This window comes from Lactobacillus sp. X-49 (assembly GCF_057063645.1).
In genome coordinates this window covers 1-57,671 of sequence record NZ_JBXSQM010000007.1, presented here as the reverse complement: position 1 = coordinate 57,671, position 57,671 = coordinate 1, and the positions used below count along the sequence as shown (strand labels likewise).

At 35.2% G+C, this 57,671-nt stretch carries 49 protein-coding genes (1 of these 49 running past the window's edge); 44 read left to right on the top strand and 5 right to left on the bottom strand.

Annotated elements, in window-relative coordinates:
* The 6 genes from ACYIAQ_RS04865 to ACYIAQ_RS04840 form a co-directional block, all read left to right on the top strand.
* Positions 1-832 carry the 3' end of an oligopeptide ABC transporter substrate-binding protein gene (locus tag ACYIAQ_RS04865; protein ID WP_483562720.1) on the top strand. It extends 944 nt beyond the left edge of the window, so 832 of the gene's 1,776 nt are visible here — the last part of the coding sequence; its start codon lies beyond the left edge, outside the window; the stop codon is at positions 830-832.
* Between the two features lie 186 nt (positions 833-1,018).
* The gene (locus ACYIAQ_RS04860; RefSeq protein WP_483562719.1) at positions 1,019-2,782 is read left to right on the top strand and encodes an oligopeptide ABC transporter substrate-binding protein; all 1,764 of its coding nucleotides are present in this window, start codon (positions 1,019-1,021) and stop codon (positions 2,780-2,782) included.
* A 167-nt stretch (positions 2,783-2,949) separates the two neighbouring features.
* Positions 2,950-3,636 carry a ribonuclease III gene (gene rnc / locus ACYIAQ_RS04855; protein ID WP_483562718.1) on the top strand — a complete coding sequence of 229 codons (687 nt, stop codon included), beginning with the start codon at positions 2,950-2,952 and terminating at the stop codon, positions 3,634-3,636.
* Positions 3,637-3,648: 12 nt separating this feature from the next.
* Positions 3,649-7,212 carry a chromosome segregation protein SMC gene (gene smc / locus ACYIAQ_RS04850; RefSeq protein ID WP_483562717.1) on the top strand — a complete coding sequence of 1,188 codons (3,564 nt, stop codon included), beginning with the start codon at positions 3,649-3,651 and terminating at the stop codon, positions 7,210-7,212.
* Between the two features lie 2 nt (positions 7,213-7,214).
* A complete protein-coding gene (gene ftsY, locus ACYIAQ_RS04845; RefSeq protein WP_483562716.1) occupies positions 7,215-8,474 on the top strand; it encodes a signal recognition particle-docking protein FtsY in 1,260 nt (419 codons plus the stop codon).
* 21 nt (positions 8,475-8,495) lie between these two features.
* Complete coding sequence (locus ACYIAQ_RS04840) at positions 8,496-9,920, top strand: C69 family dipeptidase (RefSeq protein ID WP_483562715.1); 1,425 nt, start codon at positions 8,496-8,498, stop codon at positions 9,918-9,920.
* 258 nt (positions 9,921-10,178) lie between these two features.
* On the opposite strand, the gene ACYIAQ_RS04835 is transcribed toward ACYIAQ_RS04840, so the two are convergent.
* Positions 10,179-11,606 carry an APC family permease gene (locus ACYIAQ_RS04835; RefSeq protein WP_483562714.1) on the bottom strand — a complete coding sequence of 476 codons (1,428 nt, stop codon included), beginning with the start codon at positions 11,604-11,606 and terminating at the stop codon, positions 10,179-10,181.
* A 325-nt stretch (positions 11,607-11,931) separates the two neighbouring features.
* Here ACYIAQ_RS04835 and ylxM point away from each other — a divergent pair, with 325 nt between their 5' ends.
* The 7 genes from ylxM to ACYIAQ_RS04800 all read left to right on the top strand — a co-directional run bounded on the left by ylxM (position 11,932) and on the right by ACYIAQ_RS04800 (position 16,676).
* The gene (ylxM, locus tag ACYIAQ_RS04830; RefSeq protein WP_483562713.1) at positions 11,932-12,273 is read left to right on the top strand and encodes a YlxM family DNA-binding protein; all 342 of its coding nucleotides are present in this window, start codon (positions 11,932-11,934) and stop codon (positions 12,271-12,273) included.
* Positions 12,274-12,276: 3 nt separating this feature from the next.
* On the top strand, positions 12,277-13,704 hold the full coding sequence (ffh, locus tag ACYIAQ_RS04825; protein WP_483562712.1) for a signal recognition particle protein: 1,428 nt from the start codon (positions 12,277-12,279) through the stop codon (positions 13,702-13,704).
* An 87-nt stretch (positions 13,705-13,791) separates the two neighbouring features.
* Positions 13,792-14,064, top strand: a complete 273-nt coding sequence (gene rpsP, locus ACYIAQ_RS04820) for a 30S ribosomal protein S16 (RefSeq protein WP_122018409.1) — start codon at positions 13,792-13,794, stop codon at positions 14,062-14,064.
* Between the two features lie 66 nt (positions 14,065-14,130).
* The gene (rimM, locus tag ACYIAQ_RS04815) at positions 14,131-14,646 is read left to right on the top strand and encodes a ribosome maturation factor RimM (RefSeq protein WP_483562711.1); all 516 of its coding nucleotides are present in this window, start codon (positions 14,131-14,133) and stop codon (positions 14,644-14,646) included.
* Positions 14,636-15,361 carry a tRNA (guanosine(37)-N1)-methyltransferase TrmD gene (gene trmD, locus ACYIAQ_RS04810; protein WP_122023072.1) on the top strand — a complete coding sequence of 242 codons (726 nt, stop codon included), beginning with the start codon at positions 14,636-14,638 and terminating at the stop codon, positions 15,359-15,361. The genes rimM and trmD overlap by 11 nt, the downstream gene beginning before the upstream one ends.
* Positions 15,362-15,474: 113 nt before the next feature.
* A complete protein-coding gene (rplS, locus tag ACYIAQ_RS04805) occupies positions 15,475-15,822 on the top strand; it encodes a 50S ribosomal protein L19 (RefSeq protein WP_122023071.1) in 348 nt (115 codons plus the stop codon).
* An 89-nt stretch (positions 15,823-15,911) separates the two neighbouring features.
* Positions 15,912-16,676, top strand: a complete 765-nt coding sequence (locus ACYIAQ_RS04800; RefSeq protein ID WP_483562710.1) for a nucleoside phosphorylase — start codon at positions 15,912-15,914, stop codon at positions 16,674-16,676.
* A gap of 225 nt (positions 16,677-16,901) precedes the next feature.
* Here the strand turns inward: ACYIAQ_RS04800 and lexA are convergent, their stop codons facing one another.
* Complete coding sequence (gene lexA, locus ACYIAQ_RS04795; RefSeq protein ID WP_122018404.1) at positions 16,902-17,525, bottom strand: transcriptional repressor LexA; 624 nt, start codon at positions 17,523-17,525, stop codon at positions 16,902-16,904.
* A 137-nt stretch (positions 17,526-17,662) separates the two neighbouring features.
* On the opposite strand from lexA, the gene ACYIAQ_RS04790 reads away from it, so the two are divergent.
* From ACYIAQ_RS04790 to ACYIAQ_RS04775, 4 genes are all read left to right on the top strand, one after another.
* On the top strand, positions 17,663-17,911 hold the full coding sequence (locus ACYIAQ_RS04790; protein WP_122018403.1) for a DUF896 domain-containing protein: 249 nt from the start codon (positions 17,663-17,665) through the stop codon (positions 17,909-17,911).
* 69 nt (positions 17,912-17,980) lie between these two features.
* Complete coding sequence (locus ACYIAQ_RS04785) at positions 17,981-18,196, top strand: YneF family protein (protein WP_122018402.1); 216 nt, start codon at positions 17,981-17,983, stop codon at positions 18,194-18,196.
* A 72-nt stretch (positions 18,197-18,268) separates the two neighbouring features.
* On the top strand, positions 18,269-20,023 hold the full coding sequence (locus tag ACYIAQ_RS04780; protein ID WP_483562709.1) for an ABC transporter ATP-binding protein: 1,755 nt from the start codon (positions 18,269-18,271) through the stop codon (positions 20,021-20,023).
* A 112-nt stretch (positions 20,024-20,135) separates the two neighbouring features.
* A complete protein-coding gene (locus ACYIAQ_RS04775) occupies positions 20,136-21,812 on the top strand; it encodes an ABC transporter ATP-binding protein (RefSeq protein ID WP_483562744.1) in 1,677 nt (558 codons plus the stop codon).
* A gap of 511 nt (positions 21,813-22,323) precedes the next feature.
* Here the strand turns inward: ACYIAQ_RS04775 and ACYIAQ_RS04770 are convergent.
* The gene (locus ACYIAQ_RS04770) at positions 22,324-23,502 is read right to left on the bottom strand and encodes a class I SAM-dependent methyltransferase (protein WP_483562708.1); all 1,179 of its coding nucleotides are present in this window, start codon (positions 23,500-23,502) and stop codon (positions 22,324-22,326) included.
* A gap of 207 nt (positions 23,503-23,709) precedes the next feature.
* Positions 23,710-24,324: a lysophospholipid acyltransferase family protein gene (locus tag ACYIAQ_RS04765; RefSeq protein WP_122018399.1), complete on the bottom strand. Its 615-nt coding sequence runs from the start codon at positions 24,322-24,324 to the stop codon at positions 23,710-23,712.
* Positions 24,325-24,383: 59 nt separating this feature from the next.
* Here ACYIAQ_RS04765 and ACYIAQ_RS04760 point away from each other — a divergent pair, with 59 nt between their 5' ends.
* The 27 genes from ACYIAQ_RS04760 (at position 24,384) to ACYIAQ_RS04630 (ending at position 57,035) form a co-directional block, all read left to right on the top strand.
* Entirely contained in the window at positions 24,384-25,415 is a 1,032-nt protein-coding gene (locus ACYIAQ_RS04760) for a GIY-YIG nuclease family protein (protein ID WP_483562707.1), read from the top strand.
* Between the two features lie 152 nt (positions 25,416-25,567).
* Entirely contained in the window at positions 25,568-26,347 is a 780-nt protein-coding gene (gene rpsB, locus ACYIAQ_RS04755) for a 30S ribosomal protein S2 (protein ID WP_483562743.1), read from the top strand.
* A gap of 22 nt (positions 26,348-26,369) precedes the next feature.
* The gene (tsf, locus tag ACYIAQ_RS04750; RefSeq protein ID WP_483562706.1) at positions 26,370-27,245 is read left to right on the top strand and encodes a translation elongation factor Ts; all 876 of its coding nucleotides are present in this window, start codon (positions 26,370-26,372) and stop codon (positions 27,243-27,245) included.
* A gap of 306 nt (positions 27,246-27,551) precedes the next feature.
* Positions 27,552-28,466, top strand: a complete 915-nt coding sequence (locus tag ACYIAQ_RS04745) for an ROK family protein (RefSeq protein WP_483562705.1) — start codon at positions 27,552-27,554, stop codon at positions 28,464-28,466.
* A 162-nt stretch (positions 28,467-28,628) separates the two neighbouring features.
* Positions 28,629-29,354 (top strand): UMP kinase, encoded by a 726-nt coding sequence (gene pyrH / locus ACYIAQ_RS04740; protein WP_122018394.1) that lies wholly within the window; start codon positions 28,629-28,631, stop codon positions 29,352-29,354.
* Positions 29,354-29,911 (top strand): ribosome recycling factor, encoded by a 558-nt coding sequence (frr, locus tag ACYIAQ_RS04735; RefSeq protein WP_122018393.1) that lies wholly within the window; start codon positions 29,354-29,356, stop codon positions 29,909-29,911. Before pyrH ends, frr begins: the two co-directional genes overlap by 1 nt.
* A gap of 3 nt (positions 29,912-29,914) precedes the next feature.
* A complete protein-coding gene (locus ACYIAQ_RS04730) occupies positions 29,915-30,649 on the top strand; it encodes an isoprenyl transferase (RefSeq protein ID WP_483562704.1) in 735 nt (244 codons plus the stop codon).
* 8 nt (positions 30,650-30,657) lie between these two features.
* On the top strand, positions 30,658-31,455 hold the full coding sequence (locus ACYIAQ_RS04725; protein ID WP_483562703.1) for a phosphatidate cytidylyltransferase: 798 nt from the start codon (positions 30,658-30,660) through the stop codon (positions 31,453-31,455).
* Positions 31,456-31,464: 9 nt separating this feature from the next.
* Positions 31,465-32,721, top strand: a complete 1,257-nt coding sequence (rseP, locus tag ACYIAQ_RS04720; RefSeq protein WP_483562702.1) for an RIP metalloprotease RseP — start codon at positions 31,465-31,467, stop codon at positions 32,719-32,721.
* 29 nt (positions 32,722-32,750) lie between these two features.
* Positions 32,751-34,451: a proline--tRNA ligase gene (locus tag ACYIAQ_RS04715; protein ID WP_483562701.1), complete on the top strand. Its 1,701-nt coding sequence runs from the start codon at positions 32,751-32,753 to the stop codon at positions 34,449-34,451.
* A gap of 5 nt (positions 34,452-34,456) precedes the next feature.
* The gene (locus tag ACYIAQ_RS04710; RefSeq protein WP_483562700.1) at positions 34,457-38,764 is read left to right on the top strand and encodes a PolC-type DNA polymerase III; all 4,308 of its coding nucleotides are present in this window, start codon (positions 34,457-34,459) and stop codon (positions 38,762-38,764) included.
* A gap of 104 nt (positions 38,765-38,868) precedes the next feature.
* Entirely contained in the window at positions 38,869-39,342 is a 474-nt protein-coding gene (gene rimP, locus ACYIAQ_RS04705; RefSeq protein WP_122018387.1) for a ribosome maturation factor RimP, read from the top strand.
* A gap of 18 nt (positions 39,343-39,360) precedes the next feature.
* Positions 39,361-40,542 (top strand): transcription termination factor NusA, encoded by a 1,182-nt coding sequence (gene nusA / locus ACYIAQ_RS04700; protein ID WP_483562699.1) that lies wholly within the window; start codon positions 39,361-39,363, stop codon positions 40,540-40,542.
* A 20-nt stretch (positions 40,543-40,562) separates the two neighbouring features.
* Positions 40,563-40,859: an RNase P modulator RnpM gene (gene rnpM / locus ACYIAQ_RS04695; protein WP_122018385.1), complete on the top strand. Its 297-nt coding sequence runs from the start codon at positions 40,563-40,565 to the stop codon at positions 40,857-40,859.
* Between the two features lie 2 nt (positions 40,860-40,861).
* The gene (locus ACYIAQ_RS04690) at positions 40,862-41,173 is read left to right on the top strand and encodes a L7Ae/L30e/S12e/Gadd45 family ribosomal protein (RefSeq protein WP_122018384.1); all 312 of its coding nucleotides are present in this window, start codon (positions 40,862-40,864) and stop codon (positions 41,171-41,173) included.
* A gap of 4 nt (positions 41,174-41,177) precedes the next feature.
* Positions 41,178-43,811, top strand: a complete 2,634-nt coding sequence (gene infB / locus ACYIAQ_RS04685; protein ID WP_122018383.1) for a translation initiation factor IF-2 — start codon at positions 41,178-41,180, stop codon at positions 43,809-43,811.
* Positions 43,812-43,829: 18 nt separating this feature from the next.
* A complete protein-coding gene (locus ACYIAQ_RS04680) occupies positions 43,830-44,192 on the top strand; it encodes a ribosome-binding factor A (RefSeq protein WP_483562698.1) in 363 nt (120 codons plus the stop codon).
* Between the two features lie 39 nt (positions 44,193-44,231).
* Positions 44,232-45,125: a tRNA pseudouridine(55) synthase TruB gene (gene truB, locus ACYIAQ_RS04675; RefSeq protein WP_483562697.1), complete on the top strand. Its 894-nt coding sequence runs from the start codon at positions 44,232-44,234 to the stop codon at positions 45,123-45,125.
* Positions 45,126-45,144: 19 nt separating this feature from the next.
* Positions 45,145-46,080 carry a riboflavin biosynthesis protein RibF gene (gene ribF / locus ACYIAQ_RS04670; protein ID WP_483562696.1) on the top strand — a complete coding sequence of 312 codons (936 nt, stop codon included), beginning with the start codon at positions 45,145-45,147 and terminating at the stop codon, positions 46,078-46,080.
* 125 nt (positions 46,081-46,205) lie between these two features.
* Positions 46,206-47,255, top strand: a complete 1,050-nt coding sequence (gene hrcA / locus ACYIAQ_RS04665) for a heat-inducible transcriptional repressor HrcA (RefSeq protein ID WP_483562695.1) — start codon at positions 46,206-46,208, stop codon at positions 47,253-47,255.
* 11 nt (positions 47,256-47,266) lie between these two features.
* Entirely contained in the window at positions 47,267-47,845 is a 579-nt protein-coding gene (gene grpE, locus ACYIAQ_RS04660; protein WP_122018378.1) for a nucleotide exchange factor GrpE, read from the top strand.
* A 19-nt stretch (positions 47,846-47,864) separates the two neighbouring features.
* The gene (dnaK, locus tag ACYIAQ_RS04655; RefSeq protein ID WP_483562694.1) at positions 47,865-49,706 is read left to right on the top strand and encodes a molecular chaperone DnaK; all 1,842 of its coding nucleotides are present in this window, start codon (positions 47,865-47,867) and stop codon (positions 49,704-49,706) included.
* A 78-nt stretch (positions 49,707-49,784) separates the two neighbouring features.
* Entirely contained in the window at positions 49,785-50,921 is a 1,137-nt protein-coding gene (dnaJ, locus tag ACYIAQ_RS04650; RefSeq protein ID WP_483562693.1) for a molecular chaperone DnaJ, read from the top strand.
* Positions 50,922-51,346: 425 nt separating this feature from the next.
* Positions 51,347-53,185, top strand: a complete 1,839-nt coding sequence (gene lepA / locus ACYIAQ_RS04645) for a translation elongation factor 4 (RefSeq protein ID WP_483562692.1) — start codon at positions 51,347-51,349, stop codon at positions 53,183-53,185.
* A gap of 119 nt (positions 53,186-53,304) precedes the next feature.
* The gene (gene recJ, locus ACYIAQ_RS04640; protein WP_483562742.1) at positions 53,305-55,581 is read left to right on the top strand and encodes a single-stranded-DNA-specific exonuclease RecJ; all 2,277 of its coding nucleotides are present in this window, start codon (positions 53,305-53,307) and stop codon (positions 55,579-55,581) included.
* Between the two features lie 99 nt (positions 55,582-55,680).
* Positions 55,681-56,208: an adenine phosphoribosyltransferase gene (locus tag ACYIAQ_RS04635; protein ID WP_122018373.1), complete on the top strand. Its 528-nt coding sequence runs from the start codon at positions 55,681-55,683 to the stop codon at positions 56,206-56,208.
* A 308-nt stretch (positions 56,209-56,516) separates the two neighbouring features.
* Complete coding sequence (locus ACYIAQ_RS04630) at positions 56,517-57,035, top strand: GNAT family N-acetyltransferase (protein WP_122018372.1); 519 nt, start codon at positions 56,517-56,519, stop codon at positions 57,033-57,035.
* A 272-nt stretch (positions 57,036-57,307) separates the two neighbouring features.
* Here the strand turns inward: ACYIAQ_RS04630 and ACYIAQ_RS04625 are convergent.
* A partial coding sequence (locus ACYIAQ_RS04625; protein WP_483564031.1) for a transposase occupies positions 57,308-57,671 on the bottom strand: 364 nt, incomplete at its 5' end.

Sequence of the window (57,671 nt, the reverse complement as noted above, 5' to 3'; positions counted from 1 at the left end):
TCAAATTCCATTATCTTATAATTATCTTGGCTTTAAAGTTGGTAAATGGGATGCCAAACAAGGCAAGAATGTGATGGATTCAAAGTCAAAGATGAATAATAAGGCATTGCGGCAGGCAATGGGCTACGCAATGAACGTTGATGCGGTTGATAAGCGTTATACTTCGGGGTTAAGTTTTAAGATACCAACTTTGATACCCGCTCAGTTTGGGGATTACTATGATAAAACTGCTAAGGGCTATGATTATAATCTCAAGAAAGCTAATGAACTTTTAGATAAAGCTGGCTACAAGAAAAAAGGCAAATGGCGCGTTCAACCTAATGGCAAACCGTTAACAATTAATTTTATGGCAAAAACTGGTAGTTCAGTTCAAGAACCAACTATTCAAAATTACATCCAACAATGGAATAAGATTGGCTTAAATGTTAAATTAGTTGGTGGGCGTTTAACAGAATACAATTCATTTTTAGATAAAATTCAAAATGACGATCCAGCAGTAGATGTCTTTTTAGCTGGTTGGAGCTTAGCCAGTGAACCATCACCGGCCTCTCTTTATGGTGAAGGCGCACCAATGAACTATACTAGATTTGTAACCTCGAAAAACACTCGGCTTTTAAATGAAATCGATTCATCAAAATCTTTCGACCATTCATACCGACTACAAAAATTCCATGAATGGCAAAAGTATATGAATGAGGAAGCTTATGTTATTCCTACGGATAATTTATATAAGGTTACAGCAGTTAATAAGAAGCTAACTGGTTATTCAACAAAACCGTCAGATAATTCAAATGGCCACCAGTTATGGGGCGAAGTTGGGTTCGCTAAATAAGTAGTATTAATAATCAGAAAATCTCGAGTAAGCTCGGGATTTTTTTATAAGCAAAAAAGCATAAATTAAAAGATGATAATACAAATTTAACAAATTATGTTGCAAAATTAAATTTTAGTGATAATATTTAATTATTAACTTATTCCAAAACAGCTATAAACATTATAAAGAAGGAGAAATCCATTTATGAAGAAAAATAAATTAATTGGCTCAATTGGAGTTGTAACTGCTGCTGCATTGACTTTAGTTGCTTGTGGCAAAAGTAATAATGCTGGCGGTGATGAGGGCGCTAAAACTGCCAGCAAATTTCCGATGCAAACAGCTGTCAAACCCGCAAAACAGGGCGGGACTGTAAAAGTTGCTGAAGAAACCGATACTCCATTTACTGGTATTTTTAATGAAGAATTACAAATGAGCCAAACTGATGCTGATATAGTAGCACCTGGCTCTGAATCATTATTTGCTACCGATGATCATTACAAGATTAATGATCAAGGTCCAGCTACCTTAAAGCTTGACCGCAAGGCCAAGACTGCTACTATTACCGTGAAAAAGGGAGTTAAATGGTCTGACGGCAAGCAGGTAACGGCTAAGGACGTTGAATATGCATATGAAATTATTGCCAATAAGGCAACTAAGTCGCAGCGTTATTCTTCGCAATTCAATATTATTAATGGCATGGCTGAATACCATGAAGGCAAATCCAAAACCATTTCTGGGATTGAAATGCCTGACGGTGAAAATGGGCGCGTGGTAGTTATCCATTGCAAAGAACTAAAGCCTGGTATGACCAATAGTGGTAACGGTTATATTTGGGAAAATGCGGCACCCTATCACTATTTAAAGAATATTCCGTTTGCTAAATTAGAAGCTTCTGATCAAATCAGAAAGAAACCGCTTTTCTTTGGTCCTTATCAATTACAAAAGGTTGTGCGAGGACAATCAGTAACTTGGGTACCAAACAAATATTATTGGAACGGCAAGCCAAAATTAGATAAAGTTGTGATTTCTGTTGTAGCGCCAACTTCGGCTTCGCAAGCAATTAAGAGTCATAAATTTGATATTGCGCGGGTTGTTAACAATCAATGGAAACAGGTTAAAGACACTAAAGACACAACTTTTGTGGCACATGTTCCATTAGGATACCGTTATATTGCCTTTAAAGTTGGTAAATGGGATGCTAAAAAATCAGAGAACGTAATGGATCCACATGCCAAGATGGGTGATAAGAATTTGCGCCAAGCCATGGCTTATGCAATGAATACCGACGCTGTCTATAAACATTATACTGATGGCTTAAGTTTCCAAATTCCAACCTTGATTCCGGCGCAGTTTGGTGATTACTTTGATAAGGGTAATAAGGGTTATACGTATAATTTAAAGAAAGCCAATGAAATTTTAGATAAGGCTGGCTATAAGAAGAAAGGTAAATGGCGCACTACTCCAGATGGTAAGCCATTGACGATTAACTTCATGGCAATGTCCAAAGACTCTATTCAGGAACCAATTGTCCAAAATTATATTCAGCAATGGAACAAAATTGGTTTGAATGTCAAGCTTGTTGGCGGACGTTTAACCGAATTTAATTCCTTCTATGATAAAGTGCAACACGACGCTCCGGGAGTGGACATGTTCATGGCCGGTTGGAGTATGTCTAGTGAACCATCACAAACTCAATTATACAGTGAAGGGACAATGTCCAATTATTCACGGTTTGTGACCCAAGAAAATAATAAGTTAATTGATGAAATGGATTCACAAAAGGCCTTTGACCATAATTACCGGGTAGAAAAATTCCATGAATGGCAAAGGTATATGAATGATGAGGCTTACGTAATTCCAACCTATAATGAATATGAAATTGATGCAGTTAACAGTAAGTTAACAGGTTATTCATTGAAACCTTCAAAAGCACATACTATGTGGATTAACTTAGCGTATGCTAAATAATGTATTGATCAGATTTCCAGATAGAAATTAGATTTAACTGTTTTAATAAATAAAATCATAAAATAATTTTTAGAAAAACTATTGCAGTTTATTTTGCAATAGTTTTCTTTTTTCAGTTTTGTTCATAAAAACTGGTATAATTTTAGGGAAAGAAAGGAACTGATAAAATGGTTAGTTCAAAATTTATTAATCAATTAGAAACAAAATATCACATTAAATTCAATAATTCAAAATTACTTGAAGAGGCATTCACTCACTCCTCATATGCTAATGAGCATCCTGAAAGTGGAATTAGGAACTATGAAAAGTTGGAATTTTTGGGAGATGCAGTGCTTGAATTGGCAATTTCCAATTATTTATATTGCAACTTTACCGAATTAAATGAAGGTGAATTGACGCGAATGCGCTCCAATATTGTTGATACGGAAGGTTTTGCTGAGTTTTCACAAAAATTTGGTTTTCCAGCAGAAATAAATCTGGGTCATGGTGAAGAAAAAGCGGGTGCGCGTTCACGCAAAACACTGTTAGAAGATGTTTTTGAAGCTTTTAATGGTGCGCTTTTTCTTGATCAAGGCATGGATGCAGTAGAACACTTTTTAAGCTTAACTGTTTATCCGATCATTGATGCTGGTAAATTTGATGCGTCCAGAGATTATAAAACTGACTTACAAGAGCTATTACAAAAAGACGGTCCTGTAAAGATTGAATATATGGTTTTAAAAGAGGAACAAACGCCGTTAAGGTTTACAGTTCAACTAGTTGTCGACGGTAAGGTTTTGTCACAAGGTAAGGGGCACAATAAAAAAGCTGCTGAACAAGAAGCGGCCAAAGTAGCTTTGACAAAACTTAATTAGGAGGATAAGTTTGTGCCATTAACTGAACTAATTATTGATGGTTTTAAATCATTTGCAGATAAAACAAAAATTGAATTTAATAACGGAATTACTGGTATTGTTGGACCCAATGGTAGTGGTAAAAGTAATATTACTGAAGCTATTCGCTGGGTAATGGGAGAAGCCAGTGCGAAATCGTTACGTGGGTCTAACATGAAAGACGTAATTTTTGCTGGTAGTGAATTTAGGCAACCAACAAATCATGCCGAAGTGTCAATGATCTTTGATAACCATAATCATGAATTGAATTTAGATGCAGAAATGGTTACTATTACGCGACGTATATTACGCTCAGGTGAAAACGAATATCTTATTAATAAGCAAAGTGTTCGTCAGCGCGATGTTAAATCATTATTTCTTGATTCGGGAATTTCACAAAATAGCTTGTCTATTATCTCGCAAGGACGTGTTGATCAAATTTTGAATTCTCGTCCTGAAGAGCGTCGTAGTCTGTTTGAAGAAGCTGCAGGAGTTCTTTCGTTTAAAAAGCAAAAGGAAGAGGCAAATGCCCAACTTGAACAGACTACTGATAATTTGGTTCGTATTAATGATTTGGTTAAAGAGTTGCAGCAGCGTCTTGAACCACTGCATGAACAAAGCTCATTGGCTAAAGAGTATCAATTTCAGAAAAATGGGCTTGATCAGGATTTAAAAACTTTGCTAGCATTTGAAATTGAAACAATTGATGGGCAAAAAAAAGCAGTCCAAGAAAAGGCAGAGCAAAATCAAGTTCTTTTGTCAAAGCTTGATCGCGAAGTGAAGGAATCACAAAATGCCGTTGCTTCTAAAAGAGCAGAATATAAAAAAATCAGTACGCAACGCGAACAAATTCAGCAGGATTTACTAGCTTTGACAAAGAAACTTTCAGAAATTAATACTGATTTACAGGTAGCTGAGCAAAGTAAACAATACAATGAAGCGACTAAAAACGAATATCAAACAGAATTAACAGACTTAAATGGTCAGGTAAAAGAATTAGAACATGAATGTGCTGAACTCACTTTTAAAGAGCAAAAGTTAAAGGCAGAGAAGCAGCAGTTAAAAGGTCAGAGAGAAAAGTTGACTGTGCAACTTGATGCAAATCCTGACCAATTAAATCAAAATTTGGATGATTTGCGAGCAGAATATATCCAATTATTACAGGACCAAACATCTAATAATAATGAGATCGTCTATTTAAAGTCAGAATTAAAAAGAAATGTCGATGATCATTCTAATCAAAATAATGACGTAACAATGCAGTTAGACCATGGCTCAGTAGAATTGAAACGATTGGGTGAACAAGGCAAGATTTTAAGGCAAAAATCCCAAAATGAACAAGTTACGCTAACGAAATTAATTAATCAAAAAAATGATAATCAAAGTAAGTTATCTAATGTTCAGCAAATATTAGCAGACAACAGCCAGCGCTACCGGGAAATAAAGGCACGTTTTGAAGCACTTGAAAATATTCGTAAACGGCATGAAGGATATTATTATGGTGTAAAAACTGTTTTAAATAACTTAGATAATTATCCAGGAGTGATTGGAGTTGTAAGTGAACTTATTTCATTTCCAATCGAATTGGAAGCTGCAATGACAACAGCACTTGGTGGTGGTGTTCAAGATTTAGTTACTAGTTCTAAATTAAGTGCACGCGATGCAATAAATCGGTTAAAGAGTAACCATGCTGGTCGGGCAACTTTTTTGCCACTTGATGGGTTGAATGAATATACAATCCCAACTTCGACCAAAAAGATCCTTGATTCTTATACAGGTTACCAGGGAGTAGCTAGTGAATTAGTTAAAACCACTGTTGTACAAGATATTAGGCCTGCAATTAATTATTTGCTTGGCAGTACAATTATCGTTGATACCATTGATAACGCATTAAAAATGCATCAACGAATTGCTCGCTATCGAATTGTAACACTTGACGGAGATGTGGTTTCTCCTGGTGGCTCAATGACAGGTGGCGCACGTAATCAAAAAAATAATTCTCCTTTGCAGACTGTTGCTGAGCTCAATCAATTAAAAGCAACGCTTAGTAAACTGGAAAGACAGTTAAAAAAAGATCAAGTTAGCTATAAAGAGTTGGCTTCTGTTGACCAAAAGCTAAACCGAGAAATTACTGAAGTTCAAGAAAAATACCAAAATTATAAACAAGAATTAGCTGAAGTTGAGTTATCGTATCGAAACCAGGAAAAAGAGGTTAAAAGATTAGAGAAAGCAAATAAGTTGTTTAAAATAATTCAAAAACAGCATCAACAACAATTAAAAGAGCTTCAAGAAAAAATCCACATTACGAAAAAGAAAAAAGAAACTTTTGTTGAACAAATTGAACAAGAAAAAATAAAAATTGATTCTCTACAAGAAAAAATCAAAAACTTTACGTCTCTTAATCAACATATACAAGATCAATTAGCAGACCTTGATCCCAAGATTGCTGTTTACACAAATAAGCTAGAAAATATTGCTAAGCAGCAAGTTGAAAAGCAGCAGCACTTAACGCAACTACAAACTCAAATTAAGAATTTGACTAATAAGTTAGAGGCTATTAGCCATAATCGTGATCTTGATCAGCAGAAAAAGCAAATCTTAGAAGCACAAACTAAAGAGGATACTATTAAACAAGTAGAACTGCAACAACAAGTGACCAAGCTCAGTGCCCAACTGGGACAATTTGATGCTAAAATTAGTCAGCTTGATCAAGTTGCAAGTCGTAATTATGATTTACGCAAAAATGCCGCAAATGAGCAAGAAAATTTTTCAGTTAAAATAGCACAATTAAATAGTAAAATAGATCAAAGACTTGAACAATTACGCAAGAATTACTCTTTAACTTATGAGGCCGCACTTGCGCAGTCTGATTTAGAAAATGATGAACAAACCAGGATGAAGCTACAAAAGAGTGTTAAACTGCATCAAATGTCGCTTGAAGATATTGGTCCGGTAAATCTGAAATCTATTGCAGAATACGAAGATGTAAAGAAAAGATTTGATTTTCTAAATAATCAACAAAATGATTTATTGAGCGGACGTGACAATTTACGAAAATCAATGGCTGAATTGGACCAAGAGGTTTGTGTCAGATTTAATAAAACTTTTAGTGAAGTTGCTAAAAACTTTATGGAACTATTTCCGATTGTTTTTGGTGGAGGAAAAGCCAAACTTGTTTTAACTGCTCCAGATGATTTACTTAATACGGGAATAGAAATTATTGCTCAACCCCCAGGTAAAAAACAACAAAGTCTTAGCCTTTTATCAGGTGGAGAACGAGCTTTAACGGCAATTACTTTGTTATTTGCAATGCTTAAGGTCAAACCTGTTCCATTTTGTGTGCTTGATGAAGTTGAGGCAGCTCTTGATGATGCTAATGTGACACGTTTTGCTCAATTTTTAGAAAAATATGATTTGCACACACAATTTATTGTGATTACACATCGAAGAGGTACAATGGAACAAGCAGATCAGCTTTATGGTGTTGTGATGCAAGAATCTGGGGTTTCACAAGTATTGTCAGTGTCGTTAAGAGAAATAAAAAATGAGGTAAATTAAAATTGGGTTTATTTGATAAAATAAAAAAGTCTTTATTCGGTAATAATGATGACGAAACAGCTATTAAAAAGACGGCAACAGATTCAAAAGAAAGCACCGAGGAAATTGACCAAGATGTAAAAACTGTATCAAGCGATGAAAAAAGTGGGAGAAATCCCCTTTTAAAACAAACTGAAACAGATAAAGAATCGTCTTCACTGCAAGATCACCAACCAAATGGTGACAATGACAATAGGACTTTTAGCAAGACGGCTGCAAATAATACATCTCAAGAAACAATTGTCGACGAAAAAAAATCAGATAAAAATAATTCTCAAGTTCAAGAAACAGCTAGTGCAGAGTTGTACGAAAAAGGATTAGAGAAAACTAATAAGGGTTTTGGTTCACGACTGAATCAATTTTTTGCTAAGTTTAGAACTGTTGATGAGGATTTTTTTGATGATTTAGAAGAATTACTGATTGAATCTGATGTTGGCTATGAAACAGCTGAAACTTTAACAGATGAACTTAGAGATGAAGCTAAGTTACAAAATGCCAAGTCACGTGATGATTTGAAAAAAGTAATTGTGGAAAAGTTGGTTGATTTATATGATCAAAATGGAGATGCAGCTAGCGAAAAATTGCGCTTTCATGCTGATGATCAGCCCACTATCTATCTCTTTGTTGGCGTAAATGGTGCGGGTAAGACAACCACAATTGGCAAATTAGCTAAACGATTTAAGGATCAAGGTAAATCGGTTATTTTAGCGGCAGCAGATACTTTTAGAGCCGGTGCTGTCGAGCAACTTGTAGAATGGGGTAAACGGGTCAATGTTCCGGTTGTTACAGGAAAAGAGCAGGCTGATCCCGCATCGGTGGTTTATGATGCAACAAGTAAAGCCCTAGCTGAACATGTTGATTATTTATTGGTTGATACAGCTGGCCGTTTACAGAATAAAAAAAATCTAATGAACGAATTGGAAAAGATTGAGCGTACAATAAAAAAGCTGGCACCAAATGAGCCAACCGAAACTTTACTAGTTTTGGATGGTTCGACTGGGCAAAACGCTTTATTGCAAGCAAAAGATTTTGATAAATCCACAAAGTTAACTGGTTTAGTTTTGACTAAACTGGATGGTTCTTCTAAAGGTGGTGTTGTCTTAGCAATACGTAATGAGATGAAATTACCAGTTAAACTAGTTGGATTAGGTGAAAAGGCTAGCGATTTGGCTGACTTTGATGCTGCAAATTATGCTGTTGGTCTTTTTCATGATTTAATATAATAAGAATAAAGGAGATTTTTTATGAAAGAATACAGTGCATGTACAACAATTTTAGTTGGAAAAAAAGCATCAGTTGATGGTTCAACAATGATTGCGCGAAATGATGATACTTTTAGACCAATTACTCCACAAAAGTTTATCATTGAGCCAGCAGTCAAAGGCGAAAAGGGCCGTAAAATTAAATCTTGGCTTAATAATTTCAGAATGGACTTACCGGAAAATGCTCAGGCGGTTCCAGCTGTTCCGAATGTTGATTACAAAAATCGAGGATATTACGATGAAAGCGGCATTAATCAAGAAAATGTAGCTATGTCATGTACCGAATCAACTTATGGTAATGAACGTGCCTTAGCTTATGACCCACTAGTAAAGGATGGTTTGGATGAAGACTGTATGCAAACGGTGGTTTTACCATATATTCATTCAGCTAGAAATGGTGTTGAGTATTTAGGTAAGCTGATTAAGAAGTATGGGTCACCAGCCGGTAATTCTGTTTTGTTTAGTGATAAAGATGAAATTTGGTATATGGAAATTGTTACCGGTCATCATTGGGTTGCACAACGAATTCCTGATGATGCATATGCAGTTGCAGCTAATCGGGTTTCAATTGAGCAAGTTGATTTTGATGATCCAGACAACTTTATGTGGAGCGATGGAATTCAGGACTTTGTTTCTAAAAACAATCTAAATGTTGATCATAAAGGATGGAATTTCCGTCATATTTTTGGTACTTATAGTCAACAGGATCGTTTTTATAACACTAACCGTGTTTGGTATGGTCAAAAATATTTCAATCCTGAAATTGAACAGGATCCAACTGACGGTGATCTGCCATTTATTCGGCGAGCAGCAAAGAAAATTACTCGTGAGGATATTGAATTTGTATTGGGCAGTCACTATCAAAATACACCGTATGATCCTTTTGGTAAAGGAACTGAACAAGAAAAGCATCGTTTTCGTCCTATTGGATTAAATCGAACACAAAATGCTCATATTCTTCAAATTAGAAGTGATGTTCCAGAAGATAAAGCAGCAGTTATGTGGCTGTGTATTGGTGGTCCTACTTTTACGCCATTTGTGCCGTTTTTTGCTAATATGAATGATACTGATCCATCATATAGCAATACTTCAATGGATTATAATATGAATGATGCATGGTGGTATTATAAGTCACTTGCGGTACTTGTAGAAAGCCACTACCCACAATTTGTACAGCTAGATACAGATTATTTGAAAGAATTAAATCAATATTATCGTAGTAGAGTTAGTGAAGTGATTGCTAAAGCTGGAAATAAAACCGGTGCTGAATTAACGGAATACTTAACCAAGGCTAACCAAGAAACGGTAGCATATACGCGCAAGCGTTCAGAGCAACTATGGGGACAAATGATGATTGAGTCCATCAAGATGTCCAAGTTGACATTTAATATGGATGCTAATTTATAATGGATAAATTGGAAAGCTAGTTAAAATACATATTTATAATTTATTAGGCACTAAGCATCTAGATGATTAGTGCTTTTTTATTTATCATTATACTTTCGCTAGTCGCATATAAATGACTTTAATTTGTTACTGCAAACGCAACAAGCAGAATCATTGGATTTTATAAAAGCGTTGCTTAAAGTTTTTTGGTACAAAAAAATGTCAAGCTAGTTATTAGCTTGACACTTTTACTATATAAAAATCGCTATAGTTAATTTGTTATTTTCTTTCGGTAATATTAGAATGATGAATTCCGTATAGAAAATAAATTAACATTCCCGCTATTGTCCAAAACAGCATATATTTTTTAGCCTGATTATCTAGTCCCCAAAAAACAGCGAAAGAACCTAGAAAAGCTAAACAAGGTAAGAGGGGATATAGTGGCATCTTAAAAGCTGGGTCAGCAATATCCTGACCTTCACGAGGTCTTAATTTATAAATCCCAATTGAAACGAACATGAACGCAATTAAGGTTCCTGCAGAAACAAGTTGAGTTAGAAATGAGAAGGGAATAAAAGCTGAAATAATAATAGCAACAATTGCAACTGCCCAAAGAGAATTTTCTGGGCGGTGGTCTTTATTTAGGTTACCTAGTTTTTGTGGTAGCATCCCGTCACGACCAAAGGAATAAACTAGACGGGAACTGGCCATACATAATCCAATTAAAGCAGTAAACATTCCTAAAACGGCAATTGATTGAACAATAATTGCAATTGATCCATGACCTGTTTGTCTTAAAGCATAACCAACTGGTTCAGCTGAATTTAGGTATTGCTGATATGGCACCATCCCAACTAAAACAAGACTCACAGCGACAAATAAGATAACTGCAATTAGCAATGAACCGATGATTCCGCGCGGCATTGTTTTTTGGGGATTGACAGCTTCGGCAGAATTAGATGCGATAGCATCAAATCCCAGAAACGAAATGTAAATCATTGATACACCAGCGTAAATTCCTTGCCAGCCGCCAAAAGCCCCATGACTGGTAACACGGTATTGGGGGATAAATGGTAAAAAATTAGCTTTTTTAACTGCTGTTAATCCAACAATTACGAACAATAAAATTGCCATTACTTTGATTATGACTAAAATATTTTCAACCTTTGATGCTTTGGAAACACCAAAACTAACCAGAAATGCTGCAATTAAAATTGCAATTAGAGCAACTAAATCAAAAATACCACCATTAATACCCAATGGATTTGCTAAAGTATTGGGTAATTTCCAACCAAGTGGTGCAATCAGTGCACGTAAATTAGCCGATAGTCCGGAACTGATAAAGGCCATACCGATTAAGTATTCTGCTAGTAGCGCCCATCCGGAAATCCAACCCCAAAATTCGCCAAAAATCACATTAATCCATGAGTAAACTGAGCCTGCAAACGGCATGGCAGCTGCCATCTCGGCATATGCGAAAGCAACTAAACCTGCTACAATTGATGCAACGATACATGAAATTGCAACGGCGGGACCGGTGTGAAGTGCGGCTACTTCTCCTGGTAATGTAAAAATGGATGTTGAGACAATCGTTCCAACTCCTAATGCTAAAAAATCCCGGACCTTTAAAGTTCGATTTAATTGACCATCTTTTTGCTGGTAAATAGTGGGATCTTCTTTCCGATTCATTATTTTCCATAAATTCAATATATATTCTCCTCGCGACTTTGAATTTTATACTTGTAGAAAGTAAAGCAACATATCCAGTAGGTACTGTGCAAGTTCTGACAGATTATCTAAAGTAAAAAACGGTACCAAAGTTATAATCCCCCAAGTACCGCCACTGATTTGCATTAGATTTATGATTGTTTTTACTAGCTTCATAATAAGTTTACTAAGTAAAATAACCAGTGGTAATGATACCGATATTTTAGCTGAAAAGCAAGCTTTATTATAAGTAGATTTACTAATTAATAATGTTCTAAATCGTCAAGTAGGCACTTTTTTGCTATACTAATTAAAGGTGAGCGTAATGGATGAACTCGAAAAAAATGAAATTATAGGCGATCTTTATGCATATTATGGCAAGCTTTTGACGAAAAACCAACAAAATTATTTTGAAGACTACTATTACAATGATCTTTCTTTAAGTGAAATTGCAGATAATCATCAAGTTTCACGTCAAGCAGTTTATGACAATTTACGTCGATGTCGCAAACTTTTACAAAATTATGAAGATAAATTGCACATGCAAAAAGATTATCGCGATATTGAGCAAGGCCTGCTTACTTTGATAGAATTAGTCAAGCAAGGTAATCGGGACCAAGCTTTAACAGTGATAAATGAACTAATACATAAAATGAGGGAAGAGTAATCGATGGCTTTTGAAAATTTAAGTGAGAGAATTCAAAAAGCACTTCGGAATTTAACTGGAAAAGGCAAAATTTCAGAAGAAGATATCAATAATGCCAGTCGTGAAATTAGGCTGGCATTATTAGAAGCGGATGTTAATTTTAAAGTCGTTAAAGACTTTATTAAAACGATTAAGCAAGAGGCTTTAGGTAAAGAAGTACAAGAAAGTCTAAATCCCGGTCAACAGGTTATCAAGATTGTTAATGATGAATTAACTAAGATAATGGGGTCAAGTGCTACTAAACTGATTAAATCAAAACATATTCCGACAATCATTATGATGGTTGGTTTGCAGGGTACAGGTAAAACTACTACTGTTGGTAAATTAGCAAAACGCCTAATAACTCAAGAAAAAGCACGACCGTTATTAATTGCCGGTGATATTTACCGTCCAGCTGCTATTGAACAGTTGCAACAAATTGGTAATAATCTCCAAGTTCCAGTTTATAGTGAAAAAGACCAAACTAATGTTGCTCAAATAGTTCAAAATGGATTAGAGCTGGCCAATCAAAATAAAAATGATTATGTTATCATCGATACTGCTGGTCGTTTAGAGATTGATGAACCACTAATGAAAGAACTGGAAGAAGTCAAGAAGGTTGCCCAACCTGACAACATTCTTTTAGTTGTTGATGCAATGACTGGGCAAGCTGCAACAGATGTTGCCAAAGGCTTTGATACTCGCCTTGATATCACTGGCGTTATTTTAACTAAGCTTGATGGTGATACACGTGGTGGTGCAGCTTTGTCAATTAGAGCGGTGACTGGTAAGCCAATTATTTTTACTGGGCAAGGGGAAAAATTAGAAGATTTAGAACCATTTTATCCGGATCGAATGGCCTCAAGAATTTTAGGCATGGGCGATGTATTAACCTTAATTGAAAAAGCTCAGCAAGATTATGATGCTCAGAAAGCTGAAGCAGTTGCCGAGAAGATGAAGGAAAATACGTTTGATTTTAACGATTTTGTCGATCAACTGGAACAGGTCGAAAAGATGGGCCCTCTTGATCAAATAATCAAAATGATTCCAGGAATGGCTAATAATCCGCAGCTTAAGAATATGAACTTTGATAAGAAGCAAATTGTTTATGTTAAAGCAATAATTTCATCAATGACTCAAGCCGAGAGAGAGGATCCTGATTTGCTTAATCCGAGTCGGCGTAGAAGAATTGCCTCAGGTTCTGGACGACCAATCGTGGAAGTTAATCGCATGATTAAGCAGTTTAAGCAGGCCCGTGATATGATGAGCAAAATTACCAAGGGCAATTTTAAAGGAATGGATAAACTTCCTGGAATGAATTCACCAATGGGTAGAATGGCAATGCGTCATATGGGCAAAAAATTCAAGAAAAATAAGAAAAAACGTATGAAGGTTAAACGCTATCGTTCATAACAAAATCTTCTGTTAAGCAAAAACACTTTACACCAAAAAACAAAAGTGCTATATTATATTTCGTAACTTTTAGGAGGATATTAACTTATGTCAGTAAAAATTCGTATGCGCCGTATGGGTGCCAAAAGAAAACCATTTTATAGAATCGTTGTTGCCGATTCAAGAATGCCACGTGATGGTCGTTTCATTGAAGAAGTTGGCTACTACAATCCAGTTTCTGAACCAAAAGAATTGAAACTTGATGAAGATAAGATTTTTGAATGGCTGAAGAAAGGTGCTCAACCTTCTGACACAGTCCGTTCACTTCTTTCTGGTGCTGGATTAATGAAGAAGTTGCATGATTCAAAATTCAACAAGTAATGATTTGTTAGTTAAAAGTTTGGAGCCAACTGCTTCAAGCTTTTTTCTTTTGAGTTAGGAGAAAAAATGCAATTTTACGATGTTGCCCATATTTTAACGACGCATGGATTAAAGGGAGAATTAAAAGTTGATGTGATTACTGACTTTCCGGAGCAGCGTTTTGCTAAAGGACAGCAATTATATTTAAAAAATCAACTTGAGCAAGTTTTAACTGTAGCAAGTAGTAGACCTTTCAAACAATTTTGGCTAGTTCAATTTACCGAAATAAGTTCACTTGAGGCTGCCGAAAAATTGAAAGGTAAAACTCTAGTGGTTAGTAAGGAAGATCAACATGATTTGCCACAAGGTGTTTACTACTATCGAGATATTATTGGTTGTCAGGTAGTTGATAATTTAACGGGTAGTAATTTAGGTATAGTTACTGGAATAGAGTCTCCTGGAGCTAATGATGTTTGGGAAATTACAGAAACTTCAGGTAATGAATATTTAATTCCATATATTGATGAAGTTGTTAAAAAAGTCGACATTAACTCTAAAAAAGTCTATGTTGAACTGTTGGAGGGTTTACGCGATGAAGATTAATGTGCTTACTCTTTTCCCAGATATGTTTACGCCGTTACAAACTTCAATGCTAGGTCGCGGTCTTGAGGATAATAAATGGCAATTAAACTTAGTCAATTTTCGTGATTTTACGTCTGATGTCCACCATCATGTTGATGATTCTCCTTATGGTGGTGGTGCCGGGATGGTTTTGCAGATTATGCCAATAAAAAAAGCACTTGCTTCTTTAAAAAACAAAGGGAAAGTGATCATCACGGCACCTCAAGGAAAAATTTTTAATCAAAAAGTTGCTCAAAATTGGTCGCATGAAGAAAATTTAACCTTTATTTGTGGACATTATGAAGGCTTTGATCAACGAGTTTATGATATGGCTGATGAAGTTGTTTCAATTGGTGATTACGTTTTAACTGGTGGTGAATTACCCACGATGAGTATGATAGACGCTACTGTGAGATTAATACCGGGCATTTTAGGAAATGCCGCGTCACCGGTTGATGAAAGCTTTGCTCAAGGATTATTAGAATACCCACAATATACTAGACCGGAAGAATTTGAAGGAATGAAAGTACCTGAAGTATTGGTGTCGGGTAATCACCAAAAAATTGCTGAATGGCGCCGAAAAGAAGCATTGCGGGTCACATACTTGAAAAGACCAGATTTATTGCAAAATTACGAATTTACTGACCGAGAAAAAAAGATGTTGGCGGAAATTAAACAAGAAGAAGACCGGACTTGATTTTAAACCGTTAATTTGCTAAGATAATGCAGGTGCGAATTACAAGCATTAATAATTAGGGGTGTTCCGCTGGCGTAAATAGCGTTTATGAATGCCGAAGAAGGAGAATAATAATGGATCCATTAATTCAAGAATTGACTAAAGACCAATTACGTGATGATATTCCTAAATTCCGCGCTGGTGACACTATTCGTGTTCACGTCCGTGTTGTTGAAGGTACTCATGAACGTATTCAGATGTTTGAAGGCGTTGTAATCAAGCGTAAGGGTACAGGTATAGCTGCTGCTTACACTGTACGTAAGATTGCTTCTGGTGTTGGTGTTGAACGTACCTTCCCAGTTAATGATCCACGTGTAGCCAAGGTTGAAGTATTGCGTCACGGTCGTGTACGTCGTGCTAAGCTTTACTACTTGCGTGAACGTCATGGTAAGTCTGCAAGAATCGCAGAGAGACGTCGTTAATCAAATAAAAAGAACTATCTTTTTGATAAGGATAGTTCTTTTTTTATGCTAAAATACCAGTAATCTTATTTTAGCTAGGAGGTTTTAAAGTGCAACAGCCATTTTTATTAGATTTTGACGCAAATCGAAACGCAGTACTAGAGCCAGACCATGAAAGAAGTAAAGTGAACTATCACTTTCACCGAAAATTGTTATTTGCATTTATTACAAAGGACGCAATAAAACAATTTTTAATAGTATATCCGCATCGTTTAATAGGACAATTTGATTGCTTTGAAGGTAAAACCCCCATTTATGAAGTTGAAATTGGTCAAGAAAAAATCACATTTTGTCAAGCCAAACTGGGTGCTGCAGCTGCCACTGAATTACTTGATTGGCTAATTAGTTATGGGGTTAAGCAAATATTAACGATTGGTTCGGCTGGAACATTGGTTGACCTTCCAGAAGGTTATTTTTTATTACCAACTAAAGCAATTAGAGATGAAGGTACTTCATTTCATTATATGGAAGCCAGTAACTTTGTTGACTTAAACTCAGCTTATTTAAGCCGAATTGAATTTTTAATGAAACAAAATGGTTTAAAAGCTAAGAAAGTTTTAACCTGGACAACTGATGGTTTTTTCAGAGAAACTGCTCAAAAAGTTCAACAATTTAGAAAACTTGGTGCTGCTTGTGTTGAAATGGAGTGTGCAGCCATGGCTGCATGTGCTCAATTTCGCCGAGTTGATTTTGCTCAAATCTTATTTACTGCAGATTCATTAAGTAGTATTGAATGTCACAAAGATAGGGGCTGGGGACTGGATGCTCATAAAACTGCTCTCACTTTAGCGGCTAAAATAATTGCTGAAGTTTAAGTAAACTTTGTGAAAAAATATGGTTGTGAAACCTATATGAAACACTAGAAAATTTCACAATCCAAAGAAAAAATATTGTTATAGCAAGGTTAAGCATGCAAAAAGCCCCAAAAATTTGTGAATTCATGATATCTAATTAATGTGGAAAAATATAAAATATCGACTATTAAAAAACCGTAACAGTGTTGTTACGGTTTTCATGAAGCTATTATCAGTTGGGTTACTTTAAATAATACTGTTGCGATACAAGCCAATAACTTTTCCAAGAATATGAACACTTGATAAAATAATTGGGGACATTGAATCGTTCTCTGGTTGAAGACGGTAATGGTTCTTTTCTTTATAGAAACGTTTAACAGTTGCTTCGTTTTCATCTGTCATGGCAACGACAATTTCACCGTTAGTAGCAGAACTTTGTTTACGCACAATTACATTATCACCGTTTAATATGCCAGCATTGATCATGCTTTCGCCGTGTACCCTAAGCATAAACAGGTCACCCGCGTCATTTGCTAAGTCTGGAGGTAGAGGAAAGTAGTCTTCAATATCTTCTACGGCAAGAATCGGTTGCCCTGCCGTAACAACACCTACAATTGGAATTTCTGATGGCTTTACACCAAGCGCATTCTTTCCAGCTTCTGTTATTTCAAGGGCACGCGGTTTGGTTGCATCTTTAATTAGTAACCCTTTTCGCTGCAAGCGCGCTAAGTGACCATGAACCGTCGAAGTTGAAGATAGATCAACTTCATGGCAGATTTCACGGACAGTCGGTGGGAATCCACGTTTTTGAACCGTGTCATATATGTATTGAAGTATTTGTAATTGTTTAGAGCTTTGTTTGGTAGTCATAGATTTCTCCCATGTAGCAGACTTAATTTTAATGTTATTTTACCAGATATAACTATCAAGTACAAACAAACGTTCTAATTATTAAACCTTTTTTTATTTGTAAAAATAGGTTAGACTTTTAAACCAAGAGGTGTAACATGACGAAAGATAATGAAAAAAAATTAACAAATAGAATTAATGAATTGTACCACAAGAAAAAATCTGTCGGACTAACCGATGAGGAAGAAAGAGAGCGTCGGGAACTGCATAAGAAATTTATTGCGAATTTTCGGGCTGGATTTAAACAAGATGTTGAGAATTTAGTCATAATTGACAAAAACGGTAACGAATTAACATCTGAAAAAGCAAAAGCAGTTCAACGTAAAAAAGGTTTAAGAAAAGATTAAGTTAGACCTTTAAATTTATGTAATTTTTAGGTAAGATATACCTATTGGACAAATTGAGGTGATTATTTTATGAAATTGGGATTAGCGATCTTTTTAATAGTTATTGCACTCTTAATAGGTCTAGTTGGAGGCTTTTATGGTGCTAGAGCGTATATGAAGAAATATTTTAAGGATAATCCACCAATCAGTGAAGATATGATTGTTGCTATGATGTCACAAATGGGACAAAAGCCTTCGGCAAAGAAGGTTAACCAAGTAATGAACATGATGAAGCATCAAAAATAAAAGGTCTTACTAGATTGAAATTAAAGACGAGGATTTATTCTCGTCTTTTTATTTAGGCAAGATAGGTGAAAAATGGGTATATTTTTTAAATTAAAATGGTTTTTTAAACAAGAAAAAAGGAGATATATAATTGGAGTTGCATTTTTAGCTTTAACTTCTGTGGTCAATTTAGTTCCACCAAGAATTTTAGGGTTAATGGCAGACCAATTAAATCAAGGGTACATTAGTTGGCAAGAATATGCCGTATTAATTTTTGCAATTCTTATTGCTGCATTATTATTATATGGTTTTCGTTATTTTTGGCGTAAACAAATATGGGGTGGAGCCGCTAAGCTTGAACTTAAACTACGCTCAAAATTATTTCGTCACTTTATGGAAATGGATCGAACCTTTTATCAACGGCATAGAACAGGTGATTTAATGGCACATGCAACTAATGATGTCTCAGCTGTTCAATCAGTCGCTGGTGAAGGCGTTTTGACACTAGTTGATTCTTTAATTATGGGAATTTCAACAATGGTGGCAATGATAATATTTGTTAATTGGCGTTTGACAATTGTTGCCTTAATCCCTTTGCCATTCTTAGCGTGGGGCGCACGTAAACTTGGTGATCAACTGCATGATTCTTTTGATAAATCACAGGCTGCTTTTTCTAGGTTAAACAATAAAACTCAAGAATCAGTTTCTGGCATAAAAGTTTTAAAGACATTTGGTCAAGGAAAGCAGGATACTGAAGCATTTACACAAATGGTCAATGATACGATCAAAATAAACAAAAAAGTTTTTAAATGGGATACAATGTTTGATCCGTTAGGAACACTGCTAATTGGCTTGACATATACTATTACCATTATTTATGGTGGAATCATGGTTGCTAAGCACACTCTTTCTATTGGACAATTAGTATCTTTTATTGCGTATATTGGCAATATGGTTTGGCCAATGTTTGCGATTGGCTATTTGTTTAATATTTTAGAACGTGGTAGTGCAAGCTACGATAGAATTGAAAAACTATTAGCAGAAAAGCCGGCCATCACAGATGATGGAGCAGATCAAACAATTACTTCAGAAGACTTAACTGGTGACTTAAGGTTTTCAATTAAATCATTTGCCTACCCAGATGAACCTACAATTCCTATTTTAAAAAATATCAAATTTGATTTAAAACCAGGTCAGACATTAGGTATAGTAGGAAAAGTTGGCTCTGGGAAGTCGACGATTATTGAATTACTTTTGCGTGAATTTGATCGTTATGATGGACAAATAACAATCAATGGATATGATATTCGTGAAATTCCCCTTAATGTGTTGCTGCGAGAAATATCATATGTGCCTCAAAATAATTATCTATTTTCAACAAGTATTCAGAACAATATTTCATTTTCCAAAGTAAATGCAGATGAGGCAGATGTTATTGCAGCAGCAAAAAAAAGTGATTTACATAATGATATTTTACAAATGCCTGGAGGCTATAATACTTTAATTGGTGAAAATGGAGTTTCACTTTCTGGCGGCCAAAAACAACGGATGTCAATTGCACGTGCACTGTTAAAGCAGAGTCAGATTTTAATTCTGGATGATGCATTGTCAGCGGTTGATGCCAAAACTGAAATGACAATTTTAAAAGCATTGAATAAGGAACGACAAGGAAAAACAACGTTGATTGCTACACATAGATTAACTTCTGTCATGAATGCCGATTTAATTTTAGTTTTAAAGAACGGTAGAATTATCGAGCAAGGAACTCATAATCAGTTAGTGTCTGCAAACGGTTGGTATAAAGATACATGGAGTCGTCAAGAACTAGAAGAGAAAGTAGGTGAATAAGGTGGATAATCAAAATTCGAATCAATCAGTATGGTCTCAGGAAATACCTGTTAAGGAGCAATTAAGTATTTTAAAGAGGCTGTTGCATTATGTATTGTATTTTAAAAATGAAATGATTATTGCTGGTGTCGGTGCTTTTCTAGTTAGTGTAATCAACATGCTTTTGCCATATGGATTACAGTATTTTCTTGATAATTTTTTAGTAAAAGCAAATATCACGACTCAAATAATTTTATTTGGTGGCTTATTATATGCCTTGGGTTCAGTTATAAAAGGCTGTTTACAATTTACATATGAATATTTCTTTTCGTTAGGTTCAGAAAAATCATTAGAATTTCTAAGAGTTAAGCTCTATCAAAAATTGCATCAATTGGGAATGCGTTATTTTGATCAAACTCCAGCTGGTTCAATTGTCTCACGTGTGACTAATGATACGATGACATTAAGCAATTTTTTAACAGTATTAGCTAGTGTTGTTATTTCAATTTTTTCGGTTATTTCTGCCCTTGTTGCAATGTTTTCTACCAATGTTGTTGCTGGCTGCATTGTTCTAGCATTTTTGCCAATACTATTAATAATAATCTGGTTATATTCAAGAAAAAGTTCAAAGTTATATCGCAACTATCGTGAAAATCTGAGTCGAATTAATACCAACTTAAATGAGTCAATTGAAGGAGTTTCTCTAATTCAGCAATTTAAGCAGGAAAAGAGAATGGGTCAATGCTTTGAAAATGAAAACTCTGCATTAATGAAAACCCGGTTTAGTATGATTACGTTAAATTCAATCCTATTGTCACCATTAACAAGTTTGTTATATTCGTTAGCATTGGCTTTGACATTAATGTATTTTGGTTATCCTTTACGACAAACTTTTGTTCCAGCTGGAGTAGTTTATGCATTCTCACAATATATTTCACAATTATTTAATCCTATATCAAATTTAATGGATCAAATGACTTTCTTTCAAGATGGGATAGTTGCCGGAAAAAGAATTTTTCGTATTCTCGATGATACTAATTACGAACCACAGCAAGATGAGCAACTTGGATTAACCATTACCAAAGGAAAGATCGAATTTAAGCATGTAAGTTTTTCTTATGATGGAAAAAACGAAATACTACATGACATATCGTTCACAGTAAATCCAGGGCAAACCCTAGGTATTGTTGGTCATACAGGATCTGGGAAAAGCTCAATCATTAATGTGATGATGCGTTTTTACGAATTTTATCAAGGTGAAATTTTGATAGATGGTGTGGATATCAAAAAATATCCTAAAGCCGAACTTCGTCAAAAACTTGGACTTGTTTTACAAGAACCGTTTATGTTTTATGGTGATATAAATTCGAATATTAGACTATATAACGCAACAATTTCGGATCAACAAATTAAAGATGCGGCTAAAACGGTTCAGGCTGATGAATTTATTGAAAAACTTCCTGGTAAATATAAAGCAAAAGTTGGCGAAGGTGGAGATGAATTCAGTCAGGGACAACGGCAGTTGATCTCATTTGCCCGAACTCTTGTGACTGATCCGAAGATTTTAGTTTTGGATGAGGCAACAGCAAATGTCGATACCGAAACGGAAACATTGATTCAAAATGGTCTAAAAAGATTACGTCAGGGTCGAACTACCTTGGCTATTGCGCATCGATTATCGACAATTGTTGATGCTGATCAAATAATTGTTTTAGACAGTGGAAAGATTGTAGAACGAGGCACACATCAGCAGTTGCTTGCCCAAAAAGGTTATTATTACAATCTTTATACTTTGCAAAATCAAAAGTAATTTTGATAGATAATTAAATAAGAGTCTGGAGAAACTATTCTCCTTGATCAACAAAAAAGCGTTGAACTTGCATGTTCAACGCTTTTTCTCGGTCTTGATATTATTAATTATAAAACCATAAGTAGATCGTAGACTAATAACAATGTATCAAAATTATACCACAGGCAATCACACATTTAAAATCTCGCTTTTTACCCTATAGCCATAAGATTGTCTAGACGCTTACCCAAAATCAGCCAATGCTGTATTTGGCTGACCAACAGACCATGTCCTATTACACAATTAATAATTTTCACGTCAGCAAAAATGTTAATCAAACAGTGTTTTTTTCTGTTTTAATAGCCTAAAGTAGAGTGTTTGTTGTATAATCATATTCTTTTTATTGATTGTACTAAAATTTAAGCTAATGCCACCAAGAAAAAAGAGACAAACAATGTTGTGACCCACGAAATTAAGACAATCTCGGAGGTTATATTTTTATGTCTAAATTATCTAAACAAGATAAAATTAATTACTTAGTAATCATATAATTTCTTGTCATTGGCAGGTTTTCACCAGATGGTCCCTTGGTTATCAAATACTGTACAACATCAATATTGCCGGATTCAAAGGAAGCAGCACAAGCTTGCAAGTATAAATCCCACATTCTAGTAAAGCGTTCACCCATTTTCTTTTGGATTACATCACGTTGATTATTAAAATTAGTGTCCCAAATTTCTAATGTTCGCTGGTAATGACGTCTAAGCATTTCTAAGTCATCAATTTGTAAACCACTGGCGATAATATGTTCAATATTTTCACTTAATCCAGGAACATAACCACCTGGGAAAATATATTTATTAATCCAAGCGTTTTTAGCCCCGCCTTGCTGACGAGTAATTCCATGAATTAAAGCAATTCCGTCTTTTTTAAGATATTTAGATACATCTTGAAAATATTCGCCTAAGTTTTCTTGTCCAACATGTTCAAACATTCCAACTGATGTAATATAGTCCCATTGTTGGTTACCAAGTTCACGGTAATCTTTTAATTGAACTTCAGCCACATCTTGAAGATTTTGATCATAAATCTTTTTTTGGACTAACTTATATTGTTCTTCACTAAGGGTCACTCCAGTAACTTTTAGACCGTATTTTTGGGCAGCGGTTAACATTAAAGTTCCCCAGCCACATCCGATATCAAGCAATGTTTTACCTTTTTCTGGATGTAATTTTTCAAGAATATGATTAATCTTAGCAAGTTGTGCTTTTTCTAAATTATCATGATTATCTTCTTCAAAATAAGCGCAAGAATATGTCAATGTTGGATCTAACCATAATTCATAGAAATCATTTCCAATATCATAATGACTTTGAACATCTTTTTCACTTTGCTGTTCGGTATGTCTTTCTTGGGGTAAAAATTTGCGAAATTTTGAGGAGCGCAAAAAACTATCGGCGCTCTCATAAGCTCCCCAAATTAACTTTTGTAGACTGCCTTTGATTTCAATCTTTTTATCCATATAAGCTTCGCCTAGTGCAAGCGATGCGTTACGGGAAATGGCTGTTACCGGAATTTTTTCATTAAAAACAATTTCGATATTCGGGCTACCGTTTCCGTATATTTCGCTCTTACCATCCCAATAAGTGACTTTTATTGGAAACGGAAAGGACTTGCTCAGCATTGTCCTGTAAAATGTTTTTTCTAACAATTTTCGAATACCTCCATTTATATAATCATTATTATTAACATTTTAACACTTATAAAACATGTTCGAAAAATCTTGCATCAATTCAATACATAAGTTTTCAATACATAAGTTTGCTAGTGTTTATTTAATTAAAAAATCAAAAGTTGCAATAATGCGTTCTGAAATATTAAATGAGAACAAATAAAAGTCGAGAAAATTTCTCGACTTTTATTTAGGTTGATAATGAAAATTGGGATTTTGTTCGTAGTCTATTTTATTCCATGCCTCTTGAAGCTGCTTGCCCAGTAATTCTTCATTTTCATGTGTCAGTTTCACTTTTCGATCAACTTGAAAGGGTTCTCCAAAGCAAACTTCCAAAGGCTTACGTTTGAGTAAATCAGTAAATGTAAGCGGTCCTTGATAAACTACGGGGACAATTGGTTTGCCAGAAAGCTTGGCAATAGCAATCGTTCCTCCTTTAAGTTCTGTGGAATGGCGAGTTCCTGATGGAAAAATAATTAATGAATAATTGCCATTTTTAAGTCCCTTAATTGGGGTCTTTAAAGCAGAAGGTCCGGGATGCTGGCGATCGACAGCAAAAGCATGAGCATGTTTTAGAATAAAACGTAAAATTGGATTTTTAAATAACTCGATTTTACTCATAAACATAAATTCTTTTGGACTGGCAGCAAGGGCAAACAAGATAGGTTCCCACCAAGTGCGATGCGGCGCAGCTAATATATAATTTCCTTCAGGAATGCGTTCCTTATGATTAACGTGTAAATGCCCATTAATTAGCCACACAATGAAGCGAGCAACGGGTCGAATAAAATGATAAAACATAATTCCCTCCATTTGTTGTAAAATATTATAGCAAAGCTTAGGAAGAGGATAAAACTTTTATGATAAATTTGAAAAAAAATGAGCGAATTGACTATATGTATAGCGACCATTTAAAAATCATTCAGGGTAAAACGTCCTTTAGTTTTTCTCTTGATACATTACTTTTGGCCTCAATGGCTAAAAATTCAATTAAGGATAACTTTAAAGTTGCAGATCTTTGTGCAGGTAACTGTGCGGCAACAATCTATATGGCATATTTTAACCGAGCAAAGTATGATGCAATAGAAATTCAAGAAGATATTGTTTCTCAAGCAGAGCGTTCAGTTACATTAAACCAAATGGAAAATCGAATCAAGGTTTATTCGGAAAATGTTAAGGATGCAACGACCTTTTTACGAAAGGATTCCTATGACGTTATAGTCGTTAATCCACCGTACTTCAAGGTTGTTAAAGATCACAAGATTAATCCAGATGCTAAAAAAGCCATTGCTCGCCATGAACTTCTAATTAATCTTGAAGAAATAATTAACGTTTCGAGCATGTTACTTAAGATGAAGGGGAAGATGTTTATGGTTCATCGACCCGAGCGTCTGAATGAAATTGCCTACTATTGTCTAAAGCATGATTTAAGCATTAAGTTGATTCAGCCATATGTTTCTCATCGCGGTGAAAACAGTAATTTAATTATTATTGAGGCAGTCAAGCATACCGGTAGTGATGGCTTGGTTTTAAAAGATCCAATTGAAGTTCATAATCAATCTGGAGATTATCAACCAGTCATTCAGCGAATAATTCGTGAATCAGATACTGAAAAGAGGAGTAGAGCAGATCGCAAAGAATATTATTTCTATGTTCTTCTTTGCAGTGACGGAAGCTTCTATGGTGGTTTTACTGATAATCTTAAAAAGCGCCTACAAACTCATAATGATGGCAAGGGAGCTAAATATACCAAGGCACGTCGACCAGTCAAGATGATTTACCACGAAAAGTTTGCTGATAAAAAGTTGGCTCTTAAACGTGAATACTGGTTTAAACACCATTCTAGACAATGGAAGGAAGCTTTTTTAAAAGAACACAGAGTTGACTTTTAGTCTTGCATCTTTAGTAAAAATTTAGTATTATTTTCTAGTGTGCTATAAGTACATGGATAAAACATCAAGGGCGATTAACATTTTGGTGCCAAATATTGGTGAAACGTTAAAATGACCGCTTGAGAGGATTAAAACCATAGGAGGAAGTTATAATTATGTCAGTAGTTTCAATGAAACAATTACTTGAAGCTGGTGTTCACTTTGGCCACCAAACTAGAAGATGGGATCCTAAAATGGCTCCTTACATTTTTACACAAAGAAATGGCATTTACATCATTGACTTGCAAAAGACAATTAAGATGTTAGATGACGCATACGCATTTGTTAGAGCAGTTGCTCAAAATAATGGTGTTATTCTTTTTGTGGGTACTAAAAAACAAGCTCAAGATTCAATTGCTGAAGAAGCAACTCGTGCTGGTCAATATTATGTTAACCAACGTTGGTTAGGTGGTACTTTGACTAACTGGAAGACCATCCAAAGCCGAGTTCAAAGATTAAAAGATTTAAAGAAAATGTCAGAAGATGGTACTTTCGATGTACTACCAAAGAAGGAAGCCTCACTTTTGACTAAAGAAATGGATAAGTTAGAAAGATTCTTAGGTGGTATTGAAGATATGCCTAGAATTCCTGATGTCTTATTTGTTGTTGACCCTAAGAAAGAAAAGATTGCTGTACACGAAGCAAATATTTTGGGTATTCCAGTCGTAGCGATGGTTGATACCAATACTGACCCAGAACCAGTAGATGTTGTTATTCCTTCAAATGATGATGCTATCCGAGCAATTCGCTTAATTTCTGGTGCAATGGCTGATGCTGTTATTGAAGGTAAGCAAGGTCAAGATGATAGTGATGAGAAAGTTGAAGCCGAAATGGTTAAGGGCAGTGACGACAATGCTACTGTAGAAACTGAAGAAGCTTCAGACGAAAACTAGTTTTATTTGGAAGGAAACTTTAATGGCTAACATTACTGCTAAACAAGTTAAAGAGTTACGTGACCGGACCGGTGCCGGGATGATGGATTCCAAGAAAGCTTTAGTTCAAGCTGATGGAGACATTGAAAAAGCAATCGATATCTTAAGAGAAAATGGTGTTGCTAAAGCTGCTAAGAAGAGTGGTCGGATTGCAGCTGAAGGCTTGGCAGAGTTCGCCTTTGAGGGCAATACTGCTGTTTTAGTTGAGATCAACTCAGAGACTGACTTTGTTTCTTCAAATGACAAATTCATTAAATTAGTCGACGATGTTACTAAGGCAATTCTTGCAACTAAACCTGCCAATGTTGAAGAAGCATTGAAAGCACCAATGGGTGATACTACTATTGGTGATGCAATCACTAATTTGACTGCTGTTATTGGCGAAAAGATCACTTTGAGAAGATTCGATTTGATTTCTAAGAATGATGATGAAGTATTTGGTGCATATAAACATAATGGTGGTGCAATTGTTGCTCTTGTTACTTTAAAGGGTGATAGCGCAGAAGCCGCTAAGAATATTGCAATGCACGTAGCTGCAATTAACCCAGAATACTTAAACAAAGAATCAGTTCCTAAAGCTGACTTTGATCGGCAAAAAGAAGTTTTCACTAAGGAAACTGAAAAAGAAGGCAAGCCTGCTAATATTATTCCTAAGATCGTTGAAGGTCGAGTTAATAAATACTTGAGTGAAATTTGTTTGGTTGATCAACCTTACGTTAAGGATGGCGACATGACAGTTGCTGAATATGCAAAATCAGCAAATTCTGAAGTAGTAAACTTTACTCGTTATGAAGTTGGCGAAGGTATCGAAAAGAAACAAGAAGATTTTGCTGCTGAAGTTAAAGAACAAATGAAATAATATTTTCAATTTTAATTTTTAAAATTGATACGAAACCCCATAATTAGTAGTCGTAATTATGGGGTATTTGTATGTTAATTAATGACTCATAATTAAAGGTATTATCATTGAATTCACAAAAATTATGAAGATAGTTTTACTGTATTTAATATTGAAATTTGTTTTCAGTTAAAACTAATAATCCGTCCTAATTTAAGTGATAAATTCTAGCTAGTTATAATAAATGTAAAGTTTGACAATATTACAATAGAGTGTTATTTAGTTAGATAGAGACGATAGATTAATTTAACTATATGAAAGAAAGTTATGAAAACGTATTTAAGTATTGACATTGGTGGTACAGAAAATAAATTTGCTCAATTTAACCAAGCTGGTAATGTTATCAATAAAGGGAAAGTTAAAACCAAACATGAGAAAAAAAACTTTTTAGCAACTATAGATCAAATTATTGATAATTACTCAGCCGAAATAAAAGGTATCGCTTTTTGTACTCCAGGTAAAGTTGAAAAGACAAGAATTCATTTTGGTGGAGCTTTGCCTTTTCTGGATGGAGTTGATTTTGCACAAAGATATGGTAATAAGCTTAATATTCCAGTTGCAGTTATCAATGATGGTAAAGCTAGTATTTTGGCTGAGAGCTGGCTGGGCAGTTTAAAGGGTGAGAAAAATTGCGCAGCAATTACTTTAGGTACCGCTGTTGGAGGCGGCATTATAATTGATGGACATTTGCTGGAAGGAGTTCATTATCAAGCTGGCGAGCTTAGTTTCATGATTTGTAATAGTTCACATCTGTCAAAGATGGCTGGAAGTGCTGCAATAACTGGCTCGGCAGTCAAATTTATTCAGGAAGTTAATCATCATCTCGGTTATTCAGATGAAAATGATGGTCGAAATGCTTTTGATGCTATTCAAGAAAAAAATCCTGAAGCGGTCAAAATTTTTCATTCGTTTTGCTTGAGGATTGCAATCTTGATTTTGAATCTTCAAACAGTTGTAGATGTAACTAAAATTGCAATTGGTGGTGGAATAAGTGCCCAGCCCATTTTGCTTCCTGCAATTAATAAGGCGTATGATAAATTAATTTATGAGATAAACCCGGTGATCGGGCAAACCTTAACTAAACCAAAAATAGTTGCAGCAAGTTTTCAAAATGAATCTAATCTTTATGGGGCTTTGTATAATTTGTTGTTACAAATGAACAACGAAAATTTGAATCATTAAATTTGAAACTCATTTCGAAAAAATAGATTTTGTTAGTTTAACTACCAATTTGTTTGATAAAGGATGAGTTTTTTTATGACAAAAATCCGTTCTTTTGTTTTGTTCATCAACATTAAAAGACTTTATATGGTAGAATAATTTAAGTTAATAGAGGAGGTTGTCATGACTGAAGTTAAATATAGGCGGGTTGTTTTGAAAATTTCCGGAGAAGCTTTAGCCGGTGATAAGGGTACTGGTATTGATCCGACGGTCATTAGTCATTTAGCAGAAGAAATCAAGACAGTTCACGATTTAGGCGTTGAAATTGGAATTGTTTGTGGTGGCGGAAACATGTGGCGAGGAGAAACCGGAGCGAAACTTGGAATGGAACGTTCCCAAGCAGACTACATGGGAATGCTAGCAACTATCATGAACGGCCTAGCTCTTCAAGATGGTTTAGAGCATGTCGGTGTCCCAACAAGGCTTCAAACTTCAATTGAAATGAGACAAATCGCTGAGCCTTACATTAGAAGAAAGGCAATCCGTCATTTAGAAAAGGGCCGTGTAGTAATTATGGGTGGAGGTACAGGTAATCCGTATTTTTCAACCGATACAACTGCGGCTTTACGTGCAGCTGAAATAAATGCTGATGTTATTTTAATGGCTAAAAATGGCGTTGATGGTGTTTATACAGCTGATCCTAAGCTTGATCCAAGTGCAACAAAGTATAGCGAATTAACTCAACTTGATGTTATCGCTAAAGATTTAAAGGTGATGGACAGAACAGCAAGTTCACTTTCAATGGACACAAATATTCCGTTAATTGTTTTTAATGTTAATACTGAAGGAAATATTAAACGAGTTGTTTTGGGAGAAAATATAGGAACAGTTATTGAAGGAGGAAAATAATGAATAATGAAGTAATTAAAAAAGCCAAACAAAACATGAGTAAGTCGATCAATGTTTTTGAAAAGAATCTTGCGTCTATTCGTGCAGGCGTAGCAAATTCAGCTATTCTTGATGGTATTAAAGTGGATTATTATGGTGTTCCAACTCCTTTAACGCAAATGGCAGGTATTACAATTCCAGAAGCACGTGTTCTTTTGATTACGCCATATGATCAAACTAGTTTAGATAACATTGAACATGCTTTGCTCGCTTCTAATCTTGGATTGACTCCAGCAAATGATGGTAAAGTCATCCGTTTGGTAATTCCACAATTAACTGGTGAAAGACGCCAAGAAATTGCTAAGCAAGTTAATAAACTTGCCGAAGAAGGTAAAATTGCTATTAGAAATATTCGTCGTGATGCAATGAATAGTTTAAAAAAACAACAAAAAGATGATGAAATAACTGAAGATGAGCAACGTAATCTTGAAAAGCAAGTTCAAAAGGAAACTGATAATGCAACTAAAAAGGTGGATGAACTTGCTGAACAGAAGCGTAAAGAAATCACGCAAGGATAACGAATGGCAGATAAAAAGAATCAATTAAATCATTTGGCAATTATTATGGATGGTAATGGCCGTTGGGCTACTAAGCAGGGCAAACCTCGCATTGCTGGACATCATGAAGGAATGAATAATGTTGAGCGCATAACATTGGCCGCTAATGATCTTGGAATTAAAGTATTATCATTATATGCCTTTTCTACTGAAAATTGGGCACGTCCAAAAGAAGAAGTAGCGTATTTAATGAATTTACCTGTTCGCTTTTTTGATAAATTTATGCCAACATTGATGGAAAATAATGTTAAGGTTAATATTATGGGTTATCTTGATCAGTTGCCAGCAAAAACTTTTACAGTTGTGGAACGTGCCATGACTCAAACTGCTAATAATACTGGTTTGATTTTAAATTTTGCTTTCAATTATGGTTCAAGAAATGAGATAACAACTGCAGTAAAGGAAGTAGCTGAATTGGTAGAATCTAAGCAAATTACTTCTAGTCAAATTAATGAGCAAATGATTTCTGAGCATTTGATGACCGCTAACCTTGGAGAATATTGTGATCCAGACCTTTTGATAAGGACTTCAGGAGAGCAAAGGCTTTCAAATTTTTTGCTCTGGCAATTAGCTTATGCTGAATTAGCTTTTAGCCCTAAATACTGGCCGGATTTTACTAAAAAAGACTTAGCGGAGTTTGTTAAAGATTTTCAAAATCGACATCGTCGCTTTGGCAAAGTCGATGAATCAGATAGTTAGGTAATTATATGAAACAACGTGTGATCACAGCAATTATTGCTTTAATGTTATTTATTCCTATTGTTCTTTTAGGTGGAATATGGATGGATTTACTAACAGTGGCTTTTGCTGCAGTTGGTATTAGCGAAATATTCTTAATGAAGAAGCAAATTTTGGTTTCTATAAACTTTTTATTAGCTTTACTTGCAACGATAATTTGGGCAGTTCCCGATAGTTTTATCAAGAGTATGCCATTTCATTGGACAAAATATGGAATTTACTTTAGTTTAATTATGCTAATGTTGACTTGGACTGTTTTATCTAAGAACAAGACGACATTTGATGATGTCGGTGCATATACATTAGGTTCTTTGTATATTGGAACAGGATTTCATTACATGGCAAGTATAAGAAATAGTTCTAACGGATTAGCTTTATTGTGCTATGTATTTGTAGTGGTGTGGCTAACTGATACAGGAGCTTACATGATTGGTCGTAAAATAGGTAAGCATAAATTATGGCCCGTAATTAGTCCCAACAAAACCTGGGAAGGTTCCCTGGGGGGGACGTTATGCGCCGTAATATGTGCAGCAATTTATACTTATTTTGTTCAAGTAGGTCAATCACAAATAGAAATGATCGGTTTTGCACTGATTTTATCAATTATTGGTCAAATGGGGGATTTAGTAGAATCAGCGTATAAACGTTACTACGGCGTCAAAGATTCGGGTAAAATATTGCCAGGTCATGGTGGCATTTTAGATCGCTTTGACAGTATGTTGTTTGTTTTGCCAGTTTTTGCTGCTTTATTAGGAATTGTGCATTAGGTGATAAATTTGAAAGGAATATTAATCTTTCTAATAGTTTTTGGCTTGCTGGTTTTTATTCATGAATTTGGTCATTTTATTGTCGCAAAAAAATGTGGGATTTTAGTTCGTGAATTTTCGATTGGGATGGGACCTAAACTCTTTCAAGTTCGTCGTAATCCAACTACGTATACTATTCGCTGGTTACCTTTAGGCGGATATGTACGTTTAGCTGGAAGTGACGAAGATACTGCACTTGAGCCTGGGATGTTAGTTATTGTCCAATTGGATAATAACGAAAAGGTAACAAGAATCGATGCTTCCGGTTCAGATATTCCAATTGAAGGAATACCTGTGCAAATTACCAAGGCGGATTTAGTTGATAAGTTGTTTATTAGTGGTTATGAAAATGGTAATGAAAGTAAAAACGTAACATATTCTGTCTGTCATGACGCCACTATTATTGACCAATCGAAGACAGAGTTAGTTATTGCCCCTCGTGATACGCAATTTCAAGAAGTCAATGTTTGGCAAAAGCTTGCTACAAATGTTGCTGGTCCTCTAATGAATATTATTTTAGGTTTTGTCGTTTTTTTGATCTGGACTTTTACGGTTGCTGGTCCTCCAACGACAACAATTGACCAGGTTAGTGCGGCCTCACCAGCAGAAAATGCACAAATTAAAGCAGGTTCAAAGATAATTTCAATTAATAATCATCCAGTCACCAGTTTTGACGATATTTCACAGCAAATTGATCAAAGCAGAGGAAACAATTTGCATATTAAGCTAAATAAAAATGGTCAAAATCAAGTAGTAAATGTTAGACCTCAAAAAGTTTCTATACAAGGTCAGACTAGTTATCAAATTGGTATTAAGGCCAAAAGTGATGAACGTGCAATAGTTAAATTTAACCGAGGCTGGTCTACCTCGGTTACAACAACGGGAATGATATTTAATGCTGTTGGGGATTTATTTAGTCATTTTAGTTTGAATAAATTATCTGGTCCTGTTGGTATTTATTCACAAACTTCACAGGTTTCACAGATGGGCTTTTCCTATGTATTAGCCTTTTTAGCAATGATATCAATTAATTTGGGGATAGTAAATTTAATTCCAATACCTGGCTTGGATGGTGGAAAATTTTTATTAAATTTAATTGAGCTTTTTCGTGGAAAACCGATTTCACCTGAACATGAAGCAATGGTTGAGCTTATCGGGTTTGGTTGTTTATTATTATTAATTATTGCTGTTACAGGAAACGATATTTATCGTTATTTTATTAAGTGAAAGATTTTTGTTCATTTGGGAGAAAATTAATGCGTCAATCTAAATTTTTTATGCCTACTTCAAAAGAAGCTCCTTCGGATGCAGTGGCAGAGAGTCATAAACTAATGCTTAGGGGAGGATATGTTCGTCAGGTTACTGCGGGGGTATATTCTTATTTACCATTAGGTTTTCGAGTTCTAATAAAAGTTCAACACATAATGAAGGAAGAAATGGCTAAGATCAATGTACCTGAAATGGCCATGCCTGATTTATTACCAGCTTCTCTTTGGGAAGAATCTGGTCGTTGGCAAAAATATGGTTTAGAAATGTTTAGACTAAAGGATCGACATGGTCGTCTAAGTCTATTAGGACCAACGCACGAAGAGACTTTTACCGAAATTGTAGCCAAAAATTTAAAGAGCTATAAACAGATGCCAATTGCGTTATATCAAATTCAAACTAAGTTTCGTGATGAAAATCGGCCACGCTTCGGATTACTTAGAACTCGTGAATTTATTATGCTCGATGCATATAGCTTTGCAGCTACCAAAGAACAACTTGATCAACAATTTGATGATGAGAAGAAGGCCTTTGAAGCTATATTTCATCGTTGTGGAGTCAAGGTGACCCCAGTTATTGCCGATTCTGGCACAATGGGTGGTAAAAATTCTACGGAGTTTCAAGCTCCAGCAGCAATAGGTGAGGATACTATTGCTACTAATGAAACGGGTACTTACTCTGCTAACCTAGAAATGGCAGCCAGTGTTGATACTTTCAAACCGGTAAAAGAAGATCCTCAACCTCTTAATCTGGTAGCAACACCCGATCAAGAAACAATTGCTGAATTGGCTAATTTCTTAAATGTTGAGAATACTCGAATTGTGAAGAGCGTTCTATATATTGTTAATGAAAAAGAACGTATTTTAGTTTTAATTAGAGGTGATAAGCAAGTTAATGAGGTGAAGCTGACCCATTTGCTTGATGCGGATTCAGTTCGTGTTGCAACTGATGAAGAATTAAAACAAATAACTACTATTAGTAAGGGAAGCATTGGTCCGGTTAATGCAGACTGGGCTGATCAAATTGTTGCTGATGAAACAGTTAAGAATTTATCTAATGTGATTGTTGGGGCTAATAAGATCGGTTATCAATTTGAAAATACAAATATCAATCGTGATTACAAAGTTGATATTTTTGGAGATATCCGAGTTGCTAATGAAGGCGAGCCTGACCCTATTGATCATTTGCCATTACAATTTACAACTTCAATTGAAGTTGGTCACATTTTCAAGCTTGGTACTTACTATACTGAAAAAATGGGTGCAAATTTCTTGGATCAAAATGGTAAGGCACAGCCAGTAATTATGGGTTCATACGGAATAGGTGTTACTCGCGTATTGTCTGCAGTTATTGAGCAACACCTAACTAAACATGGAATTGCTTGGCCACAGGAAATTGCTCCATTTGCTCTTCATATTGTCCAAATGAAAATGAAAGATGAAGCACAGACTCAATTAGCTGAAAAACTTGAACAAGAATATGGTAATAAATATGATGTTCTATATGATGATCGCAATGAACGTGCTGGTGTAAAATTTGCAGATGCTGATCTTGTAGGCGCACCAATTAGGGTTACTATTGGTAAGAAAGCTAATGAAGAAATTGTTGAAGTCAAACGTCCGGTTGATGAAAAGGCTACTGAAATGACAATTAGTGAATTAGCTGATTTTGTAGAAAAAGAGTTAGGATAATTTTCGTGGCTACTAAAAACGAACTTTTCTTACGACTTTTAGAGCAAATCCATTTTCCAAATGAATTTGAGGATAATGAAGTTTTGCAAAAAGGCCAAATTACAGATGTAGACGTATATACTAAAGAACATAGGTGGGATATCCATGTTCTTTTTGCTACACCATTAAAATACGCGACTTACGATGCTTTAAATAATGCAATTACAGCAAGTTTTTCATCCTTTGTCAAAACACGGTTATTGATAAATTCTCAAGATGGTTCAGATGAATATTTGAAAGAGTATTGGAAACATGCGGTGCAAAATTCTCAAATTTTACAACCTGTTGCCCGAGAATTTATTTCAACTCATTTACCCAAAAAAGTAAATGGTCGCTGGATTATACCTGTTGATAATTTAGTAGTTGATGACTTAATTGACCAAAAGACACTTGATCAATTAGCAATGGAAATGCGTACGTTTGGCTTTTTTAATTTAAAATTTTTGACAGAAATTGATGAAGCAAACTCTCAAAATAATTTAGCTAGTTTGCAGCAACTACAAAAAGAACATGAGCATGATATGCAAAAAGCATACAATGCTGCAACACCAAAAGAACATTCTAACTCTCAAACTTATTCAACGAAAAAAACTCACTATGGAAATCATAAGCTTGATGAAAGTATTCCAATTACTAAAATCAAAAACGTAATTGATGGCAGTAGAAATGTTGTAATCGAAGGTAATATTTTTAATGTTGAAACGCGCGAACTAAAAAATGGTGCGGTGATTTTTTTGGGTGAAATTACCGATTATACGGACTCACTGGTGTTTAAAAAATTTATAGCTGATAAAGATCAATTGCAAAATATTGCTAATTTAAAAGTTGGAACTTGGGCAAAAATGCAAGGTTCTGCTTTAGAAGATCAGTGGAGTCACGATACTGTTTTTAATATTTCTAAATTTGAAATTATCGAACATATTGGTCGCCAAGAAAAATACGATGGTGAGCAAAAGCGAATTGAGTTACACCTACATACTAATATGAGTCAACTAGATGCGACTAATCCAGCAAGTAAATTTATTGCAGCTGCAAAAAAATTCGGGCAAAAGGCAATTGCAATTACCGATCATGGCGGGGTTCAAAGTTTTCCCGAAGCCTATAACGCTGGGAAAAAGAACGATATTAAGATAATTTATGGTCTTGAAGCAAATATGATCGATGATCATGCTTTACTTGTTCTTAATCCAGCTCCAATGAAATATCGAGACCGTGAATTTGTGATTTTTGATGTTGAAACAACGGGATTGTCGTCAGTGTACGATACAATCATTGAAATCGGTGCAGTCAAAATGAAAAATGGGGAAGTTATTGCTCGGTTTGATAAATTTATTAATCCCCATCACCCACTGAGTGAGCAAACAATTAACCTGACTTCGATTACTGATGAAATGGTGGGGTCCGCAGATGATGAAGCTGTTGTAATTAAACAATTTCAAGACTTTTATGGTGATCGACCATTATGTGGACATAATGTACAATTTGACTTAGGATTTGTAAATGCTGCGCTAAGGCGTGCATCATTAGATGAAATCACGCAACCTGTAGTAGATACTCTGGAAGTATCAAGACTTTTACATCCAGAGCAGGCTAGACATACTTTGGATTCTCTAGCTAAAAAGTATCGAGTTGTTTTAGAACATCATCATCGTGCAAATCAGGATGCTGAAGCAACCGGCTATTTGATGTTTAAATTATTAGATGCATTTAATGATAAATATCATGAAGATAATTTGGGAAAAATGAATAGTTATGCTGCACATGGTCAGATCTTTAAGCGAGCAAGACCCCAGCATATGACTGTTTTGGCTCAAACGCAGGCTGGACTTAAAAATTTGTATCGACTAGTTTCAATTGCAAATACTAAATATTTTTATCGCATTCCACGAACTCCAAAATCAGACTTAATTAAAAATCATAAAGGCTTACTATATGGATCTGGATGTTCAGAAGGCGAAGTTTTTACTGCAATGTTGCAAAAAGGATATAATGAGGCTCGTGAAAAAGCAAAATTTTATGATTTTCTTGAGATTCAGCCCCCAGCTAATTATTCGACATTGATTGAAGACCATTTAATTAGTGACAAAGCGGAGTTAGAAGAGATTCTAACTAATATATATAAATTAGGTAAAGAGTTGGATAAACCGGTGGTGGCAACTGGTGATGCACATTATATTGAACCAAGAGATGCAATTTACCGAACAATTTTAATTTCGGCTCAAAGAGGCAATCCTAATCGTAATAAAAAACAACCTGATTTACATTTTTATACAACTCAAGAAATGCTTGAAGCATTTAGTTTTTTGGGTGAAGAGGTCGCAAAAGAGGTAGTAATTTCAAATCCTAATAAAATAGCTGAGTCTACTGAAGAAATTTCTCCAATTAAGGATGGATTATATCCACCGCACATTGATAATGCAGATGAAGAAATGAAACGGCTAACTTATGATAAAGCACATGAATTATATGGTAACCCGCTGCCTCAAATAGTACAAGATCGTTTAGATATGGAATTAAATTCGATTATTTCCAATGGTTATGCTGTTATTTATCTTATTTCACAACGATTGGTTGCTAAATCCAATAAAGACGGCTATTTGGTTGGTTCCCGTGGATCAGTTGGTTCTAGTCTAGTTGCTACGATGTCTGGTATTACTGAGGTTAATCCGCTAGCACCACATTATCGTTGCCCAAATTGCAAATACACCGAATTCTTTGAGAATGGTGAATATGGTTCGGGTTATGATTTACCAGATAAAAAATGTCCAAAATGCAATACTGAATTGGTAAAAGACGGACAAGATATTCCTTTTGCAACTTTTCTAGGCTTTCATGGTGATAAGGTGCCAGATATTGATTTGAACTTTTCTGGTGATTATCAACCGGTGGCACACAACTTTATTCGAGTTATGTTTGGTCCGACTAATTCATATCGGGCTGGGACTATTGCTACAGTTGCTGATAAAACAGCTTATGGCTATGCTAAACATTACGATGATGAAAAAGAATTAAGCTTGCGAAAAGCAGAATTAGATCGTCTGGCTACTGGTGTTAGTGGCGTTAAGCGAACAACCGGTCAACATCCAGCTGGAATTGTTGTAGTTCCAGATGACATGGATATTTATGATTTTACTCCTGTTCAATATCCTGCAGATGATGTAAATGCAGCTTGGAAAACCACTCATTTTGATTTTCATTCTATTCATGATAACATTTTAAAATTTGATATTCTTGGTCACGATGATCCAACGATGATCAGAATGTTGCAGGATTTGTCTGGGGTTGATCCATTAACTATTCCACCAGATGATCCTGGAGTTATGTCCTTGTTTTCTAGTCCTAAGATTTTAGGAGTAACTCCGGAGCAAATCCAATCAAAAACAGGAACTTTAGGCGTGCCAGAGTTTGGAACCAAATTTGTTCGTGGAATGCTTGAAGAAACAAAACCAACAACATTTTCAGAATTATTGCAAATTTCTGGATTATCCCACGGTACAGATGTATGGCTGGGCAATGCTGAAGAATTAATTAATAATGGCACGTGTAAATTAAAGAATGTAATTGGCTGTCGCGATAATATTATGATGGACTTAATTCACTGGGGTGTACAGCCTGAAGTTGCGTTCTCAACGATGGAGTCAGTTCGTCATGGGCGTGGAATTAGTGATGATGACATGGCTATTTTACAAAAAAATGAAAAAATTCCTAATTGGTACATTCCTTCTTGTTTGAAGATTAAGTACATGTTCCCCAAAGCTCATGCTACTGCTTATATCTTAATGGCTTTGAGAATTGCATGGTTTAAGGTATATTATCCTGAAATATACTATGCCGCTTATTTTTCAGTTCGTGCAAATTTATTTGACTTAGTTGCAATGAGTCATGGGAAAAACACTGTAAAAAAAGCAATGAGTGATATTCAAGAAAAGGGCAATGATGCATCGGCGAAAGATAAGAGCTTGTTAACTGTTTTGGAAATTGCTAATGAATGTCTTGAACGCGGAATTAATATCAAAATGGTTGATCTTAATCAATCAGAAGCAACGAATTTTAAAATTATTGATCAACATACAATTTTGGCACCATTTAATGCAGTTCCAGGACTCGGTATTAATGCAGCAAAGCAAATTGTTGCCGCTCGCGCTGAACAAGAGTTTTTATCAAAGGAAGATTTGGCAAACAGGGGTAGAGTTTCTCAATCAATAATGAATTATTTAGAGGATAATGAGGTGTTAGCTGATTTACCAGATCAAAATCAACTCTCGCTCTTTTAATTTTTTGCAGTATTAATATAAATGTGGTATACTTCATATAGAAGTTCGAATAATGATTCGGAGTGAGCTATCTAGCTCACTCTTTTTATTACGGAGGAAAGTACTTGGCGAAAGTTAAAGAATCTGTTCTCGCAGAAATTAAGCCAATCATTGCGTCGTGTAATGATGAATTAGTTGATTGTGAATACGTAAAAGAAAAAGGTCAAAATTATTTAAGGATATACGTTGATCGTGAAAATGGTATTGATATAAATGAAATTGCTAATTTAAGCGAGTTAATATCTGTAAAACTAGATAAAATTGAACCTGATCCATTTCCAGAGCCTTATGTTTTAGAACTATCTTCACCTGGAGTTGAACGTGAGATTAAAACAGCTAATGATTGGAAAAAGGCATTGAATAATTATATTCATGTTGCCCTTTATCAAAAAATAGCTGATAAAAAAGAATATGAAGGTACATTGAGGTCATATAGTGGTGACGAGATTGAATTGGAAATCAAGATAAAAACTAGGCGAAAACAGATTACTATTCCCCGTAAATTGATTGCAAGTATTAGGTTTGCAATTGAATTTTAGAAAGGCTGATTAAAACTTATGTCTAAAGAAATGCTGGAAGCGTTTGCTACTTTAGAAAAAACAAAGGGCATTAAACAAGATGTTATCGTTGAGGCAATCGAAGCAGCTCTTGTTGCTGCTTATAAAAAAAATTATAACCAAGCAACGAATGTAGTAGTTGAATTTGATGAGCGCAAAGGTGATTTTAAATTAATGACTGAAAAGGTTGTTGTTGAAGAGGTTCATGATGATCGATTAGAAATCAGTTTAAAGGATGCTTTGGCTATTAATAGAGCCTATGAATTAGGCGATACAATTAGATTTGAAGTGGCTCCGAAGAACTTTGGTCGTATTGCCGCTCAAACAGCTAAGCAGGTCATTATGCAACATTTACGTGAAGCTGAAAGAAACCAAATAATAGATGAATATTCACAATATGAAGATGAATTGATCACTGGAACCGTCGAAAGACGTGATAATAGATTCGTTTATGTTAAAATTGGAAATGTTGAAGCAGTGATGCCACGTAATGATCAAATGCCTAATGAAAGTTATAATCCGCAAGATCAAATTAGAGTGCTAGTAACTCACGTAGGTTCCGATTCTAAAGGTGCACAGATTACTGTTTCACGAACTGCTCCTGACATGGTTAAGCGACTATTTGAACAAGAAGTTCCTGAAATTTATGACGGTACAGTTGAAATAGTTTCAATTGCTCGTGAAGCTGGTGATAGAACTAAGATTGCTGTTAAAACAAACGATCCTAATATTGATCCGGTTGGTACTTGTGTAGGTCAGCGTGGTGCCCGAGTTCAAAATGTAGTAAATGAACTTGATGGTGAAAATATTGATGTTGTTAAATATGAAGAAGATCCATCAGATTTTATTGCTAATGCGCTTAATCCTGCAGAGGTTATTGCAGTACAATTTGGAGATGAAGAGGATGAAAAAAGTGCTTTAGTAATTGTACCTGATTATCAATTATCGCTAGCAATTGGTAAAAAGGGACAAAACGTTCGCTTGGCAGCACGTTTAACAGGCTATAAAATTGATATTAGACCTGAATCAGAAGTTGAATTTGTTGATGAAGCTAATGCTGAAGAGCCTGAAGTCACAGCTGCTGTTGAAGCAAATGAGTCTTCTGAAGAAAGTAACGATCTTAGTCAAACCAGTGAAGCTGCTGAGTCAACTTCTGATGAAGTTATTGATATTGAAGAATAATGGGTCAAGGAGGGGTTCTTTTGAAAAAAAGAAAAATTCCAATGCGAAAAGATCTGCTAACGAATACTATGAAGCCCAAAAAAGAGCTAGTTCGAATTGTAGTTGACAAGGATAAAAATGTGACCGTTGATCCGACAGGAAAAGAACCAGGTCGTGGAGCTTATGTTTCACTAGACCCGAGCAAAATTCAGTTTGCTAAAGATAAAGGCCTACTGGAACGCAGCTTAGGTGCAAAAATATCAGATTCATTCTATGAGGAATTATATTCTTATGTTGATCATCAAAAAGCAAGAAAAGAATTGTTTGGTGATAAATAACGTTGCAGAATAGACAAAAAGCATTAAATTTGTTGGGACTGGCTGAACGAGCTGGGAAACTAGTTACAGGACAAGAAATCGTTACTGTTGGACTTAAGGCAAAAAAAATTAAAATTGTTATTTTGGCTAGTGACATTCAACCAGATACCAGTGAAAAAGTAAGAAGAGTTGCTGGAAAAAATGAAATTAAAGTTATTTCCGACTTTACTAGTAATGAACTTTCACATGCTATCGGTAAGAAGCGTAAAGTATTAGGAATTACCGATGCTGGCTTTGGTAAAGCATTAGTTCAAAAGATTCATGAAGGAGTGTGATTGGATGACTAAGAAAAGAATTTACGAAATTGCAAAAGAGTTAGGCATCGATAATAAAGTTGTGGTCAATAAAGCTAAAGACCTAGGCTTTGATGTAAAAAATCATATGTCATCACTAGAAGATTCAGAAGTGGATCAGTTAAAGGGTAATTTGCGTAACCCCGCTCCCGCAAAAAAGGAAGATAAGTCAGTTAAAAAGATTAATAAAATCAAAATTTCTGTTACTTCAATTCGTAAAAACGAAAAAAAGCACGAAGAAGAAAAAAACAGTAGCAATCATCAAAATAGACGTCGTTCAAACAATCATAGGCGACAAAAAGAATCTAATGCAAAACTTGCCAACCACAGTCAAAAAACGGCAAAACCTGTGGCACAGGATTTGCTTAAACAACTAAAGCATAAACAAAGAGTAGAGGAAAATACGCTGAATCGTCAAAATGAAAAGGTTAGTAAAAATTTTGGTCAAGAAGTGACTAAGTCGACTTCTACAAGAGAAGAAGTAAAAAAAGAACCTAAAGAAAACAAAGAAGTAATTACTAAAAAAGAAATTTCAAAATCAAAAGTAACTGGTCCAAAAATTATTAAACCGTCACCTGCTAGAATGAAGCAAAATCATAATTCAGCAGTAGCAAACAAGGTTAAAATAGTTGAACCAAGTACTACTCAAGAGCCAGCAAAAGATGATAACAGACGTGGAAATGGACATACCCGCAATACTGGCAAACCAGGTCGCAAAGGTAGAAATCAATCATATGCTGGTGGCAATAATCATCCTAAACGCCAAGAAAGACGTAAAGCAAAGTCTAAAAAACGTCAAATAGAACAAATTCCTAAGAAGCAACCATCCCAAAGAAAGGAACGTCCGTTGCCAGAAACGTTGACTTATGAAGTTGGTATGAATGCTCAAGATTTAGGTAAAACTTTACACAGAGAACCAGCAGAAATTGTTAAGAAATTATTTATGCTTGGGATAATGACCAACCAAAATCAGTCGCTTGACAAAGATACAATTGAATTAATTGCAGCTGAGTATGGCATTAATGCTGAAGAAAAAATTCATGAGGATATTTCTGATATTGATAACTTGTATGAAAAACAGATGGCTGCTTCAAAAGAATCGAAGTTTCAAGTTAAGCGTCCGCCAGTTGTTACCATTATGGGACATGTTGATCATGGTAAGACTACATTGCTTGATCGATTGAGACATACTCATGTTTCAGCTCATGAAGCTGGAGGAATTACTCAAAAAATTGGTGCATATCAAGTAAGAATCGGTAAGGACTTAATTACATTCTTAGATACACCGGGACATGCGGCATTTTCAAATATGCGTGAACGCGGAGCAGAAATTACAGATATTGTTGTTTTAGTTGTTGCTGCTGATGACGGTGTAATGCCCCAAACAATTGAAGCTATTGATCATGCTAAGAGTGCCCATGTTCCAATTATTGTTGCAATTAACAAGATGGACGCTCCAGGTGCTAATCCGGAACATGTTATTGAACAGCTAATGCAGTATAACTTAATTCCGGAAGATTATGGCGGGGACACAATTTTTGTTAAAATATCGGCTAAAACAGGTGAAAATGTTGATGAGCTTTTGCAAATGATTCTCCTTCAAGCTGATGTGATGGAATTAAAAGCTGATTCAAAGCAAAAAGCTATTGGTACTGTAATTGAGGCTCGGTTATCACGTGGTCGTGGACCAGTTGCTGATATCTTAATACAACAAGGTACGTTGCACACAGGTGACCCAATTGTTGTTGGTAATCGCTTTGGTCGTGTTCGTGTGATGACTAATGATCGTGGTCGACAAGTTGAAAAAGCAACGCCTTCAATGCCTGTTGAAATAACTGGTTTAAATGATGTTCCTGAATCTGCTGATAAAATTGTTGTCTTTGATGATGAAAAAACTGCTAGAAGTGTTGGAGAGCAAAGGGCACAACAGGCTTTGCAGCAATCTCGTGAAAATACTCAACATGTTACGTTGGACAATCTTTTCGATACAATGAAAAAAGAAAACATGAAAGAAGTTGGTGTCGTTTTAAAGGCCGATGTTCAGGGATCAGCTGAGGCATTACAGCAATCACTTGAAAAAATTGAAGTTGAAGGTGTACGCGTAAATATTATTCACTCTGGTGTTGGTGCTGTTAATGAATCTGATGTTGCACTGGCAGCGGCTTCCAATGCCTTTATCCTTGGGTTTAATGTAAGGCCAACTGCAACAGCTAAATCACAAGCGGAATCCGATGCTGGAGTTGATATTCGACTATACAGTGTTATCTATAAAGCAATTGACGATGTTAAAGCAGCCATGCAAGGAATGTTGGAGCCAACTTACGAAGATAAAGTTGTCGGAAATCTGACCGTTCGTGAAATTTGGAAAGTGTCTAAAGTTGGGACTATCGCAGGAGCATTTGTTGATTCTGGCTATGTTTCTCGAGATTCTGAAGTAAACTTAATTCGCAATGGTGTTGTAATCTATACTGGTAAAGTTGGTTCGCTAAAGAGATTTAAAGACGATGTTAAGGTTGTTAAGCAAGGGTTAGATTGTGGACTGACAATTGAAGGCTATAATGACATTAAAGTTGGCGATGAACTTGAAGCTGTTGAACAACAGGAAGTTAAGCCTAGTTAGTTAAAATTGGAGGCAAATATGAAACACAGAATAGGTCGCGTTGAAGGTGAAATCCTTCGTGAGTTAACTAAAATTTTGCGCAAAAACATACGTGATCCACGTGTTAAAGATGTAACCATAACCGCTGTAGAATGCAGCAATGATCTTTCATATGCAACTATTTTTTATAGTATACTCAGTGACAGTCCTCAAAAAGAAGAAGAGGCTGCTAACGGATTAGAAAAAGCCAAAGGCATGGCACGTCATCTTTTGGGCCAGGTTTTAACTGTCTATAAGGTTCCAGAGCTTATATTTAAGCGAGATAATTCAGTTAAATATGGTAGTAAAATTGATCGATTAATTGCCGAAGTAAAAAGACAAGAAGAAGATCGAAATAATTAAAAAAAGCGCTCTTTGGCGCTTTTTTAATAGGTAGGTAAGATGATAAACGGAATTTTAGTAATCGATAAAGATAAAGGAATGACTAGTGCAGATGTTGTTTATCAGTTGCGAAAAGCTTTACATATTAAAAAAATTGGTCACGCAGGGACGTTAGATCCCGATGTTACTGGTGTTTTACCTATTGCCCTAGGTCAAGCTACAAAGTTAATTGAGCTAATGCATACTAAAAATAAAGAATATTGTGGGACTGGTATTTTAGGTTTTTCGACTGATAGTTATGATCTTAGTGGTAAAGTTTTACAAGTTCAAAATTTGACAGAACAATTGTCAGCTGAAGATATTAGTAAGGCAATGCAACAATTTGTAGGAAAAATAGAGCAAGTGCCGCCAATTTATTCAGCGGTTCGAGTTAATGGACGACATTTATATGAATATGCTCGAGAAAATATTACAGTTGAGAGACCAAAAAGACTGGTCAATGTTTTTTCGTATAATTTAGTTGGTACGCCAACTTTTAATAAAGAAAAAGGGCAAGAGGAATTTAGCTTTCAAATTGAATGTAGTAAAGGTACGTATGTTCGTTCTCTTGTCAATGATTTATCCAATAAGTTGAATATCCCGGCCACAATGAAAAGTTTACGTCGTACTGCTAGCTCTGGCTTCGATATTAGCCAAGCGGTCAAGTTAGATGACATTGTTTGCAATCCATCCCACATTGGTGAATATATTCAACCGATTGAAACATTTTTTAAGGATTACCAACAACTAGATTTAACTGAAGATCAATGGAAAAAAGTTCAAAACGGTGCAGCAATTTCATTACAAACGAATGAAAAACAAGTTGCTTTACGTTACAATAAAAAGGTTAAAGCAATTTATCACGTGAAAGGACATCTTTATTGTCCCGAACTGATGCTTTTACAAAATAAATAGTTGAAATGAAGGTCTCAACGTGCAAATTATCCATTTAAATTATCCAATTACAGATAATATTGTTCAGGGTAAACTAATATTGGCTTTAGGCTTTTTTGATGGCGTTCATCGCGGACATCAACAACTTATCAAAATTGCAAAAAAAACTGCAATAAAAAAAGATCTGCCTCTAATGGTAATGACATTTGATAGACATCCTAAAGAAGTATATCAAAATGCTGGTGTAACGTATATTGACAACTTAGATGAAAAAGCATATAAAATGCAGAAACTTGGCGTAGATTACTTATTGGTAATGCATTTTAATAAGATGTTCAGTAGACTAACTGCACAGGAATTTGTTGACAATATTATTGTCAAATTACATGCTGACACAATTGTTGCAGGTTTTGATTATACCTATGGTCCTAAAGATGTAGCTAATATGCAAAATTTACCACAGTTTGCTAAAGGCAGATTTGATATTATTAATGTTCCTGAACAATGCTATGATGGACAAAAAATAGGCTCAACAGAAATTAAAAAGGCAATTAGTGCGGGGAATATGACTTTAGCTAAGAAGTTATTAGGATTTCCATATGTAATGTCTGGTTATGTTGGTCATGGACTACGAAATGGACATAAGTTAGGCTATCCTACTGCTAACTTAGTTTGGGATACAAATAAAGTGATTCCTAAGATAGGAGTCTATGCTACTAAAACAAAAATTAATGGCAAGTGGTACAATTCAATGACCAGTGTCGGTTATAATGCTACAATCAATGACGATTCAAAAATTTATATTGAATCAAACTTGTTTGGTTTCAATCAAGATGCCTATGATCAAAAAATGATTATAAAATGGTATAAGTATACAAGAGGAGAAATTAAATTTAGCAATTTAACCGATTTGAAAAAGCAAATGGTTCAGGATGAGGCAGAAATAAAAGCATATTTTTCTAATATAAATAAATAGACTAATCTATTTATACAAATTTGTTCAAAAAAATTAGCACTCAACTTGACAATCTGCTAAAACCTAGTATCATAATAATTGTTAGCACCTTTGAAGTGTGAGTGCTAAAAGTGAGGGCGATATTTATGTTGACCGAACGTCAAGAACTAATTTTAAAAACTATTATAAATGATTTTACGCAAACGCATGATCCTGTAGGCTCTAAAACTGTTATGAATCAGTTACCAATTAAAGTTTCTAGCGCAACAATTCGAAATGAAATGGCTCTATTAGAAGAGCGAGGATTGATTGAAAAGACCCATCTGTCTAGTGGACGTGTACCATCAACTGATGGATATCGTTATTATTTGGACAATTTAGTTGAGCCTCTTCAAATTCCATCTTCTGTTTATAAAAAAATTATTAATCAGTTTAGTCAACCGTTTCATCAAGTTAATGAAATTGTGCAAGAAGCCGCTAAAATTTTGTCTGATTTAACAAATTATACAGCTTTTGCGGAGGGTCCTGAAAGTAGTACATTGACTATTACCGGTTTTCGAATAGTTCCCTTGTTCAGTTGTCAGATCATGGCTATTTTAGTAACTAGTGATGGTAACGTTCATAATCAAGTTTATCAATTGCCATCTAATGTAAATGGCGATGAAGTAGAAAAAGCTGTTCGAATGATAAACGATGAACTTGTTGGTAAAACATTGGGTGATGTATCACCAACCATATTAAGTCATGTACTAAATAAGAAATTTAACAGTAGTCATATCGATGGTTTGATTGAACTAGTGGAAGATGTTATTAATGAAGCAGCTAGTGAGCAAATGTATGTCGATGGTCAAATCAATCTGCTCAATAATACATCTCTAAATGATGTAACCAGCTTACGAACGCTTTATGACTTAATTGATCATGAAGATCTAATTTCACACTGGATGAGTCAAGGAACAATTACGAATAATAATCATTCTCCCATTCAAGTCAGTCTAGGTTCAGAATTATCTAATGATTTGCTAAAAGATTATAGTTTGTTAACAGCAGAATATAGCGTGGGGCCTCATGGTAAAGGTGTAATTGCTTTACTTGGCCCCAATAATATGCCATATTCGCAAATAATTAGTTTATTAGAATATTTCAGGAATGAATTAGCTAAAAAAATGCTTGAGTATTATGGTCGATTTAAATAAAGGAGGTTAACGTGAGTAAAGAAAAATTTACTAGCGAACAGGATTTGGATAAGGCTCAATCACAAACAACTAAAGCAACTGATAGTGATACTAACAAAATTAATAAAAAGAAGTCAAAATCTATAGAAAATAAAGAAGTGGCTGAATTAACTAAGTTGCGCGAAGAAAATAAAGATTTAGAAGATAAATTTTTACGTAGCCAAGCTGAAATGCAAAATATGCAAAATCGGTATAATAACGAGCGGGCACAGTTGATTAAGTATGAATCACAATCATTAGCTAAAGACGTTTTACCTGCAATGGATAATTTAGAGCGGGCTTTAGCAACTAAAGTTGACGATGAAGCTTCTAAGCAATTAAAAAAGGGTGTTGAAATGACCCTTGATTCGCTTGTAAAAGCCATGAAAGATCATGGAATTAGCGAAATTGATGCTGAAGGTGTGGAATTTGATCCAACTTTGCATCAAGCGGTTCAAACCGTTGATGCTGAAAGTGATGATCAAAAAAATCATGTTGTGCAAGTTTTACAAAAAGGATATTTATATAAAGATCGTACATTAAGACCAGCAATGGTTGTTGTCGCACAATAATTGGAAGGAAGTTAAAAAAATGTCAAAAGTTATCGGTATTGATCTTGGAACTACTAACTCAGCTGTTGCAGTTCTTGAAGGTAAAGAACCAAAAATTATTACTAATCCAGAAGGTAATCGAACTACTCCATCTGTAGTTGCTTTTAAGGATGGTGAAATTCAAGTTGGTGAAGTAGCAAAAAGACAAGCAATCACTAACCCTAATACAATTTCTTCAATTAAACGCCACATGGGTGAAACGGATTATAAGGTAAAGATTGGTGATAAAGCATATACACCACAAGAAATTTCTGCGATGATCTTACAATACATTAAGAAATTCTCAGAAGATTACTTAGGTGAAAAGGTTACTGAAGCAGTTATTACGGTTCCTGCATACTTTAATGATGCACAGCGTCAAGCAACTAAAGATGCTGGTAAAATCGCTGGTTTAGATGTTAAACGAATTATTAATGAGCCAACCGCTTCATCACTTGCTTATGGTCTAGATAAAGATGCAGAAGACGAAAAAGTTTTGGTATATGACCTTGGTGGTGGTACCTTTGACGTTTCAGTTCTACAATTAGGTGATGGTGTGTTCCAAGTATTGTCAACTAATGGTGATACTCGTCTTGGTGGTGATGACTTTGATAATAAAATTATGGATTGGCTCATCAAGAACTTTAAGGATGAAAATGGTGTTGATTTATCAACAGACAAAATGGCTTTGCAGAGATTAAAAGATGCCGCAGAAAAGGCAAAGAAAGATCTTTCTGGTGTCTCTTCAACACATATCTCACTTCCATTCATTTCTGCTGGTGAGGCAGGACCTTTGCACCTTGAAGCTGATTTGACTCGAGCAAAGTTTGATGAGTTAACTGCTGATCTTGTTGATAGAACCAAAGTACCATTTGACAATGCTCTAAAAGATGCTGATTTGACGGTTAATGATATTGATAAAGTGATCTTGAACGGTGGTTCAACTCGGATTCCTGCTGTTCAAGAAGCAGTTAAGAAATGGTCTGGTAAAGAGCCTGACCACTCAATTAACCCTGATGAAGCTGTTGCTTTGGGTGCTGCAATTCAAGGTGGTGTTATTTCTGGTGATGTTAAGGATGTTGTTTTACTTGACGTTACGCCGCTTTCACTAGGAATCGAAACTATGGGAGGCGTTTTCACTAAATTAATTGAAAAGAACACGACTATTCCAACTTCAAAGAGTCAAATTTTTTCGACAGCTGCTGATAATCAACCAGCGGTTGATGTTCATGTGTTACAGGGTGAACGACCAATGGCAGCAGATGACAAGACTTTAGGTAGATTCGAATTAACTGACATTCCGGCTGCACCACGTGGCGTTCCTCAAATTCAAGTTACTTTTGATATTGATAAGAATGGTATCGTAAACGTTTCTGCAAAAGATATGGGTACTGGCAAGGAACAAAAGATTACTATTAAGAGTTCATCTGGTTTGTCTGATGAAGAAATTCAAAAGATGCAAAAAGAGGCCGAAGAACACGCTGAAGAAGATAAGAAGAAGAAAGAAGAAGTTGACCTACGCAATGAAGTTGATCAATTAATCTTCTCAACTGAAAAGACTTTAGGTGAAGTTAAAGACAAGGTATCTGAAGATGATACTAAGAAGGTTCAAGACGCACTTGATGCACTGAAGAAAGCTCAAAAAGATAATAATTTAGATGATATGAAAGCTAAAAAAGATGAATTATCTAAGGTTGCTCAAGACTTAGCAGTTAAATTATATCAAGCTAACGGTGGAGCTCAAGGACAAACTGGACCACAAGATCCTGGTGCACAAGGCGGTAATCCAAGTGATGGTTCTGCTAGTGACGGAGAATTCCATAAGGTAGACCCAGATAAGTAAAGGGTTTATAATTAAATAAATTAGAAAAGAACTGCCACGAAGTAGTTCTTTTCTTTTGGAAAGTAAGGAGCTTTGTAGATGGCACAAGAAGACTATTATAATGTGCTAGGCGTTAATCGAAATGCCAGTGATAAAGAAATTAACTCTGCTTATCGTAAATTAGCTAAGAAATATCACCCTGATATTAATCATGAGCCGGGTGCTGAAGAAAAATACAAAAAAATAAATGAAGCATATGAAGTTTTACATGATCAACAAAAACGTGCACAATATGATCAATTCGGCTCAGCAGGAGTAAATAATGGCCAAAGTGGATTTGGAGGTGGCCAAGGTTATGGTGACTTTGGAGGCTTCGGCGATTTTGGAGATATTTTCAACGATTTCTTTGGTGGTGGTACTGGCCAAAGGCGTGCCGATCCGACAGCACCTACACGAGGAGAAGATCTAGATTATACTCTAACGATTGATTTTATGGATGCAATTACGGGTAAAAAAACGCAAGTATCATATACTCGAAGCGAGACCTGTTCAACTTGTAATGGCAGTGGTGCAGAAAAGGGCACACATCCTATCACCTGTGATAAGTGTAACGGTACAGGATATATGACAATAACTCAAAAGTCAATGCTTGGGGTTATTCGGCGACAAACTACTTGTGATAAGTGTAATGGTCGTGGGACAATTATTCAGCATCCCTGCCAGACATGTCATGGTAAAGGTGTAATTGATAGTAAAAATACGATTGAAGTTAATATTCCAGCCGGAATTGATAATGGTCAACAACTTCGCTATGAGGGTCAAGGTGAAGCCGGCAAGAATGGTGGTGCTTATGGTGACTTATATATTAGCTATCGCATAAAACCATCTAAGGAATTTAAACGAGAAGGCACAACTATTTATACTACAGTTCCGATTTCATTTGCTCAAGCGACCCTTGGAGATGAAATCAATGTAAAAACTGTTCACGGTGACAAAAAGCTCAAGATTCCTGCGGGAACGCAACCTAATAAGAAGTTTACAATTCGCGATGAAGGTGTTCCGTATCTTCGTGGTAACGGTAATGGTGATCAAGTTACAACTGTTGAAGTTCAGATTCCAAAGTCAATCAACGAAAAGCAAAAACAGGCTTTAGTTGACTTTGTTAAAGCTGGTGGCGGTTCGATCAACCCACAAGAAAAGGGCTTTTTTGAGAGATTAAAAGATAAGTTACAATAAAAAAATGTAATTCTTTTTAAACATTTTAGGGAGTAGATAAAAGTATGTTCATACTTTTATCTACTTTTTCTTTTACTACTAGACTTGGTTCTTCAAGTTTGATTTTGAGGTTGATTGGTGTCGGCAATTGATGAAACTGGATAAAGGACTTAATAAAAAGACATGTACAATTATTTTTATAACCTACAAATTTAATGATGATATAGTTGATTTGTTTAAAAATCAGTTAAAAAAGTATTTAGGCTACTAATATTACAATTAATACACTCGATTTTGTTTTTTTATTGTTAAATTGTTTTATTGATATGACAGCTAGTTTATTAATTTAAAGCCTTTAAATAAAATAATGTTTTGCCTAATTGGTTTTATACCGATTAGTAAATTTGCTATAATAGTTAAGATAGAAAAAAGGATGCAAATAATTTATGGACATTAAAAAATTACAAGATTATCAAAATCATATTCGCAACTTTTCAATTGTGGCACACATTGACCACGGTAAATCAACGATTGCCGATCGAATTCTTGAATTAACTGATACCGTTTCTGAGCGTCAATTAAAAAATCAAATGCTTGATGACATGCCGCTTGAGCGGCAACGTGGAATCACTATCAAAATGAATTCGGTTGAAATCAAGTATCATGCAAAAGATGGTAAAAATTACATTTTTCACTTAATCGACACCCCTGGACATGTTGATTTTTCTTATGAAGTATCACGGTCGCTTGCAGCGTGCGAAGGGGCTCTCTTAGTTGTTGATGCTTCACAGGGGGTTCAGGCACAGACACTGGCTAATACCTATTTGGCGATTGATGATGATTTAGAAATTTTACCCGTCATTAACAAAATAGACTTGCCATCAGCAAATCCAGAACAAGCAAAAGAAGAAATAACTGAAATGTTAGGACTTGATGCAACAGAAGCTGCTGAGGTTTCTGGCAAAACTGGTCAAGGAATCAGCGACTTATTAGAAAAGATTGTACAGGAAGTTCCCGCACCGACAGGTGATTTAGAGTCACCACTGAAAGCTTTGATTTTTGACTCAAAATACGATGACTATCGCGGTGTTGTTTTGTCCATTCGTGTTGAAGATGGTATGGTTAAACCTGGAGATCATATCAAGATTATGAATACAGAAAAGGAATATGAAGTTACTGAAGTAGGAGTTTCTAGCCCACATCCAGTTAAAAAAGATCTTTTAATTGCTGGTGATGTAGGCTATTTAACAGCGAATATTAAATCTGTTCGAGAAACTCGAGTTGGAGATACGATTACCTTGTCTGATCGACCTACTCAAGAACCACTTCCGGGCTACCGTCAGATTCCACCGATGGTTTATTCTGGTATGTATCCCGTTGACAATTCTAAATATGATGATTTAAAAGAAGCGCTTCAAAAACTGCAATTAAACGATGCAGCTTTGGAATTTCAGCCTGAAACTTCTACGGCATTAGGTTTTGGGTTTCGGTGTGGCTTTTTGGGCCTTTTGCATATGGATGTAGTTCAGGAACGTTTGGAACAAGAATTTGATCTTGATTTAATTATGACTGCCCCATCGGTAGACTATCATGCTATTATGAATGATAATTCAACTAAGATAATAGATAATCCTTCTGACTTGCCTTCGGCGGGTGAATACAAAGAAGTACAGGAACCGTTTGTCAAGGCTGAGGTTATGGTGCCCAATGATTTTGTGGGTCCAGTGATGGAATTGTGTCAACGTAAGCGGGGAGAATTCGTCACTATGGATTATTTAGATAAGTACCGTGTAAATGTTATCTATAACATGCCATTAGCTGAAATTATTTATGACTTTTTTGACGATCTGAAATCTTCAACAAAGGGTTATGCTTCACTTGATTATGAGATTACGGGTTATCGAGCAACTGACTTAGTAAAGATTGATATCTTGCTAAATAAACAAGTTGTTGATGCGTTAAGTTTTATTGCTCACCGTGATGAAGCTCAAAACCGAGCTCGTCAAATGACATCAATGCTGAAAAAGCTGATTCCGCGGCAAAACTTTGAAGTCGATATTCAAGGAGCAATTGGGGCAAAAATTATTTCTCGTGCAACTGTTAAACCATATAGAAAAGACGTTACATGGAAAATTCACACGGGTGATCCTGATCGGCGTGCTAAGCTGCTTGAAAAACAAAAACGAGGTAAAAAGCGAATGAAGGCTGTTGGTCATGTGGAAGTTCCTCAAGATGCTTTTATGGCTGTCTTAAAAATGAATGACGATGATTTATCTTCGAAATAATTATTAATTCCAGAGATGCATTTATTGGTTTCCTATAATTGAGGTTAATTTTGAGTGCAGCTTTGGAATTTTTCTTAGAAATTAATCTAATGATAGAAAAAGGCGTAGTTAAATAAATGATAGAATGGAAAGAACGTTATAAAGAAACGTTAGATCCTGAATTAATTGAACAGTTTCAATTGTCTCCTGTTTCGGCAAGTTTATTGGCCTCGCGACATATAAATACGGCTGAAAAATTAGATTTTTGGCTAAATTCCACTGAAGATAGCCTAGCTGACCCCAAATTAATGCATGATCTTGTTAAAGCTGTCGAACGGATAAACCAAGCGGTTGACAATGGTGAAAAAGTTACGGTGTATGGTGATTATGATGCAGATGGGATTACTGCTACCACAATTATGGTGGAAACTTTAAGTATTCTTGGTGCCGATGTTCATTATTTTATCCCGGATCGCTTTAAAGATGGTTATGGCCCTAATCTTGAAATTTATAAGCAAATTATAGCCAATGGTACCAAGCTGATTATTACGGTCGATAATGGTGTAACTGGAGTTGAAGAAGTTAAGTTTGCCAAACAACAAGGCGTTGATACAATTATTACAGATCACCATAAAATGCAAGAAATTATTCCACAAAGTTATGCGCTGGTTCATTCTAATTATCCAGGACAAAAATATCCGTTCGATGATTATTGTGGAGCTGGCGTTGCCTACACAATTTGTCGCGAGCTTATGCAAGACCCGATGACTGAATTGCTTGATTTGGTGATGATTGGGACAATTGGAGATATGGTTAAAGTTTCTGGTGAAGGGCATGTAATTATTAAACGAGGTCTGGAAATTCTAAATCAAACTCAGCGACCGGGGTTATTAGCCTTAATCAAAAATGCCGGATTAAATATGGGACAAATTAATGAAACAGATATTGGTTTTAGTATTGCTCCACGTTTAAATGCAGTTGGAAGATTGGCTAATGCGGGACTAGCAGTTGAATTGCTTTTGTCAGAAGATGAAGAAACTGCTCAAAAATTAGCTGATGAAGTCGAACGATTAAATGATAAACGTAAAGTTTTGACAGAAAAAGTTTACCAGAATTGCTGTCACCAAATTAAAATCAAAAATTGGTATTTACAAAACACCTTGGTTATTTATAATCCTGAGTTTCATGAAGGCGTTTTAGGATTAGTTGCCAATAAAATTGCGGATAAATTTCATAAACCGACAATTATTTTAACTAAAAATGCTGCTGGTATTATTAAAGGTTCAGGTCGATCAGTTCCAGGATTTAATCTTTTTAACGCACTTGTACCTTTGAAAGGTAAGCTACTGACTAAGTTTGGTGGACACGATTTTGCTTGTGGTTTATCCCTTGAAGAAGATAAAATTGTGCCATTAAGACAAGCTTTTGAAGCTAGCTTTACGATTGCTAATACCGCGATTATCAAACAATATGACTTTGAATTACCTTTTAATCAACTTGATTTGAATATTTTATCAGAAATTAAACTTGTTGGACCCTTTGGAACTGACAATGATCAACCAATTTTCAAAATTACTTCGCCCCAAATTAAAAATTGTTTTTTTATGGGTAAAGAAAAAAATCATATTAATTTAACCATTGAAAAGAGTAACAAGAAACTTGAGGTTGTTGGATTTAATAAAAAATTTTTAACCAAATCACTTTTACCATATATTAGTGAACTATTTATACAACTGAAAGAAAACTGCTATCGTAAGCAAAAAAAGCTTCAAGGAATAATAGAGGGAATTGTTTTTGCTGCGCCCAAACTAGACATAGTTGAGCCGGTAATAGATTTACGGCGAGAAAAGCATGTAATGGGTTTTGCAGACCGGTATCTATTATTTGATGAAAGAAATCGATCGTTAGCAGCTAACGCATTTAACCTTGATCCTAACAAAATCATTTCAATTGGTGATTATGATGGTGAGAATGAAGTTGCTGTATTGCTTGATGCGCCTCATAGTCAAAAGGAGCTTGATGCTGCTTTAACAGCTAGGTATGAACAATTATATTTACGCTTTATTCTCGATCGGCTACCTGTAAAAAAGATACCAACTAAAACTTCTTTTGAAACGGTTCTAAAATATGTTTATTCACATCCTGGACTTTCTATTGAAGATTATCGACAAGTCGGTCCGTTCATTGGATTAGATTTTCAAAGTATATTATTTATTTTGCGTGTCTTTTTTGAACTTAATTTTGTTGAATTACTTTCAGGAAAACTTTTTGGAATAAAAAATCCTTCTAAACAGTCTCTGACAGCATCAAAATATTTAATTGCAACACAGTCACAAATTAACTTTGTACAACAATTGCGTCAAATGTCTAGTTCTAGACTGTTAATGTATGTAAAAAAAGAACTAAAGCAGCATTAAATAGGTGCTTTTGATGCTTTTCAGTAAAAAGTTTGTTAGAATAGGTAAGTCAAAGAAGCTTTAGCAAGCAATTAAAGTTTTGGAGGTTTTATTCTTCTTATGGCAAACGTTTTTGAAAAGCATATCGCTAGTGTTAAAGATTTTCCTAATCAGGGAATCATGTTTCGGGATATTACACCCATTTTGCAAGATGGAGAATTATTTCAAATAGCAACACATAAATTGGCTGAATATGCTAAGAGTCGGAAGGCAGATGTCATTGTTGGTCCCGAAGCACGTGGATTTATCGTTGGCTGCCCAGTTGCAACTGAATTAGGACTAGGTTTTGTCCCCGCGAGAAAACCTCATAAGCTTCCTCGCGAAGTTGAACGTGCTTCATATGATCTTGAATATGGATCAAATAGTTTGGAAATGCATAAAGATGCGTTAAAACCGGGGCAAAGAGTTGTTATTTGTGACGATTTGCTAGCTACTGCTGGAACACTACGTGCATGTAAACAATTAGTTGAAGAGTTAGGTGCTCAATTGGTTGGTGCGGCATTTTATATTGAATTGCCTGATTTGAAAGGTAAAGAAAAGCTTCCGGGATTGGACGTATTTTCTCTTGTTCAGTATCATGGAGCATAATAACAATTGTTAAATTCTTTCAATTATTGTTAGTCGAGTTTAATAATTATTTTGGCACAAAGCTATTTAGATAGTTTTGTGCTTTTTACTTCTTTAATTGATAATGGAAGGCTTAAAGGAGTTTCATTAAAAATAATGATTTTTGTCAATGAATTTTATTTTACCAAACTACAGTTTAACTTATTCAGTAAAATTTGTGCTGAAAGTTAGTCTTAGTAAATTTTCTCGTAAGTAGAAGGCAAATTTTTTTACAAGCACTGGTCGAGTATATATAATAATACGGTATCTCAAAAAAGGAGAAAGGTTTTATGCAATTAAGAAAAGCAACGATGGCCGACTTTGACCAAATTATTACCATTTTAAAGGATGGGGCAAATCAATTGGCTGAACGAGGAGTTAACCAATGGCAAGGTGATTATCCTTCGACAGAACAGATTAAAGAGGATATTAAAAACGGCTCAGCTTATTTAGCTTCATCAGCTGATCATGAAACTGTTGGAGCAATTTCGATTGTAAATGCACCCGATCATGCTTATGATAATTTAAATGGAAATTGGCTATGCGATACTGATAAGTATGTCGTCATTCATCGTGTGGCCATTCATTCGAATTATGCTGGTAAGGGATATGCAACAGAGCTTCTAAAATCTGTAATTAATTTTATTAAAGATCATGGTAATAATATTGATTCTATCCGAATTGATACCCATGAAGATAATAAAGCTATGCAACACTTAATTGACAAAATGGGGTTCACAAAGGTTGGTACTTTACATGGTGTATACAGACCAGATGAAATTTCTTACGTTTATGAATTAAAAAAATAAGATTAAAATGACCAATTTTTACTTAAACTTTCTTGAATAATTTTTCTATTTCGTTTTGCTAGATTAATAGAAAAATGTTTTTACTTTAAAAAATGTAAGAAAGAATATAATTGTCTTACGAGTTTACAATAACCGTATTTGATGATAAATCGAATGCGGTTATTTATATACAATGTGAATAAACAGATATATTTTTGTGATTTGAGAAAATATTAAAAAACACCCAAGATACGCATTTAGCTGAAGCTAACCCCTAAAACTGGACGTTAGTTTTATATCATTTTACTTAAGGCTTGATTCCGATATTGAATCGGAGTTAAGCCTTTTAGTTTGTGCCGAATTCTATCTTCATTGTAATAACTTATCCATTCTTTCATCGCCTTAACCAATTGTTTCTTAGTATCAAAGTGATGTGTAAAATAATTCATTTCAACTTTCATAATGTGAAAGAAACTTTCCATAGCTGCATTATCATGACATGTAGCTCTTCGTGACATGCTTTGAAATACTTTATGTTTTCGTAAAGCATGTCGATATGGATTAGATTGATATTGAATTCCTTGATCACTATGGATTGTCATTCGATAATTTAATAGCTTTGGTCTTGCAGTAAACACTCCCTCTAATCCTTCTAGA

What these genes read in the sequence shown, in the direction of transcription:
- dnaJ (WP_483562693.1), top strand. Translation starts at nt 49,785, where the DNA reads ATGGCACAAGAAGACTATTATAATGTGCTAGGCGTTAATCGAAATGCC.
- rpsP (WP_122018409.1), top strand. Translation starts at nt 13,792, where the DNA reads ATGTCAGTAAAAATTCGTATGCGCCGTATGGGTGCCAAAAGAAAACCA.
- rnc (WP_483562718.1), top strand. Translation starts at nt 2,950, where the DNA reads ATGGTTAGTTCAAAATTTATTAATCAATTAGAAACAAAATATCACATT.
- rplS (WP_122023071.1), top strand. Translation starts at nt 15,475, where the DNA reads ATGGATCCATTAATTCAAGAATTGACTAAAGACCAATTACGTGATGAT.
- rimM (WP_483562711.1), top strand. Translation starts at nt 14,131, where the DNA reads ATGCAATTTTACGATGTTGCCCATATTTTAACGACGCATGGATTAAAG.
- ACYIAQ_RS04745 (WP_483562705.1), top strand. Translation starts at nt 27,552, where the DNA reads ATGAAAACGTATTTAAGTATTGACATTGGTGGTACAGAAAATAAATTT.
- ACYIAQ_RS04760 (WP_483562707.1), top strand. Translation starts at nt 24,384, where the DNA reads ATGATAAATTTGAAAAAAAATGAGCGAATTGACTATATGTATAGCGAC.
- ACYIAQ_RS04715 (WP_483562701.1), top strand. Translation starts at nt 32,751, where the DNA reads ATGCGTCAATCTAAATTTTTTATGCCTACTTCAAAAGAAGCTCCTTCG.
- tsf (WP_483562706.1), top strand. Translation starts at nt 26,370, where the DNA reads ATGGCTAACATTACTGCTAAACAAGTTAAAGAGTTACGTGACCGGACC.
- ACYIAQ_RS04790 (WP_122018403.1), top strand. Translation starts at nt 17,663, where the DNA reads ATGACGAAAGATAATGAAAAAAAATTAACAAATAGAATTAATGAATTG.
- ACYIAQ_RS04840 (WP_483562715.1), top strand. Translation starts at nt 8,496, where the DNA reads ATGAAAGAATACAGTGCATGTACAACAATTTTAGTTGGAAAAAAAGCA.
- ACYIAQ_RS04775 (WP_483562744.1), top strand. Translation starts at nt 20,136, where the DNA reads ATGATTATTGCTGGTGTCGGTGCTTTTCTAGTTAGTGTAATCAACATG.
- nusA (WP_483562699.1), top strand. Translation starts at nt 39,361, where the DNA reads ATGTCTAAAGAAATGCTGGAAGCGTTTGCTACTTTAGAAAAAACAAAG.
- pyrH (WP_122018394.1), top strand. Translation starts at nt 28,629, where the DNA reads ATGACTGAAGTTAAATATAGGCGGGTTGTTTTGAAAATTTCCGGAGAA.
- ACYIAQ_RS04680 (WP_483562698.1), top strand. Translation starts at nt 43,830, where the DNA reads ATGAAACACAGAATAGGTCGCGTTGAAGGTGAAATCCTTCGTGAGTTA.
- infB (WP_122018383.1), top strand. Translation starts at nt 41,178, where the DNA reads ATGACTAAGAAAAGAATTTACGAAATTGCAAAAGAGTTAGGCATCGAT.
- trmD (WP_122023072.1), top strand. Translation starts at nt 14,636, where the DNA reads ATGAAGATTAATGTGCTTACTCTTTTCCCAGATATGTTTACGCCGTTA.
- hrcA (WP_483562695.1), top strand. Translation starts at nt 46,206, where the DNA reads ATGTTGACCGAACGTCAAGAACTAATTTTAAAAACTATTATAAATGAT.
- ACYIAQ_RS04780 (WP_483562709.1), top strand. Translation starts at nt 18,269, where the DNA reads ATGGGTATATTTTTTAAATTAAAATGGTTTTTTAAACAAGAAAAAAGG.
- ACYIAQ_RS04635 (WP_122018373.1), top strand. Translation starts at nt 55,681, where the DNA reads ATGGCAAACGTTTTTGAAAAGCATATCGCTAGTGTTAAAGATTTTCCT.
- lexA (WP_122018404.1), bottom strand. Translation starts at nt 17,525, where the DNA reads ATGACTACCAAACAAAGCTCTAAACAATTACAAATACTTCAATACATA.
- truB (WP_483562697.1), top strand. Translation starts at nt 44,232, where the DNA reads ATGATAAACGGAATTTTAGTAATCGATAAAGATAAAGGAATGACTAGT.
- ACYIAQ_RS04730 (WP_483562704.1), top strand. Translation starts at nt 29,915, where the DNA reads ATGGCAGATAAAAAGAATCAATTAAATCATTTGGCAATTATTATGGAT.
- ylxM (WP_483562713.1), top strand. Translation starts at nt 11,932, where the DNA reads ATGGATGAACTCGAAAAAAATGAAATTATAGGCGATCTTTATGCATAT.
- ffh (WP_483562712.1), top strand. Translation starts at nt 12,277, where the DNA reads ATGGCTTTTGAAAATTTAAGTGAGAGAATTCAAAAAGCACTTCGGAAT.
- ACYIAQ_RS04765 (WP_122018399.1), bottom strand. Translation starts at nt 24,324, where the DNA reads ATGTTTTATCATTTTATTCGACCCGTTGCTCGCTTCATTGTGTGGCTA.
- ACYIAQ_RS04725 (WP_483562703.1), top strand. Translation starts at nt 30,658, where the DNA reads ATGAAACAACGTGTGATCACAGCAATTATTGCTTTAATGTTATTTATT.
- ACYIAQ_RS04785 (WP_122018402.1), top strand. Translation starts at nt 17,981, where the DNA reads ATGAAATTGGGATTAGCGATCTTTTTAATAGTTATTGCACTCTTAATA.
- frr (WP_122018393.1), top strand. Translation starts at nt 29,354, where the DNA reads ATGAATAATGAAGTAATTAAAAAAGCCAAACAAAACATGAGTAAGTCG.
- ACYIAQ_RS04630 (WP_122018372.1), top strand. Translation starts at nt 56,517, where the DNA reads ATGCAATTAAGAAAAGCAACGATGGCCGACTTTGACCAAATTATTACC.
- dnaK (WP_483562694.1), top strand. Translation starts at nt 47,865, where the DNA reads ATGTCAAAAGTTATCGGTATTGATCTTGGAACTACTAACTCAGCTGTT.
- lepA (WP_483562692.1), top strand. Translation starts at nt 51,347, where the DNA reads ATGGACATTAAAAAATTACAAGATTATCAAAATCATATTCGCAACTTT.
- ACYIAQ_RS04860 (WP_483562719.1), top strand. Translation starts at nt 1,019, where the DNA reads ATGAAGAAAAATAAATTAATTGGCTCAATTGGAGTTGTAACTGCTGCT.